51 protein-coding genes and 2 pseudogenes (2 of these 53 only partly in view) are annotated in these 56,769 nt (G+C 62.8%); 26 read left to right on the forward strand and 27 right to left on the reverse strand.

Features of this window, described 5'->3' with window-relative positions; genetic code table 11:
- From QCE63_RS33195 to QCE63_RS33225, 7 genes are all read right to left on the reverse strand, one after another.
- On the reverse strand, positions 1-173 hold the 5' end (the start) of the coding sequence (locus tag QCE63_RS33195; RefSeq protein ID WP_309839102.1) for a choline ABC transporter substrate-binding protein. It extends 775 nt beyond the left edge of the window; the window shows 173 of its 948 coding nt (coding positions 1-173); the start codon lies at positions 171-173; its stop codon lies off the left edge, out of view.
- A 99-nt stretch (positions 174-272) separates the two neighbouring features.
- Positions 273-1,265 (reverse strand): GlxA family transcriptional regulator, encoded by a 993-nt coding sequence (locus QCE63_RS33200; RefSeq protein ID WP_309839103.1) that lies wholly within the window; start codon positions 1,263-1,265, stop codon positions 273-275.
- Positions 1,266-1,276: 11 nt separating this feature from the next.
- Entirely contained in the window at positions 1,277-2,179 is a 903-nt protein-coding gene (gene choW / locus QCE63_RS33205) for a choline ABC transporter permease subunit (RefSeq protein WP_309839104.1), read from the reverse strand.
- Entirely contained in the window at positions 2,172-3,350 is a 1,179-nt protein-coding gene (locus QCE63_RS33210; protein ID WP_309839105.1) for a glycine betaine/L-proline ABC transporter ATP-binding protein, read from the reverse strand. The genes choW and QCE63_RS33210 overlap by 8 nt, the downstream gene beginning before the upstream one ends.
- A 422-nt stretch (positions 3,351-3,772) precedes the next feature.
- Positions 3,773-3,925: a hypothetical protein gene (locus QCE63_RS33215; protein WP_309839106.1), complete on the reverse strand. Its 153-nt coding sequence runs from the start codon at positions 3,923-3,925 to the stop codon at positions 3,773-3,775.
- 259 nt (positions 3,926-4,184) lie between these two features.
- Complete coding sequence (locus tag QCE63_RS33220; protein WP_309839107.1) at positions 4,185-5,195, reverse strand: hypothetical protein; 1,011 nt, start codon at positions 5,193-5,195, stop codon at positions 4,185-4,187.
- Between the two features lie 140 nt (positions 5,196-5,335).
- Positions 5,336-6,019 (reverse strand): MgtC/SapB family protein, encoded by a 684-nt coding sequence (locus QCE63_RS33225; protein WP_309839108.1) that lies wholly within the window; start codon positions 6,017-6,019, stop codon positions 5,336-5,338.
- A gap of 134 nt (positions 6,020-6,153) precedes the next feature.
- Between QCE63_RS33225 and QCE63_RS33230 the strand changes: the two genes are divergently transcribed.
- Positions 6,154-7,278, forward strand: coding sequence for an AGE family epimerase/isomerase (locus QCE63_RS33230; RefSeq protein ID WP_309839110.1), 1,125 nt, complete (start codon positions 6,154-6,156; stop codon positions 7,276-7,278).
- A 23-nt stretch (positions 7,279-7,301) separates the two neighbouring features.
- Here QCE63_RS33230 and QCE63_RS33235 read toward each other — a convergent pair whose 3' ends face one another.
- A complete protein-coding gene (locus QCE63_RS33235; RefSeq protein WP_309839113.1) occupies positions 7,302-8,843 on the reverse strand; it encodes a methyl-accepting chemotaxis protein in 1,542 nt (513 codons plus the stop codon).
- Positions 8,844-9,115: 272 nt separating this feature from the next.
- On the opposite strand from QCE63_RS33235, the gene QCE63_RS33240 reads away from it, so the two are divergent.
- On the forward strand, positions 9,116-9,556 hold the full coding sequence (locus tag QCE63_RS33240) for a PaaI family thioesterase (protein WP_309818974.1): 441 nt from the start codon (positions 9,116-9,118) through the stop codon (positions 9,554-9,556).
- 75 nt (positions 9,557-9,631) lie between these two features.
- Here the strand turns inward: QCE63_RS33240 and QCE63_RS33245 are convergent, their stop codons facing one another.
- From QCE63_RS33245 to QCE63_RS33260, 4 genes are all read right to left on the reverse strand, one after another.
- Positions 9,632-10,480, reverse strand: coding sequence for an ureidoglycolate lyase (locus tag QCE63_RS33245; protein ID WP_309839114.1), 849 nt, complete (start codon positions 10,478-10,480; stop codon positions 9,632-9,634).
- A 41-nt stretch (positions 10,481-10,521) separates the two neighbouring features.
- Entirely contained in the window at positions 10,522-11,265 is a 744-nt protein-coding gene (locus tag QCE63_RS33250; RefSeq protein WP_309839116.1) for an SDR family oxidoreductase, read from the reverse strand.
- Positions 11,266-11,338: 73 nt separating this feature from the next.
- Entirely contained in the window at positions 11,339-12,175 is an 837-nt protein-coding gene (locus QCE63_RS33255) for an amidohydrolase family protein (RefSeq protein WP_309839117.1), read from the reverse strand.
- Positions 12,172-13,218 carry an aldo/keto reductase gene (locus QCE63_RS33260; protein ID WP_309839378.1) on the reverse strand — a complete coding sequence of 349 codons (1,047 nt, stop codon included), beginning with the start codon at positions 13,216-13,218 and terminating at the stop codon, positions 12,172-12,174. Before QCE63_RS33260 ends, QCE63_RS33255 begins: the two co-directional genes overlap by 4 nt.
- Before the next feature lie 636 nt (positions 13,219-13,854).
- On the opposite strand from QCE63_RS33260, the gene QCE63_RS33265 reads away from it, so the two are divergent.
- Both QCE63_RS33265 and QCE63_RS33270 read left to right on the forward strand, forming a co-directional pair.
- A complete protein-coding gene (locus QCE63_RS33265) occupies positions 13,855-14,643 on the forward strand; it encodes an IclR family transcriptional regulator (protein WP_309839118.1) in 789 nt (262 codons plus the stop codon).
- Positions 14,644-14,732: 89 nt separating this feature from the next.
- Entirely contained in the window at positions 14,733-15,278 is a 546-nt protein-coding gene (locus QCE63_RS33270) for a hypothetical protein (protein ID WP_309839119.1), read from the forward strand.
- On the opposite strand, the gene QCE63_RS33275 is transcribed toward QCE63_RS33270, so the two are convergent.
- Positions 15,275-17,707, reverse strand: coding sequence for a GNAT family N-acetyltransferase (locus tag QCE63_RS33275; protein WP_309839120.1), 2,433 nt, complete (start codon positions 17,705-17,707; stop codon positions 15,275-15,277). The two genes, QCE63_RS33270 and QCE63_RS33275, sit on opposite strands and share 4 nt — an antisense overlap.
- Before the next feature lie 705 nt (positions 17,708-18,412).
- On the opposite strand from QCE63_RS33275, the gene parA reads away from it, so the two are divergent.
- The 3 genes and pseudogenes from parA to QCE63_RS33285 form a co-directional block, all read left to right on the forward strand.
- On the forward strand, positions 18,413-19,075 hold the full coding sequence (parA, locus tag QCE63_RS33280) for a ParA family partition ATPase (RefSeq protein WP_309839122.1): 663 nt from the start codon (positions 18,413-18,415) through the stop codon (positions 19,073-19,075).
- Positions 19,076-19,099: 24 nt separating this feature from the next.
- Positions 19,100-19,205, forward strand: a pseudogene (locus tag QCE63_RS36910) (chromosome partitioning protein ParB); the annotation flags it as partial.
- 59 nt (positions 19,206-19,264) lie between these two features.
- A pseudogene (locus tag QCE63_RS33285) lies at positions 19,265-20,164 on the forward strand (ParB/RepB/Spo0J family partition protein); the annotation flags it as partial.
- 69 nt (positions 20,165-20,233) lie between these two features.
- On the opposite strand, the gene QCE63_RS33290 reads toward QCE63_RS33285, so the two are convergent.
- Positions 20,234-21,601 (reverse strand): replication initiation protein, encoded by a 1,368-nt coding sequence (locus QCE63_RS33290; protein ID WP_309839125.1) that lies wholly within the window; start codon positions 21,599-21,601, stop codon positions 20,234-20,236.
- A 1,704-nt stretch (positions 21,602-23,305) separates the two neighbouring features.
- Here QCE63_RS33290 and QCE63_RS33295 point away from each other — a divergent pair.
- Positions 23,306-24,505 (forward strand): DNA-binding protein, encoded by a 1,200-nt coding sequence (locus tag QCE63_RS33295; RefSeq protein WP_309839379.1) that lies wholly within the window; start codon positions 23,306-23,308, stop codon positions 24,503-24,505.
- A 71-nt stretch (positions 24,506-24,576) separates the two neighbouring features.
- Here QCE63_RS33295 and QCE63_RS33300 read toward each other — a convergent pair whose 3' ends face one another.
- The gene (locus QCE63_RS33300; protein ID WP_309839126.1) at positions 24,577-25,572 is read right to left on the reverse strand and encodes a tyrosine-type recombinase/integrase; all 996 of its coding nucleotides are present in this window, start codon (positions 25,570-25,572) and stop codon (positions 24,577-24,579) included.
- Between the two features lie 293 nt (positions 25,573-25,865).
- Entirely contained in the window at positions 25,866-26,222 is a 357-nt protein-coding gene (locus QCE63_RS33305) for a DUF2471 family protein (protein WP_309839127.1), read from the reverse strand.
- A 266-nt stretch (positions 26,223-26,488) separates the two neighbouring features.
- Here QCE63_RS33305 and QCE63_RS33310 point away from each other — a divergent pair, with 266 nt between their 5' ends.
- Positions 26,489-26,677, forward strand: coding sequence for a CsbD family protein (locus QCE63_RS33310; RefSeq protein WP_309839129.1), 189 nt, complete (start codon positions 26,489-26,491; stop codon positions 26,675-26,677).
- 148 nt (positions 26,678-26,825) lie between these two features.
- On the opposite strand, the gene QCE63_RS33315 is transcribed toward QCE63_RS33310, so the two are convergent.
- Positions 26,826-27,422, reverse strand: coding sequence for an XRE family transcriptional regulator (locus tag QCE63_RS33315; RefSeq protein ID WP_309839131.1), 597 nt, complete (start codon positions 27,420-27,422; stop codon positions 26,826-26,828).
- 161 nt (positions 27,423-27,583) lie between these two features.
- On the opposite strand from QCE63_RS33315, the gene QCE63_RS33320 reads away from it, so the two are divergent.
- Together QCE63_RS33320 and tdh are read left to right on the forward strand one after the other, a co-directional pair.
- Positions 27,584-28,786, forward strand: a complete 1,203-nt coding sequence (locus QCE63_RS33320; RefSeq protein WP_309839132.1) for a glycine C-acetyltransferase — start codon at positions 27,584-27,586, stop codon at positions 28,784-28,786.
- A 142-nt stretch (positions 28,787-28,928) separates the two neighbouring features.
- The gene (gene tdh, locus QCE63_RS33325) at positions 28,929-29,966 is read left to right on the forward strand and encodes an L-threonine 3-dehydrogenase (protein ID WP_309839133.1); all 1,038 of its coding nucleotides are present in this window, start codon (positions 28,929-28,931) and stop codon (positions 29,964-29,966) included.
- Between the two features lie 13 nt (positions 29,967-29,979).
- On the opposite strand, the gene QCE63_RS33330 is transcribed toward tdh, so the two are convergent.
- The gene (locus QCE63_RS33330) at positions 29,980-30,618 is read right to left on the reverse strand and encodes a YceI family protein (RefSeq protein WP_309839134.1); all 639 of its coding nucleotides are present in this window, start codon (positions 30,616-30,618) and stop codon (positions 29,980-29,982) included.
- A 181-nt stretch (positions 30,619-30,799) separates the two neighbouring features.
- Here QCE63_RS33330 and QCE63_RS33335 point away from each other — a divergent pair, with 181 nt between their 5' ends.
- Positions 30,800-31,318 carry a hypothetical protein gene (locus QCE63_RS33335; RefSeq protein ID WP_309839136.1) on the forward strand — a complete coding sequence of 173 codons (519 nt, stop codon included), beginning with the start codon at positions 30,800-30,802 and terminating at the stop codon, positions 31,316-31,318.
- 18 nt (positions 31,319-31,336) lie between these two features.
- Here QCE63_RS33335 and QCE63_RS33340 read toward each other — a convergent pair whose 3' ends face one another.
- Positions 31,337-32,230, reverse strand: coding sequence for a LysR substrate-binding domain-containing protein (locus QCE63_RS33340; protein WP_309839381.1), 894 nt, complete (start codon positions 32,228-32,230; stop codon positions 31,337-31,339).
- A 134-nt stretch (positions 32,231-32,364) separates the two neighbouring features.
- Between QCE63_RS33340 and QCE63_RS33345 the strand changes: the two genes are divergently transcribed.
- The 4 genes from QCE63_RS33345 to QCE63_RS33360 all read left to right on the forward strand — a co-directional run bounded on the left by QCE63_RS33345 (position 32,365) and on the right by QCE63_RS33360 (position 37,690).
- On the forward strand, positions 32,365-33,546 hold the full coding sequence (locus QCE63_RS33345; RefSeq protein ID WP_309839138.1) for a M20 aminoacylase family protein: 1,182 nt from the start codon (positions 32,365-32,367) through the stop codon (positions 33,544-33,546).
- A gap of 28 nt (positions 33,547-33,574) precedes the next feature.
- Positions 33,575-34,897, forward strand: coding sequence for an MFS transporter (locus QCE63_RS33350; protein ID WP_309839140.1), 1,323 nt, complete (start codon positions 33,575-33,577; stop codon positions 34,895-34,897).
- 145 nt (positions 34,898-35,042) lie between these two features.
- Positions 35,043-36,755, forward strand: a complete 1,713-nt coding sequence (locus QCE63_RS33355) for an IlvD/Edd family dehydratase (protein WP_309839142.1) — start codon at positions 35,043-35,045, stop codon at positions 36,753-36,755.
- Positions 36,756-36,769: 14 nt separating this feature from the next.
- On the forward strand, positions 36,770-37,690 hold the full coding sequence (locus QCE63_RS33360; protein ID WP_309839143.1) for a dihydrodipicolinate synthase family protein: 921 nt from the start codon (positions 36,770-36,772) through the stop codon (positions 37,688-37,690).
- A 6-nt stretch (positions 37,691-37,696) separates the two neighbouring features.
- Here the strand turns inward: QCE63_RS33360 and QCE63_RS33365 are convergent, their stop codons facing one another.
- Positions 37,697-38,677, reverse strand: a complete 981-nt coding sequence (locus QCE63_RS33365; protein ID WP_309839145.1) for a bifunctional helix-turn-helix transcriptional regulator/GNAT family N-acetyltransferase — start codon at positions 38,675-38,677, stop codon at positions 37,697-37,699.
- A gap of 221 nt (positions 38,678-38,898) precedes the next feature.
- On the opposite strand from QCE63_RS33365, the gene QCE63_RS33370 reads away from it, so the two are divergent.
- Complete coding sequence (locus QCE63_RS33370; RefSeq protein WP_309839147.1) at positions 38,899-39,120, forward strand: hypothetical protein; 222 nt, start codon at positions 38,899-38,901, stop codon at positions 39,118-39,120.
- Positions 39,121-39,185: 65 nt separating this feature from the next.
- Positions 39,186-40,232: a Gfo/Idh/MocA family oxidoreductase gene (locus QCE63_RS33375; protein ID WP_309839148.1), complete on the forward strand. Its 1,047-nt coding sequence runs from the start codon at positions 39,186-39,188 to the stop codon at positions 40,230-40,232.
- On the opposite strand, the gene QCE63_RS33380 is transcribed toward QCE63_RS33375, so the two are convergent.
- The gene (locus QCE63_RS33380; RefSeq protein ID WP_309839150.1) at positions 40,229-41,155 is read right to left on the reverse strand and encodes a LysR family transcriptional regulator; all 927 of its coding nucleotides are present in this window, start codon (positions 41,153-41,155) and stop codon (positions 40,229-40,231) included. The genes QCE63_RS33375 and QCE63_RS33380 overlap by 4 nt on opposite strands.
- Positions 41,156-41,267: 112 nt before the next feature.
- Here QCE63_RS33380 and QCE63_RS33385 point away from each other — a divergent pair, with 112 nt between their 5' ends.
- Positions 41,268-42,041 carry an SDR family NAD(P)-dependent oxidoreductase gene (locus QCE63_RS33385; protein WP_309839152.1) on the forward strand — a complete coding sequence of 258 codons (774 nt, stop codon included), beginning with the start codon at positions 41,268-41,270 and terminating at the stop codon, positions 42,039-42,041.
- Positions 42,042-42,101: 60 nt separating this feature from the next.
- Here the strand turns inward: QCE63_RS33385 and QCE63_RS33390 are convergent, their stop codons facing one another.
- Positions 42,102-43,511 carry an MFS transporter gene (locus tag QCE63_RS33390; RefSeq protein WP_309839153.1) on the reverse strand — a complete coding sequence of 470 codons (1,410 nt, stop codon included), beginning with the start codon at positions 43,509-43,511 and terminating at the stop codon, positions 42,102-42,104.
- A gap of 263 nt (positions 43,512-43,774) precedes the next feature.
- On the opposite strand from QCE63_RS33390, the gene QCE63_RS33395 reads away from it, so the two are divergent.
- Both QCE63_RS33395 and QCE63_RS33400 read left to right on the forward strand, forming a co-directional pair.
- Positions 43,775-44,542 (forward strand): IclR family transcriptional regulator C-terminal domain-containing protein, encoded by a 768-nt coding sequence (locus tag QCE63_RS33395; protein WP_309819041.1) that lies wholly within the window; start codon positions 43,775-43,777, stop codon positions 44,540-44,542.
- Between the two features lie 243 nt (positions 44,543-44,785).
- Positions 44,786-45,331 (forward strand): periplasmic heavy metal sensor, encoded by a 546-nt coding sequence (locus tag QCE63_RS33400; RefSeq protein WP_309839155.1) that lies wholly within the window; start codon positions 44,786-44,788, stop codon positions 45,329-45,331.
- Positions 45,332-45,577: 246 nt separating this feature from the next.
- Here QCE63_RS33400 and QCE63_RS33405 read toward each other — a convergent pair whose 3' ends face one another.
- Entirely contained in the window at positions 45,578-46,912 is a 1,335-nt protein-coding gene (locus QCE63_RS33405; protein WP_309839157.1) for an MFS transporter, read from the reverse strand.
- A gap of 208 nt (positions 46,913-47,120) precedes the next feature.
- Between QCE63_RS33405 and QCE63_RS33410 the strand changes: the two genes are divergently transcribed.
- The 5 genes from QCE63_RS33410 (at position 47,121) to QCE63_RS33430 (ending at position 51,862) form a co-directional block, all read left to right on the forward strand.
- On the forward strand, positions 47,121-47,507 hold the full coding sequence (locus QCE63_RS33410; protein ID WP_309839158.1) for a TerB family tellurite resistance protein: 387 nt from the start codon (positions 47,121-47,123) through the stop codon (positions 47,505-47,507).
- Between the two features lie 27 nt (positions 47,508-47,534).
- Complete coding sequence (locus tag QCE63_RS33415) at positions 47,535-48,125, forward strand: universal stress protein (protein ID WP_309839160.1); 591 nt, start codon at positions 47,535-47,537, stop codon at positions 48,123-48,125.
- The gene (locus QCE63_RS33420; protein ID WP_309839162.1) at positions 48,083-49,699 is read left to right on the forward strand and encodes an alkaline phosphatase D family protein; all 1,617 of its coding nucleotides are present in this window, start codon (positions 48,083-48,085) and stop codon (positions 49,697-49,699) included. Before QCE63_RS33415 ends, QCE63_RS33420 begins: the two co-directional genes overlap by 43 nt.
- Positions 49,700-49,795: 96 nt before the next feature.
- Positions 49,796-50,434, forward strand: coding sequence for a LysE family translocator (locus tag QCE63_RS33425; RefSeq protein WP_309839164.1), 639 nt, complete (start codon positions 49,796-49,798; stop codon positions 50,432-50,434).
- Between the two features lie 135 nt (positions 50,435-50,569).
- Positions 50,570-51,862 (forward strand): FUSC family protein, encoded by a 1,293-nt coding sequence (locus QCE63_RS33430; RefSeq protein ID WP_309839165.1) that lies wholly within the window; start codon positions 50,570-50,572, stop codon positions 51,860-51,862.
- A gap of 33 nt (positions 51,863-51,895) precedes the next feature.
- Here QCE63_RS33430 and zwf read toward each other — a convergent pair whose 3' ends face one another.
- From zwf to QCE63_RS33450, 4 genes are all read right to left on the reverse strand, one after another.
- Entirely contained in the window at positions 51,896-53,371 is a 1,476-nt protein-coding gene (zwf, locus tag QCE63_RS33435; protein ID WP_309839167.1) for a glucose-6-phosphate dehydrogenase, read from the reverse strand.
- A gap of 168 nt (positions 53,372-53,539) precedes the next feature.
- Positions 53,540-54,448 (reverse strand): LysR family transcriptional regulator, encoded by a 909-nt coding sequence (locus tag QCE63_RS33440; RefSeq protein ID WP_309839169.1) that lies wholly within the window; start codon positions 54,446-54,448, stop codon positions 53,540-53,542.
- A 100-nt stretch (positions 54,449-54,548) separates the two neighbouring features.
- A complete protein-coding gene (locus QCE63_RS33445) occupies positions 54,549-56,636 on the reverse strand; it encodes a pyridoxamine 5'-phosphate oxidase family protein (RefSeq protein WP_309839171.1) in 2,088 nt (695 codons plus the stop codon).
- 51 nt (positions 56,637-56,687) lie between these two features.
- A protein-coding gene (locus QCE63_RS33450; protein WP_309839172.1) for a glutathione S-transferase crosses the window boundary here: on the reverse strand, positions 56,688-56,769 show its final stretch. 539 nt of this gene lie beyond the right edge of the window; the window shows 82 of its 621 coding nt (coding positions 540-621); its start codon lies off the right edge, out of view; the stop codon is at positions 56,688-56,690.

Consider the following 56,769-nt stretch of genomic DNA (forward strand, 5'->3'; position numbering starts at 1 on the left):
TTGTAGCCGAGGCCCTGCAGGATCGTCGATGCGAGTCCGGTCGTCGCCGCGATATCGGTCCAGCCGACATCGGCAAAGCGCACGTTCCTGCACGCCGCAGGCTCGGCCGCGTGCGCCACGCTCACACCCGCCAGCATCGCCGCAGCGAGCGACGCGATCCACAAACGCTTCATGCTTTTCCTCTCTCTCAGGTTCATCAAGACGCAAGTCAGCCCGCGCCGCGGTCTGTCACAAACCGGCGCGGAACAGAAGATTTTCAGACAGTTGACGCGCTACGCCGAGAGACGCCGCTCCACGCTGGGCGCATGCCCGAACTGCGCGCGATACGCCTTGCTGAAGTGACAAGGCGAATGAAACCCGCACACGCTCGTCACCCGGGCAATCGACGCATCCGTGTTGCGCAACAGTTCGCGCGCGCGACGCAGCCGCAGCGTGAGGTAGTAATGCGTCGGCGAGACGCTGAGGAACATCTTGAACATGCGCTGCAAGTGCCGCTGCGACAGATGCACGAGCCGCGCAAGCTCTTCGAGCGAAAGCGGCTCTTCGATGTTCGCCTCCATCAGCCGCACCACTTCGACGAGTTCGGCGCGCGAGAAGCCCACGCGGGCATCGACGGGAATGTGCTGATAGTCCGTCGAGCCGCGTATCCGTTCGACGATGAACTGTTCCGACACCTGCGCCGCATGCGCCTGCCCCAACCGCATGCCGACGAGATTGAGCATCAAATCAAGCGGTGCAGTGCCACCCGTGCACGTGAGTCGATCCCGGTCGATCACGAACAGTTCGTCAGCGAAACGCACGTGCGGGAAGCGCTTGTTGACCGGCGACATGTCTTCCCAGTGCAGCGTGCAGCGATAGCCATCCAGCAGCTTCGCGGCCAGCAAGGCATACGGCCCGGTGCAGATGCCGCCCAGCGGAATGCCCGCCTCATGTGCGCGTTGCAGAAGTCCGATCACCTTGTCGTCGACGTAATCGGCGACCTGCCAGCCCCCGCAGACGATCAGCACATCGGGCATGCCCGCTTCGTCGATCGTCGTGGCCGGCTTGACCGTGATGCCGTTGCTGGCGCGCGCGGGTTCGCCATCCGGCGTGATGATCGACCATCGATAATGCTGCGCACGGCCGACGTAATTGGCCATGCGCAACACCTCGACCGCGCTCGTGAACGCGATCATCGAGAAGTTCGGCAGCGTCACGAAGCCGAAGTGCGCGAGATTGGACAACGGTGAATCCACAGTCGCCGGGACGATCGCGTCGCGCTTCATGCACAAGCCTCTCAGCTTTGTTGGGTCGCCGGCGTGCGGCGTACTTTCATCACGCTCTTGAGACCGGCGAACAACGGAGCGCGCGCCATGCCGGGCGAGCGGCCGAAGCTTTCCGTGATGCGGTCCAGGATGATCGCCAGCAACACCACGGACAAGCCGCTCTCGAAGCCCAGGCCGATGTCGAGGCGCTGGATCGACGCCAGCACGTCGTTGCCAAGACCGCCGGCGCCGACCATCGACGCAATGATCACCATCGACAAGGCCATCATGATGGTCTGGTTGACGCCGGTCATGATCGACGGCAGCGCGTTCGGGACCTGCACCTTGTAGAGCAGCTGCCACGGCGTGCAACCGAAGGCCTGCCCCGCTTCCACGATCTCGCGGTTCACATGCTTGATGCCCAGCGACGTGAGACGCACGGCGGGCGGCATCGCGAAGATCACGGTGGCGAGAATCCCCGGCACGCGGCCCAGGCCAAACAGCATGGCGGCCGGAATCAGGTAGACGAACGCGGGCATGGTCTGCATCAGGTCGAGCACCGGACGCACCATCATCTCCACCGTCCGGCTCTTCGAGGTCCAGATGCCGAGCGGAATGCCAAGCAGCAGGCTGATGAAGGTCGATGAAAGCGTAAGGCCCAGCGTGATGACCATCTGATCCCAGAAGTTGGTCGCGTAGATCAGCAGCAGCGCGGCCAGCACGAACGCGGCGAAACGCCAGCCGACCCGCCACAGGCCGATGCCCACGAAGATGGCGATCATCAGCCACATCGGAATGGCCTGCAGGCCATGCTCGACCGCCGCCGCGAAGGTTTCGATGACCTTGCCGATCGAATCGAAGGTTTTCGCATCGTGATCGAGGAGATAGTGGACGCCGTGGTCCACCCAACTGCCAAGCGGAATGACTTCAGACATGGGAACCTCGATGGTGCGTAAGGACCTTCAGGACGTTGGCCTTGTTGATCGAACCGCAGTAGAAGCCGTCAGCATCGACAACGGGCAGCGGCGCCGGACTCGCGACCACACGGTTCACGACATCGTCGAGAGCCATGTCGCGCTCGATGCACTCGATGGGATTGATCTGCGGCACCGCATTGCCATTCCCGTCGCGGCCGACAAAGCCGCGAATGCGGCGCTCGCCGTCCATCACGAATGCGTAGTCCGCGCTGCCGTTGAGCGTCGCCGCAACGCTCGACGCGTCGATCTGCGGCGCATGCTTGATGAGCGGCACTGCGTCGGTCTGCATCAGATCGCCCGCCGTCAGATAGCGGCTCGTGTCGATGCCCTCGAAGAAAGCCTCGACGTAATCGTCAGCGGGGTTGGTGATGATTTCCTGCGGCGTGCCGATCTGCACCACGCGGCCGCCTTCCATGATCGCGATACGCGTGCCGATGCGCATCGCCTCTTCGAGATCGTGCGACACGAACAGGATCGTGCGGCGCTGCTCGCGTTGCAGTTCGAGAAGCACGTTCTGCATCTCCTTGCGCTTGAGCGGATCGAGCGCGGAGAAGGCCTCGTCCATGATCATCAGCGAAGGATTCACCGCCAGCGCGCGCGCCAGTCCCACGCGCTGTTGCATGCCGCCCGATAGTTGCGCAGGCAACTTCTGGGCGAACGGCGCGAGACCGACTTGTTCGAGCACGGTCATCGCCCGTGTCTCGCGCTCTTTCTTGCCGACGCCCGCGACCTCGAGGCCGAATGCGGCGTTGGAAAGAACAGTGCGCTGCGGCATCAGTGCGAAGGACTGGAACACCATGCTCATGTCCTTGCGGCGCAGTTCGGTGAGTTCCGAGCGGCGCACGGCGGCCACGTCGCGGCCGTCGATCAGCACTTTGCCGGCGGTCGGCTCGACGAGCCGGTTGATCAGGCGGATCAGCGTCGATTTGCCGGAGCCTGACAGGCCCATCAGCACGAATATTTCGCCTTCCTGGACGTCGAACGAAACGTTATGAACGCCGACGATCTGCCCGGTGCGCTTGAAGACTTCTTCCTTCGTCGCACCGCCGGCCAGCATGTCGAGCGCCTGCTTGGGACTGTTGCCGAAAATCTTGCACAGTCCCTCGACTACCACTTTGGGGGAATTCATCGAGTCTCTCCTGGCGGGGCGGACGTGCGTCCGCGCTGTGCATACATAGTTGCCAGAAAAAAGTCACCTCAGCCGACTAATTGCGACAGGCACATGTGGAAATACGACACTGAAATAGGGGCGAATACAGGCAATGCTCGTCGGCGCCTTGTTGGACAAGGCTTTGCGACCAACGGACGTGGGGATTTTGGCGTGTCGCGTCAGGACAAGTCCGGATGCCAGATAACGATGCAGGCGGGTTGCGGGGTTGACGTCAGATAAACGAAAGGAGGGGCGATGCGAGCGCGCGCGGCAGGGCGCGTAGGGAACAGCGAGAAGGTGCTAGAAAAACTACAGGGTGCGACTTGGCGGGCGGGTCGTACGGCAAAGGAGCCGTCGTGTGTTGCTTGTGTTGTGTTTCCCGCGCCGCCTTCAGCGACGCATTACAGGCGAATGCCGAAAGCCGTGCCGCGTGCCTTGCGCTGACGCTCCGCATCACGGAAACGTGCTTGGTAGGAGTAGTCCTTGTCCAGCGGAAGGTTCGGCGATTCGAACAGCGAAACAACTTTTTGCAGCAGGGCGAAAAGGTAGCTCATGTCTGGCTCCGGTTAGCGGTAAAGGGTTTTCCCTTAATTCGCATTATAGGGTTTGCCCTGATTCATATCCAGTGCGCTGCAGCATTTTCGGAGAAATTTGTTGTAGTTTTTCTACATTTTACCGATTTGCGCGGCTCATTCCGCGGTTTCAACCAGGGGATAGCCCGCGAACGCCTGCGCGACCGACCTTCGGCTACGGGACGCACGAAAGCGCGCCACGCCGCCGCAGCGCGTGTCGCTGAAACGGCAAGGTGGCTGATCAGTGTGCCGTCGATCCGGCGTGATGCCGCGCGGAACGCGCGTTCTTTTTGGAGGGATAGTCCGAGCTGACCGCGCTCACCGGCTGCACCGGCGAGGCATCGACTTCATACCGATCGCGCGCATCGGAAGTGTGGCGCAGGCTGACGGTGTCCGAATCGGTATCGAAAAGAGAGGCAAGCGTTGCCTGCTGGTTGAGCATCAGTTGCTCCATGCGGTCCTGCTGCAATTTGCCGTCGCGGCCCATGTGCACCAGCACCACCGTCTGCGCGATACCGGTTGCCACGGTCGCGAGCATCACGCACACGATGATCGATAACATTGCCTTCATCCGGCGCGCGTGCGCGGTCGCCGACATGCGCTGCTCGATCATGACGGCGTGGACCGCGTCCACTGTGTCGGCAAACGCGACGGCACGCGCGCGGTCGAGCTCGGGCTCGGCGCCGGCCTTGATCTGCGGCGGCACCTCGTCAGGCGCTTCGGAAGACTGCGCCGGCTGCGACGCCACACCGGCGCCATGCTCGTCGAGCGCGACACAACTGATGCTAGCCGCGCGCGGCACGGCGGCGGCGAGCGCACAGAATTTTGCGGGCTCCGTGCCATCGCTATTGCAGGAAGGAGACGGCGGCACTTCGTCCTGGAAGAGCCCTTGCACCGGCTCGACCGGCGCCGCGTTCGTCTTAGACGCCCGTTTCGCCTCGGACGGCGGTACGGCGTGATTCGACTGCACCGCGGCGAGAAACACCTCGGGCAGCTCGAAGCCTTCGAACGTGCCCTGTCGAATGTCGGTATTCAGTGCCTGAAGGTGCGCGCGCTCAGCGTCTTCGGCGAACAGGTCGAGCGTTTCGCCATTGCGCGCGTCCTCGCTCAGTGGCGCGAGACGCAGCGCGGAGCGCGTCGCACGGGCAAGTTTCTTTTCGGTGTCGACGCCGTCCTGTCCGGTCGGCGGTTCGGGCTCCCTTCGCAAAGCGTTGGGCGCGACGGTGTCGCCCAGGAGCGTGTCAGGCGTCATGTTTGCAGCGGAATCTGGCATAGGTTCGAAAGGCCGCTGCCGCGACCCTGGACGCAAGGTGGTCCGGCGGTCGCGGCGAATGCTTCGAGAGGCCGCATTGTCTCACGCGGCGGGGCGCCGTCCGTATCCCTCAGGCAAATTCAGCCTGCATCGTCCTCGCGGAATTCGCGCACGACGTCGAGATGCCGCAAACGATCGCAGATCGCCCGATATTCCATCGCCGATGCGCGCGACAGTTCCACGCGCACTTCGTCCAGATCGGGCGAGTCGTCGCTCTGCTGGACGACGAACTGCTTCACGCGCACGCTGCCGGGGCCCAGCGCCTCGTGCAGCCCATGAAAAGTCAGCGCGCCGCGCTCGACCAGCATCGTCAGTTGCCGGCGCTGCTTGACGCTGATGAAACGCCGCTCCAGCGGCTTGATGCCCGCGAGGATGACGAGGATGATCGCCGTCGCCGCGATCGACGCCGTGTACAGCCCGCCGCCCACCGCCAACCCGATGGCCGCAACCGACCACAGGCTCGCCGCCGTGGTCAGTCCGCGCACGATCTCGCCGCGCAGGAGAATCGAGCCTGCGCCGAGAAAGCCGATGCCCGACACCACCTGCGCCGCGACCCGCGATGGATCGAGCACGACGTGATCGCCCTTCAACGCTTCCTCGAAACCATAGGCCGACACGATCATGATCAGCGCCGAGCCGACGCACACGAGCATGTGCGTCCGCAACCCGGCCGCCCACGAAAGCCGTTCGCGCTCGAAGCCGATCACGCTGCCAAGCGCCGCCGCCATCACGAGCCGCGAGATAATTTCCAGATTTCCCAACATCTTGCAGACCTCCTCGGGTCGAAAGCCCGGCGAGCCGCGGCAGGAACCGGTCGGCGCCAGGCTGGTTTGTTATGCTTCCGTGCTGCGCGCCTCGGGCACGAGGGCGCGTCCCCTGGGTCCATCCGAGTCTATCCATGCAGGATCAGCAAACCAACGCTCAATCCAACGCTCAAACGCCGCTGCAAGCGATGCGCCTGGACTCCGCCGCCGCGCTGCGCGCGCATTATGCGGACGTCGTGTTGCCGATATGGCGCGGTCCCGGCTTCAACGCCGCGCTCGGCCTGGCGTACGAAGCCGTCGCGCCGCATGACCATGCGCCGCTGCCGCCCAGGCGTTATCGCGCGATGGCCTGCGCGCGGCAACTGTTCGCTTTCACGGACGCCGGCGACCTCGCGCATGCCGCCACGCTGTTCGAATCGCTACGGCACTATTTTCTGGACCGGCGAAACGGTGGATGGTTCTATAGCGTCGACGCGCATGGCGCGCCGCTGGAGCGCCAGAAGGATCTCTATACCCATGCTTTCGTCGTGTTCGCGTGCGCGCATTATGCCAAGCGCAGCGGCTTGTCCGACGCATTCGCGCTGCTTGACGAAACCTCACGGCTGATCGAAGCGCGCTTTTCGAGCGGAGGCGATCTGCTGAACGCGGCGCTCGCCGAGGACTTCGGCGCCACACTGGAAACGCCGTTGCAGAATCCGCTCATGCATCTCGCGGAAGCATGGCTCGCCGCGCGGGAAGCTACCGGCGACGCCGCCTATGACCGGCGCCTGCTGCAACTCGCACGATCAGTCGCGGATGCGTTCGTGCATGCGCCGAGCGGCTCGATCGCCGAATTGCCGATGGGCGCGCCGGGCAACCGGCTGGAGCCGGGCCATCAGTTCGAATGGTACTTTCTGGCGCTGGGAAGCCGGCACGAGGCGTTCGAGGCTGCCGGGCTCAACGAAGGACTCGGGCGCGCCTTCGAATTTGCACAGCGTCACGGCGTGGATCCGGACACGGGCGGCGTGTGCGCGGCCATCGACGAGAGCGGCCGCGTGATCGACGGCACGCAGCGCATCTGGGCCCAGACCGAATATCTGCGCGCGCTGGTCACGCGCGGCGATGCCCCCAGCGGGCAGATCGCGCGCTTTGGAGAGCGCTTTCTGCACGACAAGGGCTGGGTGGAAGCTCGTTCGGCGCAGGGAGACATCGTTCGCGCCGAGATGCCGTCGACGACGCCGTATCACCTCGCGACGTCGTACGCGGCCTTGACTGACTGACGCTGTCTGTTCCGCGTTCCGGCTCAGGCGAGCTGGAACACCGACACCGCCGCCTTCAGCTGCCGCGTCTGCTCATGCAGCGACGATGCAGCAGCGGCCGCCTGCTCGACGAGTGCGGCGTTCTGCTGGGTCATTTCGTCCATCTGCGTGACGGCCTGATTGACCTGTTCGATCCCGACGCTCTGTTCGAGCGACGACGCGCTAATCTCCGCCATCATCTGCGTGACGCGTGAAATCGACGCCGATACGTCGCGCATGGCCGAACCCGCGCGTTCGACGAGCATCGAGCCGTCGCTCACCTGCGCCACCGACTCGCCGATCAGCGCCTTGATTTCCTTCGCCGACTGAGCCGAGCGCTGCGCCAGGCCGCGGACTTCTCCGGCCACGACCGCGAAACCTCGCCCTTGTTCGCCCGCGCGCGCCGCCTCGACGGCCGCATTCAGCGCAAGGATATTGGTCTGGAACGCGATGCCGTCGATGACGGAAATGATCTCCGCGATCTTGTCCGAGCTGGCCGCGATGCCGCGCATCTTCTCGACGACGTCATCCACGACGTTCGAGCCGCGCGAGGTTGCCTCGAGTGCTTCGCCCGCCAGCGTGTTGGCCTCGCGCGCGTGCTCGGCGTTCTGCCGCACCGTGGCGGTCAGCTCTTCCATGCTCGACGCCGTTTCTTCCAGCGAAGCCGCCTGATTTTCCGTGCGCGCGGACAGATCGGCGTTGCCGCTCGCGATTTCGTCGGCGCCGAGGTTGATCGAGTCGGACGTGGCGCGCACCGCCTTCACCGTGCTCGCGACGCTCGCCTGCATCGTCGCAAGTCCGGCGAACAGCCGGCCGATCTCGTTGCTGCCGCCGCGCTCGATGCGTTCATCCAGACGCCCGTTCGCGATGCGTTCGAAGTGCCGCCCCGCTTCCTCCAGCGGCGCGATCACGCCGCGGCGCAGCGCCACGTGCGTCAGCGCGATGCCGGCCACGAGCGCCACCAGAATCACGATGCCGACTGCGCGAAACCATGCGTATCGCGTGTCGATCGAAGCGAGATAGGCGCGCCCGGCCTCGTCGCCGAAATTGACGAAATTCTGCTGTTCCGCGAGATAGCGGTCCTGGAAACCTTGCGTAGGTTGATCCAGAAACGCCTGGATGTTGCCCGCGTCGAGATACTGGACGAGCTCCGCCAGCGCCTTCGAATACTCCGCGTACTTGCCTTGCAGCGCGGTCGAGTGCGCGACGTTTTCATCGCCTGTCTTGGGTGCATTCAGGAACGCGGTGAAGGACTTGTCCGCCGCCGCGATCTGTTCGCGCGCGTGCTGCACGATGTCCGTCGGTTCGCTGCCGCCGCGCACCATGCGGGTGCCGGCGCGGGACAGGTTGATGCGCGCATCCATCAGATGTTGCGTCGTCTGGTTGACTGCGTTGACCTGCTTGAGCGCGATGTCGGAAAGATTGCCGACATCGTCGTGCGTGCGTGAGAGCGACCAGAAACCGAGCCCTTCGGTGACCAGCTGAAAGAGACAGAACACCACCAGTACCGCCAGCAAACCCGTTGAAACCTTGATCCTTGCGAACATCACCCGCACTCCGAATTTGCGAAATCACACCCGCCCGAGCGGGAATAGTGAGGGTTTACGGCAATGCCTTCAGAAAGCTTGAATCGTTTGCGGAACCGACTGTCTACGCCAATGCGGAGATCGCTGCGGCCTCGACAGGGCATCGTCGAAGCCACGCATCACGCGGCCCGAACGCTCCATTGCACAATATTTGCAGGAGTTCCTTGCAGTGCGCGCGATCGCTTTCTATTGTCTTTGCAGGACGGCACCGAACCCACCCAAGGAGTGTCCGAATGGCCGAAATAGTCGATATCGCGCGCGGTGCGCTGAATGCGCAACCGTTCAGCGCCTTGCTTGGTACCAAACTGATGCAGGTCGATTCAGCGAGTCTCACACTGTGTCTGACCATCAGGGACGAACTCAGGCAACAACATGGCTTCGTACACGGCGGGGTGGTGAGTTATCTCGTGGACAACGCGCTGACCTTCGCTGGCGCGCTGCGGCTGGGCCCGAAGGTCGTAACGGGTGAATACAAGATCAACTACTTGCGCCCGGCAGTCAGCGGCACGCTGATGGCTCGTGCGCGCGTCGTGCACGCCGGCATGACGCAGGCCACCTGCCAGTGCGATGTCTTCGTCACCGATGGCGGCGCCGAACGGCTCGTCGCCGTTGCACAGGGGACCATCACGCGCATCAGTGAAGGCGTCGCGAGCGAGCCGGTTTTCCACGCCTGAGCGGCATTCTTTTTTATCCCGTCGTCCAGAAAAAAACCTCGCCGCAGCGAGGTTTTTTTCGTTGAGCCGCCGGCCTTACTTCGCCGCGACCGTCTTCTGCGTCTGCTCGCCGAGCCCTTGAATGCCCAGCTTCATCGTCTGACCGGCCTTCAGGTACACGGCGTTCGGCTTCACACCCATGCCGACGCCCGGCGGCGTGCCGGTGGAGATGACATCGCCCGGCTGCAGGCTCATCACCTTCGACAGATACGCCACCAGTTGCGCGACCGTGAAGACCATCGTCTTCGTGTTGCCGTTCTGATAGCGCTTGCCGTCGACTTCGAGCCACAGGTCGAGCTTCTGCGGATCGGCGATTTCGTCCTTCGTGACGACCCACGGTCCGATCGGGCCGAAAGTATCAAAACCCTTGCCTTTGTCCCATTGCGTGCCGTGCTCGAGCTGCCATTCGCGCTCGGAGACGTCGTTGATCACGCAGTAGCCCGCCACGTAGTCGAGCGCGTTGGCTTCATCGACGTACTTCGCTTCCTTGCCGATCACCACGCCCAGCTCGACTTCCCAGTCGGTCTTGACCGAGTTGCGCGGGATTTCGACGTCGTCGTCCGGACCGCTGATCGCGCTGGTCCACTTGTTGAAGATGACCGGCTCGGTGGGCACCGGCAGGTTCGACTCGGCCGCGTGATCCGCGTAATTCAGCCCGATGCAGACGAACTTGCCAATACGGCCGACGCACGGTCCGACGCGCGGATTGCCGTCGACGACCGGCAGCGTCGCGACATCCACCGCGCGCAGTTTCGCCAGGCTCGCCTCGGTCAGCGTCGCGCCGGTGATGTCATCGACGACCTTCGACAGATCGCGAATCCGGCCCTCGGCGTCCAGCAGACCCGGTTTTTCCTGACCCTTGGGGCCGTAACGAAGCAGCTTCATCTGAGTTGTTCCTCCTGGTTCCGAAAAAGAACGATGACCGGTCAGTTCGACCAGCCACCATCGATGATGTGAATCTGACCCGTCGTGAACGACGAGTCGTCCGAGCCCAGATACAGCGCAAGCGCGGCGATTTCCTCAGCGCGGCCGACGCGTCCCATCGGCTGGCGGGCGACGAAAGCGGCGTGCACCTGGTCGACGGTGGCGCCCTGCGCCTTCGCCTGCTCAGCGATGCGGTCCTTGAGCGACGGCGACTCCACCGTGCCGGGACAGATTGCGTTACAGCGGATGCCGCGCGTGACGAAATCGGCGGCGACGGATTTGGTCAGGCCGATCACGGCCGCCTTCGATGCGCCGTACACGAAGCGGTTCGGCACGCCCTTGACGCTCGACGCCGCCGACGACATGTTGATGATCGACCCGCCGCCCTGCTCCAGCATTTTCGGCAGGAACGCGCGAATCGTACGATACATGGCCTTGGCGTTCAGGTCGAAGGCGAACTCCCAGTCTTCCTCGCTCGCTTCGAGAATCGAGCCGGCGTGCACGTAGCCCGCGCAGTTGAACAGCACGTCGACCGCGCCAATTTCCTGCGCGAGCGCGTTGACCGCCTGCGAGTCGCGGACGTCGAGCCTGCGCACTTCGAAGGGCTTGCCGTCGAGCGACTCCGTGCGGATATCGGTGGCGATGACGCGCGCGCCTTCTTTTGCGAAGCGCTCGGCCGTCGCGAGGCCGATGCCTTGTCCCGCCGCCGTAATGAGCGCCGTCTTGCCTGCCAGTCTTTGTACCATCTACTGCTCCAGTCGAAGTTGTTTTTGAGACATCTTGGCTATAAGAGCCGGTTCGGGGTTTTTTTGAATCGCTTCAAAGTCGATAGAACTTTCGGGCGTTTGCGCCAAATATCGCGTCTTGCGCGGCTTTTTCGAGATGCGCGGTCAGACGGCTTGCCGTGGCGTGCCACGCGGCATAGTCGCCATTGAGGTTGAGCACCGGCCAGTCGCTGCCCCACATCAGCCGTGCAGACCCGAACTGTTCGATGAGATGCGCTACATAGGGTTTCAGCGTCGCTTCGGTCCAGCCTGCGTTTGCTTCAGTCGCGAGACCGGAAATCTTGCAGTGAAGTTGCTGCGGCAATGCGGCCAATCTCGCGATGCCGTCGGCCCAAGGCTGCCAGCTGGATTCGATGCCATCGCGAATCGGCGGTTTCGCCGCATGATCGACGACCACTCTCAATGTCGGATAGCGCTCGACAAACTCGATCAGCGACGGAATATGCCGCGTGAAGATGAGCGCGTCGAAGGCGAGGTCGAGTTCGATCAAGCGATGGATCGCCGCCGGGTTCAGCGCGTGTGCGATCCATGAGTCGTCGGGCAGATCCTGAAGCATCGGTCGCACGGCCTTCAACTTCGGCTCGCGAGCGAATGTGTCGATCATCTGCACGGCATCGGGTGAATCGAGCGGCACCCAGCCGACCACGCCGGCAATCGAATCGTCGGTGCGGGCGAGATCGAGCAGATAGCGCGTTTCATCGACGGTCGACGCAGCCTGCACGACCACCGTTCGAGCGATACCGGTTGCTTGTCGCAAGGGCGTGAGGTCATCAGGTGCGAAGACGCGGTAGAGCGGCTTCATGTCCGGCGTGAGCCAGCCGTAATCGCCTCGCGCAGGATCCCAGTAGTGTTGATGCGCGTCGATGTTCATCGTGGCACCGGCGCATTCGCATGCAGCAGACCTTCGGCGCGCAATGCATCCCACAGTGCCGGCGGGACCGGAGTCGCAAAGGATGCCGCGTTCTGACGCACCTCATCCGGATTGCGGGCGCCCATCAGCACCGTGGCCACAGCTTTATGCGCATAAGGAAACTGGATGGCGGCGGTCGACAGCGCTACGCCGTGCTCCCGGCACACGCGTTCCAGTTTGCCGACGCGCTCGACGATGTCCTTCGGCGCATCGCCGTAATTGAACTTGAGATCGCCATGTGCTTGATGGTCGAGCCCACGCGCAAGAATGCCTGAGTTAAACGCGCCGCCCAGCAGAATGCTGACGCTGCGTTTTTCGCATTCGGGCAGGAGATCGTCGAGAGTGTTTTGTTCAAGCAACGTGTATCGTCCCGCGAGCAACGCGCAATCGATGTCGTACTCGGCCATCATCTCGCGCACAGCGTCGCCTTCATTTACGCCGAGTCCGACCGCCATGACGCCGCGCGACTGCTTCAACTCGTCGAGCGCGCGAAAGCCGCCTTCGTTGGTCAGTTGCTTCCAGTAATGTGCATTCTTTTCGCCATGGGTGACACGGCCGATGTCATGAATCAGCACGACATCGATGTCCTTCATTCCAAGGCGCATCTGGCTGTCCTCGAAGGAACGCAGGATGCCGTCGAACGTGTAGTCGTAGATCGCCTGGAACGGTAGCGGCGCGGCCCAGCCTTCGCTCCCGTCGTCGGGCGTCGTGCGTGGGACGAAGCGACGCCCGACTTTGGTGGACAGAACGAACTCTTCACGGGGATAGCCTCGCAAGGCATCGCCGAGACGATGTTCCGCCTTGGTGTGGCCGTAGTGCGGCGCGGTATCGAAGAAACGAATGCCGGCTTGCCAGGCGGCGTCGACAGTCGCGCGCGCTGCTTCTTCGGTGAGTTCGTGATACAGACCGCCAAGCGGCGCGGTACCGAGCGACAGTGCGCTCACTTCGAGCGGCGTGCGGCCAATCTTGCGTCGGCGCGAAACAGCCTGGGTGTCTCCGGTCATGTGCATGTCTCGGTGGTTACCTTCTGTGTGAAGCGCTCTCCGCCGTGCGAGACGCCACAGTAACCTGTCGCGCTCCGCCCCGCAAACCCGCGGGTCCGGACGGTACGAGCAATCCATATAACGAGGCTGCTCGCGATGTTCGAACTTCAAGGGGGTCGAGAGCGCACACGCTGACGCAAGGATGGCGGCGGGACGGAGTTGGGCAAAGTCTGCCAACTGGATCCAGGAAATTGAAGGCGTCAAAAGTAACGCGAAAATTGGTGGCGAACTCTGCCGAGAGGCGATGTGGGTTTTTCGTCGCATTCGTCGCCGCCACGTCCGTGTCAACGCCTTCCATCCCGATTGTGCGCGGCAATCCTGCCGATGCGTCAATGTCCAGTACCCCTCTCATGAGCGCTTGATTCCGCGTGCACGCATGTTCGCCACTAGATCTACGGATGCACATGCGCGCGCTCTGTCGGTCATCTTCCCGGTGCGTTTATTCATCAGTGAACGTAATATTCATATTCGCACGACGCGAAGTCAAGGAAGCCTTGCATCTGAACGGCAAGTAATTTCCCGGACGTTCCCGGAATGTGAACTCTTACTGCGGCTTACACTGGCGCGCCAGCCACACAATCCCGACCCGGACTGAAAATGCCTTCCGAACTGATGGACCTGGACGGCGATGCCGACCGCTATCGCGCACCTGCGCTCGACAAAGGCCTCGACATCCTCGAACTGTTGTCTGAACAGAAGTCAGGGCTGACGCGCGCGGAAATCACAAAGCTGCTCGGGCGCAATGCGAGCGAAATGTATCGAATGCTGGAAAGGCTGGTTGCGCGTCAATACGTCGTGCGCTCGCCGGAAGGCGATCGTTACTCGCTGAGCCTCAAGCTATACGCACTTGCGCATCGTCACCCGCCGATGAACCGGTTGATTGCGGCAGCCCTTCCGGCAATGCAGCGTTTCGCCGATGTTGCCGAGCAGTCCGTACACCTCGTGGCCTACGAGCGCGGCAATCTGCTGGTAATCGCCCAAGTGGATGGGCCCGGGACGTGGGGCATATCGGTGCGGCTTGGCGCGCGCGTCGGTCTGATCGATACCGGCTCGGGCCGCGTGATGCTTGCCTTTCAGACGGACGAGCAACGCGATCACATGCTCGTCGAACATACGAAGGTCAAGGGTGAAATGACCGTCGACCGCGCTGTCCTGGAAGCCGACTACCGGCGGATCCAGGAAGCGGGCTTTTCGAGGAAGGACAGCCAACAGACTTTCGGCGTGACAGACGTGACGTTTCCGTTACTCGGACCTTCGGGCCAGGCGATTGCCGCCCTCACCTGCCCGTATATACGGCGCATCGACGACTACGTGGCGCCGTCCATCGAAGAAGTGAGCGCCCTGCTGAAGGAGGCGTCGAACTCGCTTTCGATGACGCGTGACTGAATACCGCGCGCGACGCGTTAGAATGGCGGCCCTTCAAAAAGGCGAGGCGTCGTGACGGCGCATTGCCGTGGTCAACCCAACGCACTCCGATGGCGAAACTCCTTTCCGATACCGAATTCCTCCGCTTCTCCGAACTCCAGCAAAAACAGGCCAGCTTCACCATCACGTCCGACGAAGCGGACGAGCTGCGCGAGATTGTCGCTCGCGCGCAGAAGAAGCGCGACGATCGCGCGGCCGCAATGCAGTCAATAGAAAGCTACATCGTGCAGTTCGACATCTCGCCGGACGAACTCTTTTCGGCTGAGCAGATCGGCGAAGCAGCGCGTACCTTCGGCCTCATTCCGGCCGCGAAGAAAGAACGCGCACTGCCGCCGCAGTTGACGCACAACGGCAAGCCGTATCAGTGGACCTCGCGCGCACTGCCCGAGGAGATTCGCGCGCCGCTTTTCGATGCGTTCGTCTCGGGTCAGTCGGTCAAACCGTTCATCGCGACGCTCAAGGACACATCGCGCTGCGCGCTGACCATTGCACGGCTCGAGAAGGAAACGGGAAATTCGTATGCCGAAGCATTGCTCGACGAGCTCTCGATCTCGCGCGCGCAGGTCGATGACGCACGAGACAAGCTCGTGGCCTAGTTCGGAGGCGGTTGGGTCGGCTTGACGCCCAGCCGCATCTTGAAACCGACGACGCCCGGATCCTCGGTCTTCGTCACCTCGAAGCCGGCACGACGCGCAAGCCCGATCATGCCGGCATTCTCACGTAACGCCTCGCCGACCAGCCAGCGCGTGCCGCGCTTTCGCTCGTAGTCGATGATGCGCGACAGCAAAAGCCCGCCGAACCCCTTGCCTTTCATGTCGGAGCGGGCCGCCACGGCGAATTCGGCGGTCTCGTTGTCCGGATCGGCAATCGCGCGCGCGACAGCGAGCGTTTCGCCTGTGCCTGCATCGTCGGTGCGGGTGACGATCAAAGCCATTTCCCGGTCGTAATCGATCTGCGTCATGCGGGCGAGTTGCGAGTGATCGAAGCTGCGCACTGCACCGAAGAAGCGGAGACGCAAGTCCTCCGCGGTATTAGCCGCGACGAAGGCGCGATGGGCGTCCTCGTCCTCAGGTCGGATCGGACGCACCGTAATGCGCATGCCGCGCCAGTCGAGCGTCTCCTCGAGGCAACGCGGATAAGGCACGATCGCCAACGGCTTGCGATGCGCACCGAGCGTGAGCTGCGCTTCGTGGGCGAAAACAGAATCGCGCGTCACGCGCAGAACCAGTCGAAGCGCGACGATTTCTTCGATATGGCAGACAAGTTGCGAAAGCGCTGTCAGCGCCGCGAGTAGCAACTCCGCAGGCAATTCGCGCGAGCGCGGCGTGCGCATGACGAGATCTCGCGACAACACTGGATTGAGCGGTGGCAGCGCGAATTCATGCAGCGCATCTGCCAGGCCCAGTGCGCCTTCGGCCTTGAACTCGAATACAGGACCGAAAACACGATGGTTCAGCAGGCGAGTCTGAATCTCGACCGCGTCGCTCGTCAACGCATTCGACGGCCCGGGTTTGACCGGAATGCCGAAGCGTTCGAGTGTGCGTGCGGCTCTTTCGCCATCCAGTTCGGCTACACCGTTCGCCAGCGCATCACGGATGTCGTTCTGCGCGGCGTGGAGATCTCGCGGAAGTTCGGCCGGCTGACCATCGGGCGTTTGCATCAGCAGTTCGCGTCCCTGGCGAAAATCGACGAGCCGGGCAAAAGCGCGCGCCAGCCGCTGCGGCGTCGTATGAACCGGAATGCCGTTCGCGTGCAGCGCGTCGCGCGTCGCGGAATCCGCGCAACCGAAAAAACACGCCAGCAATCCGCGATAAGCATGATGGCGCTCGTCGATCAGCGCACGTGCGACGTCCGCTACGGGCGCACTGTGCGTCGGCGCATGCACGACAAAAGCGGTGCCGGACTCGCGATAACTGGCAAGTGCCCGGATGGCAGCACTGAAGTCGGCGGGTGTGGCATCGTCGCCAAGGAGGAGTGGATTGCCGGCATGGGCGCGAGGAAGAGCTGCCGCGATGGCATCGCGCGCGGCCGCCGGCCAGTGGGCGAGATCGTCACCTGCGCTGCTGAACGCATCCTGCGCGAGCGCGGCGACACCACGATCGCTCGTGATCAATGTGGCAACGTCACTCGACGCGACCCGGCCAATACCCAGCGTCTCGATTTCGTCGAGCAGATCGTCGAGCGAATCGACACGTACCAAACCCGCACGGCGGAACACGGCGCCGTACAGTCGATCGAACGGATCGTCTCGACCCGTACGCAGGACCAGCACAGGTTTATTGCGTGCGGCAGCGCGGGCTGCGGAAATGAATTTGCGAGCTGAAGTCACTCTCTCGATGGCAAGCAGAATCGCTCGTGTGGAGGGATCGCTCGCGAGGAAGTCGAGCATGTCACCGGAGTCAACATCGGCCTCGTCTCCCAGTGCGATGACTTTCGAGAAACCGAGACCGCGCGCTTTCGCCCAGCCAAGAACGCCGTTTGTTAGGGCGTTCGATTCGGATACCCACGCAACCCCACCCGGTTTGACGTTGCAGGCAGGAGCGCCAAGACACGCGCCGACGGCGGGTGTGACGACCCCTAGACTGGATGGCCCGATGATGCGCATCAAGAATGGACGCGCGGCGGCTAGAGCCTGTGCGGTCCAGTCTCGATTGTCGCGACTTGCTGGTAGGTGCTGATCCCGTTGAGTGGCCGTGGCGCATCTTCCTTGGCGATCCGCCTCACCGACGATCACTACCGCTTTCGTTCCTTGTCTACCCAGTTCCCCAATGAGCGCCGGCCAGGTTTCGGGACGCGTACAAAGAATTGCGATGTCAGCGCACTCAGGTAGAGCGTTGACAGTTGGATATACATGGACGTCGTTCAGGGTTTCGTACTTCGTGTTAACGGGCCATAGCGATCCGGAAAACCCAGCACACAACGCGCGGGTCCAGACCATCTCTCCAATACTTCCCGTCCGCGATGATGCACCGACCACAGCGATCGACTTCGGTCCGAACAGTGTGTCGAGGTTGCGAACGGTCATGACAACTCCAGCATCAATGCGTGCAATAGAGCGCTCAAGGATAGGCGATTTTGCTCGATGGTATGCACGGCACTGAGGAGACGGGGCTGTGCCTTTATGCGCATAAAGCAGCGCTTCGGATGCCCGAGAGGCGCCACCGTCCTCCCGTTCATAACGTCTGTGAGAGGGAAGCATCGCGGCTTTATGCGCATAAAGCTCTTATCCACCACGTAAGTCTCGGCGCTCAACTCTAGTCGGCAGCGAGAGGCCAAGTGAAGGTCTTGTCTCCCAGGAAGCTTTGCTGCCGTTAGCAGGCCGATGGCAGAGCGCCACCTTGCTTTCTGTCACGCAAAGCTTCAGTGCTCCCTGGCGGATCAAGGTAAAGGCTGAACGTGGCGGAGTTGCTTGCAGTTACTTCCCGGGTCAACTCAACCCACACGAAGTTTTATGCGCATAAAGGTGTTGCTATGGACGCGATTTGGGGTGCGCGGCGGCACCATTTTCGAAACGCTGGCGGGTATTCCCGTTCTGCGCACAGCAATTAGAAACTCAACGGCAACGCTTGTCGCACCGGCTATTCAGTCTCCCTCTAGCCTCGGCAGACCGGAAGCTTTATGCGCATAAACCTAGGCCAAACGGCCAGCACATACCAAGTTTCGCTAATTTAACTGGAAAAATTACTACGCCAATGTAGAATTCAACGAACTTCAAAACTCGGAGCAAAACGTGGCAGCGGAAATCATAGCGATCACGCAGCAGAAGGGCGGGGTCGGCAAGAGCACCATTGCGATGCACTTGGGGGCAGCTTTTCACGAGAAGAAGAAGCGAGTACTCGTTGTGGATGCTGATGGTCAAAACACCTTGGTTCATTGGTCCAGCGCTGCCTCAGACGGTGCCCACGGAATTCCGTTTCCCGTTGTTAATTTGTCGGAAGCAGGAGGACAGATCCACCGGGAGATCAGAAAGTTCGTCAACGACTACGACATCATCGTGGTTGATTGCCCGCCCTCTATCACGGAGAAGGTTTCCGGCGTCGTTCTGCTTGCGGCGAGCGTCGCTGTTATTCCAACGTCTTCATCACCGGCGGACTACTGGTCAAGCGTGGGCTTGGTCAAATTGGTCCAGCAAGCACAAGTCATGAACGAAGATTTGCGCGCCGTGTTCTTGCTCAACAAGACCGAAGAGAAGCGCATGCTGACGCGCGAGCTCAAGGTAGCCCTCGAAGAGCTTGGCTTTCCCTTGCTCAGGACGCAAATCCCCACTCGTGAGTGCTACAAGCAGGCGATGGCACTTGGCCAGACTGTGCTTCAGATGACCGACCGTGGTTCACGTCTCGCTGCGATAGAAATTCGCGCCGTCGCCGATGAGATTCTCGGCATGCTCTCCTGACTTTATGCGCATAAAGGACCCTGAATGAAACCGTCCCAGTTTGCAAAGGGCTTCAAGGCCCGTCCCGACTCCACGAGCAGCGAGAAGCGCACGGCACTTGATCGGCTCAATGCCATCGACGGAATCGTCGACATCCAGCAAGCGAGCCAAGCCGCTGCAAACGGCCGTTCAAGCGCCTTTGTCGCTGACGACACCGCCGATGCCTTCAACGGTGCCGAAACCGATGAGTACCGAGCCTGGAGACGAGCGAACCGCTACGTCACTGGCCAGATCATCGATCTACCGCTCAAGTCGATCAAGCCGAGCCCATTCAATCCCCGCCACTTTTATCTGAAGACGTCGATCGCGGAGCTTGCTGTCAACCTTGCGAAGCAAGGGCAGCAACAAGCTATCCACGTCATCCCTGACTACGCCAGCCCAGGAACCTTTTTCGTCAGTGACGGTGGCCGTCGCGTGCGCGCGCTGAAGGAGGCAAACAAGGAGACGGTCAAGGCGGTGGTTGTCGACTTGCCTATCGGCATCGAAAGTTACAAACTGGGCTACGATCTCAACGTCCAGCGCGACTCGCAGACCGTGTTCGACAATGCCGTGGTATGGCGGCGGTTCCTCGACGAGAAGCACTTCCAAAGCCAGCGCGAATTGGCCGAGCATCTCGGACTCGACGAATCGACGATTGCCGTCGCTTTGTCCATCGCCAAGCTTCCCGAGACCGTTATGCAGGAGATGGTCACACGACCGGACCGGTTCGGCTCGAACATGGCTTATCAGATCACGCGCTACCATACCGCGCGCGGTAGTGACGCGACGCTACGCCTCATCAACAAGATCACATCCGACGATCTCAGCACACGCCAGGTGGCTGATATCGTAAAAGGACGCGCGAGCGGTCAGGCTGCATCCAAGACGCCGAGTCGTCAGCGCTATGCCCAGCGACTCGAAATCAAGCTGGACGGGATCGCGGTAGGTGACTTGAAGTCTTACGGAGAAGATCGACTCGAACTCCGTTTGCGTGGCTTGTCGCGGGAAAAGCGCGATGAACTGCTACATCAGATCGAGACGATGCTCGAATCGGGACAACTCAAGAAGTAAGTGTCGCCAGTCGTCGGGGCTGGTCCCTGACGACGCTTCGGGACGGTCTCCCTGCAGCCGCGCCGGGGTTCAGCCAGCGCGCGACTGGCTCAGCGTGAACGAGAGAAGATCTCCATCGGTGGGCTCGCCCCAGGTCTTTCGCGCAAGCCAGTCGAAGAAAGACGTTTCGCCCAGTTTCGAATCCAGGCCGCGCTTCCGCCAATCCTCGCGCATATGCGCACCCAGTCCCGGCAGCACATCTTCTTCGAACGACTGACGCGCGACTTCCCGTTCATCCTCACCTTGCTCGTCGTAAAGCACGCGCGCTTCCTTGCGTCGATAAGCCGAGAACTCGCTCAGCAGACGGGCCTTGAGATCGTCGGCGCCATTGCCCGCCGCGGCCAATGCCGCACGCGGCGCAGCACCATTCGCCGCCGGCGGAACGGTATCCACAGGCGGTGCGTAGCCTTTCTTCAGTGCATCCTTGAACAAGGCAGCAGCGCTCCGAACCGCGGGCAACGTCGTACTGCGCATGCGTTGCTCCGTCATCTGCAAGGCTGCGCGAATCCGGTTCTCTTCACTGTCCGCGTAGAGCGTTTGCGCATCCTTGAGCGGGATACCGATCTTCACCATCCGATCGACCAGCGTGCTATCGAAGACATTCGGATGCTCGTCCAGCGCCAGCATGGGCTGTTTCCGCTCGGTCACGCGAAACTGGATCTCGGCGACTCGACGTCCCTCCCGGTGTTCCACCAACTCGACGAAGATATTCGTCACCGCGTTCACTTCAGCGATGGCCGGACGCAAGTAATCCCGCTTGAAGTACTTGTACTCTCGCTTCGCTTCGTCACCCGCTTCCGTGTCTGGCGTACCGGATAAAATCGGCCGCCACCACTCCCAGGTCTCGCGCATCGTTAGATGGCTGGGATTGGTCAGGTATCTGACGCAAATTTCATACAGCGCAAGGCCGGCGCTGCTGCGCAACTGACTCTGAAACTGAAGGCTCAGACGGGCGTACTGAACGGGATCCAGCAGCTTTTTCTTGATCTTTGGCGCGAAGGAAAATTCCACCCAGACTCTACGGGTCGTCGGGTCCTCGAGAATTTCAGCGTCAGCGATAAGGGTGGATATGCCCCATTTGCGTCCAGGCTTCTGACTTGAAGTACCTGTGCTCCATTCAACCTGAACCGAGACCATGCGCCGCAAGTGCTCCTTGACCAAGGCCGTGTCATTCGAATCGAATGCCGAGTTGGCCACAATGTCCGACAACAGCGCGCGATAGGTGTCGCCGGACTCGTCCGCCTGCTGCGCAACGGCTAGGAGCACGTTGAACAACTTGCGAGTGAGCAGCGTGATCTTTCCGCTTTTCGGCTGAATTGCAATGGCTTCGACGGCCTTGCGCAACTCCGCCGAGCTTGGGCTGACGACGTCGGTTTTCTTGGCGCGCTTGGTTGCCATGCGGTAAACGGATTCGAGGTTGCGGGAAGCATACCGACTGGGGTGAATGGCGTCTATAGGGTCAACCTCACCGTAGAGCGGTGAAGCCTCGCACATGGTGTCCACTCACTGCGGTGCGATCCCGCAAACACTCACCACTCACCAATCGATCGTGGTCAAACAGCGCTGTATCGGCGCGGGTAAACGGGAGACGTCATTCTCTTGAGGTTTCCACAGACCGATCAGTGACTCCCGAAAAAGCTCACGTTAAATTTTTTATGCTCGGCGCCCATCGTAGCAGCGGTAACGCGCCGGACTGGCGGTGCCTATGTAGCGGATCTACGGGCGTCGAATGGAGCCAACAGATGTTCCGAATGACTTGCTTCCCCCTTCAAAGCGCAACATTTCCCGTAAAACCTCACCTTTGCATCGTGAAGACTCAATGCTTGCTGCTTCACGATGCTCATTCGGCCTGACTTCATGTCTCACTTGCTCCCGAATTGCCTCACCTCAGGCAAAAACGGCTGGCGCAAACCCTCGAAGCGACAGTCTCGTATCCCCGAATATCCTCACCTTTAAACAACCGCAAATCAAAAATCTCATCTTTGCAGGCACTTAACTCGCTTTTCCTCATGCCCATTCGAGTGCGAAGACTCCCGTAGAACCTCACCTTACCCCGCTACATGCCCTCGTCGCCGCGCATTTGACGGCTCCTGAAATCTCTCACCTTTACCCGATCGCAGATCATTACATTCCCTATAAGCCATTGTTTTAATGATATCTTTTTAACGAACAAGGAATTTTGTCAGTCTGTGGATCCTGCCGCGAAACCGCCATGTCCTGTAACTTCTCACCTTTCTCCTAGCGACGCTCCCCACAATTGATCGCGCCAGCAGGCCGATAACACCCCGAAAACTCTCACCTTTGGCTCATCAGAGATCTCCCGACGGGCGAGCGGTGGCGAATCCGCCTTGGCGGTCTCCCGCAAGCTCTCACCTTTGCCCTCTCACAGCCGGCAAAAATCAGAGACTTAAGCCTTTGGCACCTGAAAAGTCTCACCCTCATGATGCTTGGAGTCCCGAATTGCCTCACTTTCACGTAAAAATTGCCGATAACAGACGACGTTTAGACCTCTTTGCCTCGTCCTGAAAACCTTCACCTATCAGCAGCGTCCGCAAACTGCGAGCAGCGCGTGTGTCAATGGATTGGACTCACCAAGTTCCTGTAAAGTCTCACCCCAGCCGAACGGGCGGTCCCTGAATCCGCTCACGATGCCTCCTGTTGGTTCTCACGATGCTCCCCGAAGCCCATCACCGCACGCTCCCGCATAGCTTCACCATCCATCCCGGAAGTTCTCACCGAACGTCGGGCAGAGCCTTATCCAGCAAGGGTTTGGTCAAGCGTTAACGGTTTTAACAAGGTTCAAAGGTGTTTACTTTCTAATACTCTCAACGGAACGAGTCTTCAGAGGAAGAACGCCAATAGCAATCTGGCTTCGTGAAACACCAGCGTTAGAACCGATCTGGCATAAAATCTATAAAAAACATAAAGTTAAGACTCTTAGCTCTTTATGTTTCACGATTAGACCATTCTTGGAGCCCTTGGACATGACTCAATTCGAACCGCATGAGGGCAAACCGTTACTTGTCCACCAGAAAACTGGAATTTAGTATCAAAAAGAACGTAAAACGTTATGATCGATATCTCGACCTTGGCGTTCCGGCTATGAATTCAGATTTTCGCATTACGCTCAGAGACGAGATCGAGGCTATGCGGGCACACGGCGCGCGCCGGCAGGATCTTTCTCTGCACGCCTGCAAACGTCTCTTCTTCGATTTCGGGATCAGGCCGTCGGTGACGACGGTGCGTGAAATCACGCAAATCGGCAGCGCCAGCGATATCCCCCGAGATATCGATGCCTTTTGGACAGAGGTGCGGTCCTCGCTTCGTACCCGGCTCGATGCAGGCGCGATCCCGGACGCGCTCAGGGAGCGTGCCGGCGAGCTATTCGCGGCGCTCTACGACGATGCACTCGAGCACGCCCGCCGCGCGCTTGAAGAGGATAAAGCCCGTCTTGATACCGCCATACGAGCCGCCGAGTCTCACGCACGCGACGCAGATATTCGCTGTGAAGCGACGGAGCAGGCGAGAGAACGGGCCGATGCGCGCGCAGAAGCCGAGGTCGCGCGTGTAGCCGTGCTCGAAGCAGAATTGAACGCACTTCGGAGTCAGCGGGTAGAAGCTCAGGCGGGCCTGCGCGAGACCGTCGCTCGTTGGGAAATGGATATTGAGGCGCTTTCCGTTCGTCTGCAACAGGAGCAGTCAACGACGGCACGTCTACACGACCGGGTTGATGAACTGCAGAGCGAGATGCGTCAGAGTGCGGAACACTATGCCCTGCAGATCAAGGATGCCGTGAAGGAAGCCGAACGGCGCGTAAGGCCCATGCTCGTCGAGCTCGATTCCCTGCGTGGCATGGCGGCCACGTACCAGACGGGCATGCGCGAAACGAGTCAAAAGGAATTCGACTTCATTCAGCAGCTGAGCGCAGCCAGAAGCCGCGTTGAGAGGCTCGAGTCCCAAGTGCGCGTCCAATCCGATGAGATCGACGCACTTGTACGCGAGCGCGATATCCGGGATACCCAGGCGAGCGTCAGCAACGAAATTGGCGAATTGCTTGCAGCGCTGGCGGCGGATGGGCGCCTGAGCACCGCGGAAATCGCCACGCTCGGCACTCAGGTCGATATGCACGTCGTCACGCCGATCATCTGTCCAGGCTGCGATTCAGGCGAACCCGAAATGCAGCGCCACGAGGATGAATTCGAACTGTCCTGCCCGCACTGCGAGAGGACGTCGGGCGCCGTAGCATCGAAACTCGCTGCAGTGGAAGAGTTTTTTCGCTCCGTCCGCGTCAGCCATTCCTGAAAGACAGCAAAGCAATTTGCTCGAAAATCAAAGGTGAGGTTTTTCGGGACCGTTGCCGAGCCATGATGGGCTCATGCGTTGGCGCCCGCTTCATGCGCATGGGCCAGATCTCGCTCCCGAATTTGCTCACCCATCCAGTCCTGCCATGCGCGATAGAGGCGGTGTGCTGAAACTGTCTGCTGAAGCCCGAGCCACTGTCCAACTCGGTCTGGATCCGTTCCGGTCTCGAACAGTTCGGCCGCGTAAGTGTTCCGCAGTGTTTGCGGACTAGCCCTGGCGATGCGCGATGCCGCAATGCCGGATGCGTCCACAACGGCGTCGATTGCGCGCAGCATGGTCGCCTTGTGCATTGAGCGACCGGACAATGCCGCGGGAAACAGCAGGTCACCGGCATGACCCGCTGCCTTGCGTTCTGCCATCCACTGGTCGAGGAGATCGAGCGCGAACGGCGCCAGCCGCGCCTGTCGGATCAGCAACGGATTGGCCGCGTCCACGGTGAGATAAGGCGCGCCCGGCGCGTAACACTCGACGGGCAACTGCGCCGCTTCGCCCGTCTTCACGCCGGCACCGAGAAAGGCCGCTACCAGCGCCCGGTCCCGCCGCTCCCGCCAGCGCTGGCTAGCCAGCGCTGAGCCCAGCGGCGAGTGCAGATGCGCGATGAGCAAGGCACGCTCGTCGTGCGTGAGAAAGCCGGTGGGCTCGTTGTCGCGGGCCTTGCGCCAGGCCGCGTCCCCATCCTGAGCGATAAACCGCGCAGGGTTCGTCGCCGCCGATTCGACTTCTCGCACATGATCGAGCACGCGCTCGATGAGTCGCAGATAGCGCATCCGCTGCGGCCGGCGAATGTTCAGTTGCGCCACGAACTGTTCAATGACAGGCCGCTGCACGGTATTGAGCGTCGCGCGACGCGACTTCAGCCACTCGAGAAAGTTGCCCCATTGCGCACGATAGACATCCGCTGACGATGCTCGAAACTCCTGTTGAGCAAGCCATGCGTCGAAGGCGGAGTGAGGGTCGGCTTGCCAATCAGCGCGCTGTTGGTCGAAGAGATCGGAAGTGTTCGGCATGGTTTCGGTAGCGCGTGCCTCACTGTATTGCACTGTGCACAGGGTCGTGCCTCGTGCCCCGTACGTCAAGCACGGGTGTGATGAATCTCGGAACGCTCGTCCGTGGCGATCGCAGGACTATGGCGCCCGCGCGGGCCAAACGCAGCGATTGCGGCCGTGTAGCCCACGCGATGAGAAGTCTCCGATTTCTTGCCACACATCGTGGAAGCGCCGGGGGGCTCGGCGTCAGCTCGATCATCGTGGGGGCACGCGGTGCGTGCCGTGCGCCGGGAAACTTTGCCTAAGTGCTCGCCTCAGTGCGCGGCAATCGCCAGTTGCGGTCGGCCATGTCGAGCAGCGCGCTCGTAGGCATCGACCGCAAAAGCGAACACGGCGGGTAAGGCATCGGACGAAGCGACATCGACTACGTCGTCGGTTTCGGGGAAATGGAAGTTGTCAGGTCGTGCGAAAAGTTCGCGAAGCGTGGCTTCGTGCCGCCCGGCGAAGCCCAGATCCGCAACCGCCTCTGCCTCGATGGCATGCAGGAGGCGCCAGGTCAGCGGCACGCCCTTTTCGATATAGCGTCCGGCGATCTGGCGCGTGATGCGTTCCAGATCATGTACTGCGCGGGCAAACTGCCTTCTGCTGAGACTTTCGCCGTTCGACTCCATGATTCACCCCTTTGCGAGCTGGTCTTATTGTACTGTATAAATATACAGTACTGGTGCCATGAAACTAGCGTCGCGCTACCGGTCGCGGCTGTATGTGCGATTCCGCCTACGCGTCTTTCAGACATCCGCCGCTATGCGTGTTTGCCAACGAAGCGCACTGTGGAGTCATGCTTGGGAATGGTCCTGGGCGAGGTGCGCAGCGAGCGGTGGAGTACTTGTGACATGCATTGCGCACCCATCACGCTGCAAGACACGGGAGAACCGAGATGAACAAGGATCAAGTGGACGGCGTTGGCAAGCAGGTGAAGGGCAAGATCAACGAAGGCGTTGGCAAGATGACCGGCGACAAGGTCCAGGAAGCGAAGGGCGATATGCAGCAAGCAGCCGGCAAGGTGCAAAAGGGTGTGGGTGACGCACGCGAAGACCTGAAGGACAGCGTCAAAAAGAATCCCTAAGCGGATCTGATCGAAGCGACATCGGCGTGCAATTGGCGCCGTCTGAAGAGGGACGCTCATCGCAGAGTGTCCCTTTTTTATGCCGGTCAGGTCTGATACCTCAGACGTTTATGCGCATAAAGCCCATCGGTCGTGGGGGCAACAGCAATCAACCATGAATGACGATCAGCAGCGCCTTGGCTTCCGCGCGTCCGACGTTGCAGATCGCATGCGCTTCATCTGCCGCATAACGTGCGGTATCGCCTGCTTTTAGTCGACGTTTTGCTCCCGATGCCTTGATCTCAATGGCCCCGTTCAGCACGGTGAGATGTTCACGCGTGCCAGGCTCATGTGCTTCCGAGGTGAGTGAGGCACCAGCTTGCAGCGTCAATTCATACCATTCAAATCTTCCAGCAAGCTCGATAGGCCCCCAAACGCGTAGTTGATATCCGCCGTTGTCTCCCGTCAAAGTCGGAATGTCGTGCGGGCCGGCGACGCGAATAACTTCCACCGGCCGTTGTTGCGCAAACAGTTGATCGAGGCTGATTCCGAGCGCATTGGTCAGTCGCCATGCAACCGCAATGGTTGGATTGGCCTTGTCTCGTTCGATTTCCGACAACATCGATTTCGACACACCCGCCGCGCGAGACAGGTCGTCGAGTGTCAGCTGTCGCTCACTGCGCAAGCGTTGAATCATTTCACCGACGCGCGGCGGAGTTGCACCGGCGAATTCGCCTGCCTTTCCTTCCGGTCCTGAACTTGCCATGACTCCCGCAATCCCTTAGAGTGTTCGGTATATCGGAAATTAGTTCGAAATATCGAACGCGTCCGACGTGTTGAATCGACTATAACAGGGCTATTGGGTGTGGGCGCACGATTGTCGGACTGCGCGCAACCTCCGCCGACCGCCACGAACGAGGATTTGCCATGAACGACCGATACCTCAGTCATCTCCGCGGGACGCTCGATGAGATTCGAGCGGCCGGTTTTCACAAAACCGAGCGCGTCATCGCCAGCCCGCAGTCGTCAGACATTCGCCTCGCGAACGGAAACGGCGTGCTGAACTTCTGCGCAAACAACTATCTCGGACTCGCGGACGACCGCCGCTTGATCGATGCAGCCAAGGACGGCCTCGACAAGGATGGCTTTGGCATGGCATCGGTTCGCTTCATCTGCGGTACGCAGACGGTGCACAAGGAACTCGAGCACGCCATTGCGCAATTCCTGAAGACCGATGACGCAATCCTCTACTCCAGCTGTTTCGACGCCAACGGCGGTCTTTTTGAGACGCTGCTGACCGAAGAAGATGCAATCATCAGCGACGAATTGAATCACGCGAGCATCATCGACGGCGTGCGCCTCTCAAAAGCCAAGCGTCTGCGCTACAAGAACAACGATCTCGCAGACCTCGAGGCGCGTCTGCAGGAAGCCGACGCGGCCGGCGTCCGCTTCAAGCTTATCGCGACCGATGGCGTATTTTCGATGGACGGCATCATTGCCGATCTCACCGGCATCTGCGATCTCGCCGACCGTTATCAGGCGCTCGTCATGGTTGATGATTCGCATGCGGTCGGATTCATCGGTGAGCACGGACGCGGTACGCCCGAACACTGCGGCGTGCTTGATCGCGTGGACATCATCACGGGCACACTGGGCAAAGCGTTGGGTGGCGCATCGGGCGGGTATGTCGCGGCTAGCAAGGAAGTCATCGACTTGTTGCGCCAACGTAGCCGGCCGTATTTGTTCTCGAACACTCTAGCGCCGAGTATTGCGGCGGCATCGCTGAAAGTGCTCGAACTGCTCGCCAGCGACGAAGGTGCTTCATTGCGCAAGCGGGTCAAGGAGAACGGCAGGCGTTTCCGCGAGGCAATGACGTCGCTCGGCTTCGCTCTCGTGCCCGGCGAGCATCCAATCATTCCCGTCATGTTGGGTGATGCTCAACTTGCGTCGAAGATGGCCGATGCGCTGCTCGACGAGGGCGTATATGTGATCGGCTTCTCTTACCCGGTCGTGCCCAAGGGGCGTGCCCGTATTCGCACTCAGATGAGTGCAGCCCATACGTCGGAACAGATCGATCGCGCAGTCGATGCATTCTCACGCGTCGGGCGCACGCTCGGCGTCGTCGGCTGAGCCTCAAGGCAGGCTTTATGCGCATAAAGCCTGAAACAGCCGCCTAAGGACCCAGGGGACGCGTGCCGGGTCACAAGCCCGCACCAATCCATGCACGCGACGCCCGGTTAAATCGTCAAGACCACCGTCAGGACCAAAAGCAATGAAAGCTCTCGCCAAACTGGAACGCGCTCCAGGTCTCACGCTTACACGAGTGAAGCGGCCCGAAGTCGGCCATAACGATGTCCTCATCCGCATTCGCAAAACTGCGATCTGCGGAACCGATATCCATATCTGGAAGTGGGACGAATGGGCGCAGCGGACCATTCCGGTGCCGATGCATGTCGGACATGAATACGTTGGTGAGATCGTGGAGATGGGACAGGAGGTGCGCGGTTTTGCCATCGGCGATCGCGTGTCCGGTGAAGGTCACATCACGTGCGGCTTCTGCAGGAACTGTCGCGCGGGACGGCGGCATCTGTGCCGCAATACGGTTGGCGTCGGCGTGAACCGCGAAGGCGCGTTCGCCGAGTATCTTGTCATTCCCGCCTTCAACGCGTTCAAGATTCCTCCGGATATCTCGGATGATCTTGCCGCGATCTTCGATCCATTCGGCAACGCAACACATACCGCCCTTTCGTTCAACCTCGTTGGCGAGGACGTGTTGATCACCGGCGCCGGGCCCATCGGCGTAATGGCGGCGGCGATTGCACGGCATGTCGGCGCACGTAACGTCGTGATCACCGACGTCAACGACTACCGGCTCGAGCTCGCGCGCAAGATGGGTGCAACGCGTGCCGTCAATGTGGCGAATGAAAATCTGCGCGACGTGATGAATGAACTCGGCATGACTGAAGGCTTCGATGTCGGACTGGAGATGTCCGGCGTACCGAGCGCGTTCACCGCCATGCTGGAAGCAATGAATCACGGCGGCAAGGTCGCGTTGCTGGGTATCCCGCCGGCGCAAACCGCCATCGACTGGAATCAGGTGATCTTCAAGGGACTCGAGATCAAGGGAATCTATGGACGCGAGATGTTCGAGACCTGGTACAAGATGGTTGCGATGCTGCAGAGCGGTCTGGACCTTTCCCCCATCCTCACGCACACCTTCCCCGTCGACGACTATCAACGCGCGTTCGACACGATGCTCTCCGGCAACAGCGGCAAGGTCGTACTGGACTGGACCGCCGAAGCGGTCTGAAACCTCACTGCCCTCACTGCGCCGAGTCCGCGCGCGGCTTCGAAAACTCGGCCTGAATGGCGACGTGCACATCGTCGCCGACTGCCGGATACCACGTCGTCAGTCCGAACTGCGAACGGTTGAAGTGTCCGTCGGCCGAGAAGCCCAGTGTTTCCAGCTTCGTGAGCGGATCCACCGCGTGACCGTTGAAGGTGACGTTCAGGCTGACCGGCCGCGTCGTACCGCGGATGGTCAGATCGCCCGTCAGCGTGCCTTTGTCGTCACCGGTGCGCTGGAAGCCCGTACTGACAAATACGATATCCGGATAGCGCTCGACGTCGAACATATCCGCTCCCTTCAGCATGCGGTCCAGCAGCGGCACATTCGTATTGACACTCGATGCATCGATGGTCGCTCGCACGGAACTGCCGGACAATCCGTCCGCATTCCAGTCGAGTTGCGCCGTTGCCTTGTCGAATCGAATGACGAAGCGTGAATAATGAAGATGATCAACGTCGAAACTCACATTCCAGTGATGCGCATCGAGTTGATAGTGTCCTGGCGGAACGCTCGATTCGCTCGATGACACATGATGCGTGACCACCTGCAACGGCGTGCAGGCCACCATCGACGCGACAAGACAGATTGAAACCAGCGTCTTGAAAATTTTCATCGCTCACTCCCTCGAATACGGAAAATACGAACTGGAAGATCGCGCCGGAAGCCTCGGAAACCCATGCCAGCCGTCACGTCGATTTCGCGCGTCCACACGATAATGACGCGATCCGGTAGAGTTCGCCTCGCCCTCTCTCTTGAAAAAGGCGCCGTCGCTGCCGCGCGATGGCGGAGAATCTATGCGTCTGTCGTTACCCTGGCTGCGATCGTTTCATTCCGTGTTGTTGACCATTGCCGCACTGCTGGCGTCCGGCTGGACATGCGCAGCGCATGCAAGCCTCTGCGGTGACGGCCTCTGGGCGGATGCGATGATCGCGTCGCATCACGTTGATCCCGACAAGGATTTCGAGCAGTTCAACCCGGGTATCGGCGTTGAATGCTGGGTCGCGCCGCAATGGGCGGTGACGGGCGGCTACTTCCGCAATTCGTTGTCGAAGCCGTCTTTCTATGGCGGCGGTGTCTGGGGGCCGGATTTCCTGCACTGGCAGTATGTGCGCCTCGCGGTCATGGCCGGACTGATCTCCGGCTACGACTACGGCAGCTACGGCATCGGCCATAACCACACGGTCGGTCCCGTGGCCGCGCCGCTGATCATGTTCGAATACAAGCGGGTTGGCGCCAACATCATCCTGATTCCGCCCATTCCATCGAGCGATCTTCCGTTCACGCTCGGCTTCATGCTGCGCGTGAAATTCTGAACGACCGAACCCGTTCGCTCACACCACCCGTGCGGCATCCCTCAAACATTCGACCAACATCGTCGCGGCCGGCGTCAGCGGACTGTCGCGCCGCGTAATCACCCGCACCGATACTGCCGGCAACGGATCCGCCACCGGAAACACCGCGAGCCCTTCACGCGCCCATGGATGATCGAGCAAGCCTGCGGGCATCGACGCCACCGCATCCGATCCACGCAACAGCCCATGCGCGATGATGAAGCTCGGACATTCGATCACGCGTCGCGGCACGGCGAGCCCGCGCTTCGCATAGGCATCGAGCAGCGCCTGCGTCGAGCTTTCGGGCGACGGATTCAGGAGCCATTCGGCCTCTGAGAGTTCCGCGAGCGACGTGGCATGACGCAGCGGATGATCCGCGCGTCCGACGATCGCCGAGCGGCTCTCGTACAGCTCGATGTGATCGAACTCCGGTGCGAGATGCTCCGGCACGACCACCGCCACCACGAAGTCGAGCGAACCGTCGCGCAGACGCGGCATCGCCACGCCGGGAAAGCCCTCGATAAAACTCACACGCGCATCCGGCATCTGCCGCCTGAACGCCCGGTACGCTTGCGGCAGGATCGAGAGCGCGGCAGTCGGCGTGACGGCGGCGCTGACGCTGCCCGCGCCGGCACCTTTCATCTGCGCGATGTCGTCTTCGGCACGACGCATCTCGCTCACGATCAGATGAGCGCGCACCCGCAACTGTTGACCGAACGCGGTCAGCTGCACGCCGCGCGCGGTGCGCAGCACGAGCGCCACGCCCAACTCCTGTTCCAGTTCCTTGATGGCCTTCGTCAGCGCCGCCTGAGACAAATGCAGAGTGCGCGCCGCCGCCCGAATGCTGCCTTGCTCGGCGGTGGTCAGGAACGCGCGCAGCTGGTGGTACTTCATGCTCATGAGCGACACCCTAGGGTTAGCACCGACAACTACCGGTAATCACGCATTCAATTTACCGTCTTTTAGTTGGCTTTTCGTCTTTATATGCTTGACGCATGTCGAATCGCATCGAGCAAGGAGGAGCCTTCATGTTGTCAGTCGAACCCATCATTCCCGGCATCGCGGCCATCGCGCAGGAATTTGTCGACGTACGCCGGCGCATCCACGCGCATCCGGAACTGGCCTTCGAAGAAACCCGGACCAGCGAACTCGTGGCCGGGCTGCTCGCGCAATGGGGCTACAAGGTCCATCGCGGTCTGGGCCGGACGGGCGTCGTCGGCGTGTTGAAGCAGGGCGAGGGCGGCAAGCGCATTGGCTTGCGCGCGGACATGGATGCCTTGCCGATCGAGGAAGCCACCGGGCTGCCGTACACGAGCCAGCACGCCCGCACGATGCACGCATGCGGACACGACGGCCACACCGCCATGCTGCTGTGCGCCGCCCGCTATCTTGCCGAGAGCCGCCAGTTCTCGGGCACGCTGATCGTGATCTTCCAGCCCGCCGAGGAAGGCGAGGCGGGCGCGCGCGCCATGCTCGAAGACGGACTCTTCGAACAATTCCCGTGCGATGCCGTGTTCGGTCTGCACAACATGCCCGGTCTGCCCGCAGGCGACATGTTCTTTACACCGGGTCCGGGCATGGCGTCGTCGGATCGCGTGAACATTGTGGTGCGTGGCGTCGGCGGCCATGGCGCGATGCCGCATGCAGCGCGCGATCCGATGCCGGCCGTCGCCTCGATCATGCTGGGCCTCAACAGCATCGTGGCGCGCGAAGTGGATGCGCAGAAGCCCGCGGTGGTCTCGGTGGGCAGCGTGCAGGCGGGCGAAGCCAACAATGTGATTCCCGAAACCGCGCTCCTGAAGCTCTCGGTACGCGCGCTCGATGCAGGCGTGCGCGCGCTGCTCCAGGAACGCATCACTGCGCTCGTCCATGCGCAGGCGCAGGCCTATGGCTGCACGGCCGAGATCGACTACGAACTCGGCTATCCCGTGCTGGTGAATCACGAAGGACCCACGGCCTTCGCCACCGAGGTCGCGGTACAAATGCTCGGCGCCCAACGCGTCGAGCCGGCCGCGAAGCCGTTGATGGGCAGCGAGGACTTCGCCTTCATGCTCGAAGCGTGCCCGGGCGCGTATGCATGGATCGGCAATGGCGTCGGGTCGAAGGGCGGCTGCATGGTCCATAACCCGGGCTATGACTTCAACGACGACATCCTCGCGACCGGCGCGAGCTACTGGGTGCGCCTGGCCGAAGCCTGGCTCGCCGACTGACCTTCGGTCCGACCCCCCGGAACTCATGATGAATACGTCCACACTGGCCAGCGCCACTTCCTCATCCATTGCTCCGGCCTCCGCCAGCCGGGCGGCGCGCGCGCGCCTCGTTGCGGCGGCGGCTGTCGGCAACGCGCTCGAGTTCTACGATTTCACGGTCTATGCGTTCTTCGCGCTCGTCATCGGCAAGCTGTTCTTTCCGGTTCACGATCCAGTCGGCCAGTTGCTGCTGGCGGTGGCGAGCTTCGGCGTGGGCTTCTTCACGCGTCCCGTCGGCGGCTTGCTGATCGGCATGTATGCGGATCGCGCCGGACGCAAGAAAGCAATGCTGCTGACGCTCGGCCTGATGGCGCTCGGTACCGCGATGATCGCGGTCGCGCCGACCTTCGCGCAGGCCGGCCTCGCCGCGCCGCTCATCCTCGTGCTGGCGCGGCTGATCCAGGGATTTTCGGCGGGTGGCGAAGTGGGCGCATCCACGACGCTGCTGCTCGAACAGGCGCCCGCCAACCGGCGCGGCTTCTATGCGTCGTGGCAGTTCGCCAGCCAGGGTTTGTCGGCGCTCGCGGGTGCATTGACCGGCGTGGCGCTCACGGCCTTGCTGACCCCGGCGCAGCTCGAAAGCTGGGGCTGGCGCGTGCCGTTCATCATCGGCACGGCGATCGTGCCGGTCGGCTGGTGGCTGCGCCGCACGATGGAAGAAGCGCCCCGCGACACCCCGGACGCCGCGCCGAAAGCGGCGAAGCTTCCGCTCGTGACGGTGTTGCGCGAACATCGCCGCGCGGTGCTCAATGGCCTGGGCCTGACCATCGGCGGCACGGCGGCGCACTTCATCATCGTGTTCTATCTGTCCATCTACGGCGTGAAGACGCTCGGCCTGCCGGGCTGGACGTCGATGCTGTCGGGCTGCGTGTCGGGCGCGATTCTGTTCGTCGTCGCGCCGATCGGCGGCTATCTGTCGGACCGCATCGGCCGCAACCGGCTTGCTCAAGTTACCCGCATCGTGTTGATGATTGCGATCTGGCCGGCCTTTCTGCTGCTCAACAAAGTGCCGACCACCGGCACCTTGCTCGCCGTGGTCACGGTGCTGTCCATCGTGCATTCGCTCAATGTCGGCCCGACCGGCGCGATGCTCGGCGAACTCTTCCCGCGTTCCGTGCGCGCAACGGGCGCGGCCATTGTCTACAGCCTCGGCGTCGCGATCTTTGGCGGCTTTGCGCAGTTCTTCGTGACATCGCTGATCGTCATCACGAAGAACGTGATGGCGCCTGCATGGTATGTGATGGGCTGCGGCGTGCTCTCCGTGATCGCCGTGGCCTGCATGCGCGAGCGCTCGCAGGAGACGCTCGACTGAACCTGGATCGTCGTGCCGCAATCCGGACCGGACAGGCGAACGAGGTGTATAACTCGACCTGTCCGGCGCACGCAAGCCCTTGATGCTGGACCCCACATCCTGAACCAGGTCAATGAAGCAGACCGACAAGAACAGGGGACATCCAATGCGCAAGCTTCGTTCGCAAAGCTGGTTCGGCGGCAACGACAAGGACGCATTCATCCATCGTTCATGGATGAAGAACCAGGGCATTCCGCACGACGAATTCGATGGCCGTCCGGTGATCGGCATCTGCAACACATGGTCCGAACTGACGCCCTGCAACGCGCACTTCCGTGAGCTGGCCGACTACGTGAAGCGCGGTGTGCGGGAGGCGGGCGGCTTGCCGCTGGAGTTTCCGGTGATGTCGCTCGGCGAATCCAATCTGCGGCCCACGGCCATGCTGTTTCGCAATCTCGCGTCGATGGACGTCGAGGAATCGATTCGCGGCAATCCCATCGATGGCGTCATTCTGCTGGTCGGCTGCGACAAGACCACGCCCGCGCTGCTGATGGGCGCCGCTTCATGCAATCTGCCGGCGCTCGCCGTGTCGGGCGGACCGATGCTCAACGGACGCTTTCGCGGCGGCACGATCGGCTCCGGCACCGGCGTGTGGCAGATGTCGGAGGAAGTGCGCGCGGGCCGGATGACGCAGGAAGAGTTCGTCGACGCCGAGTCGTGCATGAACCGCTCGCGCGGCCACTGCATGACGATGGGCACGGCATCGACGATGGCCTCGATGGTCGAATCGCTCGGCATGGGCTTGCCGCACAACGCGGCGATTCCCGCCGTCGACGCTCGCCGGCAAGTGCTGGCTCACATGGCGGGGCGGCGCATCGTGGACATGGTGAGGGACGATCTCACGATGGACCGCATCCTCACGCGCGAAGCTTTCGAGAACGCCATTCGCACCAATGCGGCCATCGGCGGTTCGACGAATGCGGTCGTGCATCTGATCGCACTGGCGAAGCGCATCGGTGTTGAACTGACGCTCGAAGACTGGGAGCTTGGCAGTGAGGTGCCGTGTCTCGTGAACCTCCAGCCATCGGGCGAGTTCCTGATGGAAGACTTCTACTACGCGGGCGGATTGCCCGCGGTGCTGCGTCAAATGGGCGAGCAGGGGCTGCTGCATCGCGAAGCCCTCACAGTGAACGGCCGCACGATCTGGGACAACGTCAGCGACGCGCCGAACTACGACGAAAAGGTCATCACGACGTTCGCCCAGCCGTTCAAGCCGCATGCGGGCATAGCGGTGCTGAAGGGCAATCTTGCGCCGAACGGCGCGGTGATCAAGCCTTCGGCGGCAACGCAGTCGCTGTTGAAACATCGCGGCCGCGCCGTGGTGTTCGAGAACGTCGAGGAATTGCACGCGAAGGTGGACGACGACGCGCTCGACATCGACGAGCATTGCATCATGGTGTTGAAGGGCGCGGGGCCGAAGGGCTATCCGGGCTTCGCGGAAGTGGGCAACATGCCGCTGCCGCGCAAGGTGCTGCAGAAGGGCATCACGGACATGGTCCGCATCTCGGATGGCCGCATGAGCGGCACGGCCTACGGCGCGGTGGTGCTGCACGTGTCGCCCGAGGCGGCGGCAGGCGGGCCGCTCGCGCTGGTGCAAACCGGCGACATGATCGAACTCGACGTGCCGGCGCGGCGACTGCATCTCGATGTATCGGACGAGGAACTGGCGAGACGCCGCGCCGCATGGCAAGCGCCTGAACTGCCGCGACGCGGCTATTACCGTCTCTATGTCGAACACGTGTTGCAGGCGGACCAGGGCGCGGACCTGGACTTTCTCGTTGGTTCGAGTGGCGCGCCGGTGCCGCGCGACTCGCATTGAGCGGAGGGTGACCGATGTCCGCACAACCGTTGCCTCCGCCCGGCATGTGGCCGGTGCTCTACGCCTATTTCGATGCGTCGAACCAGCTCGACACGCTTGCCACGCGCATGCAGATCGACGCGACGCTTGCAGCCGGCGCGCCGGCCATCGTGACGCTTGGACTGGCGACTGAAGTGAATCGTCTGTCGGACGAAGAAAAGCGCGTGATGATCGATGTGTGCGCCGCGCACATCGCCGGCCGCGTGCCGCTCGCGGTGACGATTTCCGGCGACAGCGTCGCTGCGCAAGCCGCGCTCGCCGATCATGCGCTCGAACGTGGCGCGTCCTGGCTGATTCTCCAGCCGCCTTCGAAGCGCGGCGAACCCGAGTCGTTCTACTACGACTTCTTCGCGGCCGTGCTCGAACGCACGGGCGCTCAGGCGGGCATCCAGAACGCGCCGGAATATCTCGGCGTGGGTCTGTCGCCGCAAGCGCTCGCGCAACTGGCCGGCGAGCGGCCGGGCTTCCGTCTGCTCAAGGGCGAAGGTCCCGCCGTGACGATACGCGCGACCATCGAGCATCTGCACGCACTCGGCCAGACGCTGTCCGTGTTCAATGGCCGGGGCGGCCAGGAACTCATCGACAATCTCCGCGCGGGGTGCGATGGCCTGATCGTAGCGCCGGATGCGTTCGATCATCAGGTCGCGATTCACACCGCGTTTGTCGAAGGCCGAGAGCAGGAAGCCGAAGCACGCTATGCGGAAGTGCTTCCCGAGATCGTCTTCGTGATGCAGTCCCTGGAAACGCTCACCTGTTACGGCAAGCGCATCGCCGCATGGCGCATGGGCTTCGACGTGGCCTTCGATCGCGGCGCGAAGCCCACGCCGTTCGGCATCGAATGCGCGCGGCGCTTCGCGCAACGTCTGGGGCCGACGTCGCGCGCCGTCAGGCGTTGAACTCACTCAGGCCGGTGACGTCGGGCGCCGCTTGAAGCGCTGCTCGGTCACCGTGGCGCCCCATTGCGTGCCTTCGGCCTCTTCCGCCAGCGTGAAGCCGAACGACTCGTACAGATGACGCGCGGCGTCGAGGCTCTTGAAGGTCCAGAGACAGGTTTCGTCGTAATGCGCATCGACGAAGGTCATCGCCCGCGACATGAGCTCCCGGCCCATGCCGCTGCCGCGCAAGCTGCCGTCGACGATGAACCAGCGCAGATGCGCGACGCGCTTCTCCAGATCGCCGTCGATGGCGAGCGAGCCGAGCGTGCGTTCACCTTCCATCACGAGCCACAAGGCGCGGCCTGGCGCCGGCAGGCTTTCGGCGAACGCGGCGAGTTCCGTGGCGACCTTGCGCTCGAAGTACACCCCGAAGCCCGCATGATGCGCATAGAAGCGCGCGTGCAGGCTGGCGATATCGCCGATGCAGCCGGGCCGATAACCGTCAACGAAACGCGCGCTGCTCGCAGGCGGCGTGGCTGTGCGCGTGCGCTCGTGACCTTGCGCGAGAGCGTCTGCATACAGCGCGAGGGAACGCACCAGCGTTTGCTGATCTTCAGGCACGAGGCGGCGCAAGGCATCGGAGACCTGGTTGGTTGCGAACTTGTCGATCTTGCGGCGCAGTTTCTGTCCTGCCGCGGTGAGGTAGAGCTCGGACGAGCGGGCGTCGTCGCTCGATGTCTGACGCGTCACGAGTTCGGCCGCTTCGAGCCGCGCGATCTGGCGGCTCGCATTCGACTTGTCGAGACGGAGAATGCTGGCGAGATCCCGCGCCTGGATGCCGGGCTTCGCACCGATCTCGATGATCGCGTGTACCGCCGAAGGCGCGAGGCCGCTGTCGGCGAGCGTATGACGCATGAAGCCCAGTTCGCGCACGAGCTTGCGTGAGAATTCGCGCAGTTCGAGTATGGTCTGGGCGCGCGGCTGAAGGGGTGTATCGATGATATCCATGCTTGCTCCGTCGATCACGCGACTGGTTCTGCGTAGCGGGATATTAGTTGCGAAGTGCAACTTTCGCAAGTCATCGACGTTTTGGCATGGTTCCCGAAAACGCTCACCTTGAGGGCAATCTATTGTCTGTGGATTACATGCGCGGAAGAGAGCGCAAGAATCGGCGTGCGTCCGTGCTGCGCAAGCGCGATGCTGCTTAGCCTCGCTTCAGGAGCACGTCGATGATGAAGCCCATTACACTTTTCCTTTGCCTGTGCATTGCTTCGAACGGCGTGGCGCATGCGACGCAAGCATCGGCGCCTGTCGCGGCTTCGGCAACCGAACCCAAAACGCTCAAGGAGCGGCTCGGCGACAAGGCCAGCGACGAGCAACGCGTGGACAATTGCCATGTACCGCCGGAGCGTCGGGGCACAAAGCTTCGCCCCGACGCCTGCGCGCCCTGAGGCGCCCTCGATTGTGATAACGTTGCCGGGCGTGTACTAAACCGTACAAATAAGGAGAGCCCGCTGTGTCATCTCAATCGACTTCCTCCGTGTTGCGTGTTGGCGTTCTCGGCGGCGCGAACATCGCGCGTCAGTTCACGCGCGACGTCCGGCCGAGCCAGACCGTGCGCGTCGTCGCCGTCGCGAGCCGCAGCGATGCGACTGCGAAGGCGTTCGCCGAAGCCAACCATATCGATGCGTGGTTCGGCAGCTATGACGCCATGCTCGCCAGCCCTGACATCGACGCCATCTATCTTCCCTTGCCGAACAGCCTGCATGCCGAATGGGCAATCAAGGCCGCGAATCACGGCAAGCACATCCTGTGCGAAAAGCCGCTCGCGCTCGATCGCGATGAAGCCGCACGCATGTTCGACGCCGCCGACCGCAACGGCGTGATGCTGCTCGAGGCCTTTCCGTTCTACTTCCAGCCGCAGACGGCCGCGATGATGTCGCTGATCGGCGAGGGCGCGGTTGGCGAGGTGCGCGCCATTCAGGCGTGCTTCGGCTTCACGGTGGGCAATCCGGGCGCGAACATCCGCATGAAGCCCGAGCTCGGCGGCGGCGCGTTGCTCGATGCAGGCAGCTATCCGCTGAGCCTGATTCGCCTCGTGATGGGCAGCGCGCCGAGCCGTGTCGATGCCGTGGCGACGTGGGCCGACAGCAACGTCGATATCAGTCTGATGGCGACGCTCGTCTATGAAGACGGCCGGCGCGCGCAGGTGTCGTGTTCGATGGATGCCGCGAATCACCGCTATGCAAGCATCATTGGCACGCAGGGCACGATCGATACCGAGTACCTGAATCACACCAGCGACCAGGCGTCGGGCGATGCGTCCGGCTATCTGCCGAGCCAGTTGCGCGTGCGGCGCGGCATTCCGAATTCGGTGCCGTTCGAAGCGGTGCATGCGGCAACGGGCAGCGGCTTCCTGTTCGCCGCCGAAAGCTTCGCGCGCATGGTTGCGACGCACGACACCGCTGCCATCGACTATTACGCGCAAGTCAGTCTGGACAATGCGGCGACGCTCGCGGCGATCATCGCCAGCGCGCGCAGCGGCGAGACAGTCACGCTTTAGGCGTCGCTGTCGGCCGCACCGGTCAGACCCACGACGAGATCGAGAAACGCGCGGGTCTTGGCCGGCGGATGCTGCCGCGACGGATGATACGCATAAAGCGGGAAGCGCTCGTCGGGCCAGTCGGGAAACAGGTCGATCAGCTTGCCGCTCTCGATCAGATGTTCATGCCCGAGCGCGAGAATCTGCGCGATGCCATAGCCCGACAACAGCGTGTTCAGCATCGTACCGGGATCGTTCAAGGTCAGGCGTCCACGCGTCTCGACCGTCAGGCGCTTCTTCTTGCGATGAAACTCCCACACGAAAGGCCGTCCCGTTTCAGGATCGCGGAACTCGATGCAGGTGTGCGCGTCATCGGCGAGTGACTGCGGCGTCGCGGGTGTACCGCGACGCTTTAGATAGGAAGGCGCGGCCACCGTGCGAACCGGCGTATCGAGCAGCTTGCGCCCGATCAGACTGGAATCACGCGGTGCGCCGAAGCGGATGGCGAGGTCGAAGCCGTCCGCGATCATGTCGCCGAGCCGGTCGCTCGTGATGAGTTCCAGTTCGAGATCCGGGTGCGCCTTCAGGAAGGCATCGAGCTTCGGTCCGAGCAGAAGCCGCGAGAAGATCGGATCCACGTTCACGCGCAGGCGTCCGCGCACCGAAGTCGCGCCGCCCGAGGCCATGGCTGCGGCTTCCTCGAGACCGGCAAGATGCGGCATGACGTGTTCGAAGAAGCGCCGGCCATCGTCGGTGAGCGCGACGCTGCGCGTGGTGCGGTCGAACAGCCGGATCTTGAGGCGCGCTTCCAGCCGCGCAATGGCGCGGCTCACGCCGGGCTGCGACATGCCGAGGCGATCGCCCGCCGCCGCAAAGGTGCCCGCATCGACGATCGCCGCGAACACGCTGATGCCGTTCAGCATGCGTTCATTGAAGCCGGCCATTCATGCCTCCGTGTCATTGACTCACTGACATTCATGTTATCGCGAGGCCGCGTGATTGCGCGCAGAATGGGTCGGGTTCAATCGGTGAAGGCCGAAGCAAGGGAGAAAGCACATGGCGCGCATATTCATCACAGGATCGACGGACGGACTCGGCGCCATGGCGGCGCGACTTCTGCTCAACGAAGGACATCGCGTCGTGTTGCACGCACGCAATGCGGCGCGCGCCGCTGACGCACATGCCGCCATGCCGGAAGCCGAAGCGATCGTGACCGGCGATCTTGCGGGCATCGCCGCCATGCGCGACGTCGCCGCGCAGGTCAACGCGCTTGGCCGCTTCGATGCGGTGATTCATAACGCGGGCATCGGCTACCGCGAACCGCGTCGCGTCGAAACCGAGGACGGACTGCCGCAGGTCTTCGCCATCAACGTGCTCGCGCCTTATGTGCTGACGGCGTTGATCGACAAGCCCGCGCGTCTCGTGTATCTCAGTTCCGGCATGCATCACGGGTCACGCGCGAACCTCGACGACCTCGCCTGGACGCAACGGCCCTGGCGCGGCACGCAGGCTTATGCGGAAAGCAAGTTCATGGACGTCCTGCTGGCGTGCGCGGTCGCGCGTTACTGGCCGAGCGTGTTGTCGAATGCGCTCGAACCGGGCTGGGTGCCGACGAAGATGGGCGGCGCATCGGCTCCGGACGATCTGGATCTCGCGCATCGCACGCAGGCCTGGCTCGCAGTCAGCGACGATGAAGCCGCGCGCGTGACAGGCCGCTACTTCTTCCACATGCGGGAGCGCGACTGCGATCCGGCGGCGCGCAACGAGGCGTTGCAGGATGCGCTGATCGAACAGTGCGAGCGTCTGTCCGGCGTGAGAATCGAGCGCTGAGTGCAAAAAAAACGGGCCCTGCAACGCAAGGGCCCGTCGATCACTCCAGCACAATCCGTATCAAGCGTGGCGCGCCTTGGCGACCTTCTCCACGTTCATCGAGTCGGCGCGCAGACGCTCGTACTCCTGTTCGCTCATCGGCACGGCGTCCTTCTTGCCCAGATCGTTCAGGCGGATGCGATACGTCTCACGTGCCGAGTACGCTGCAATCGCGGCGATGATCGTCACGCCGAACGCAATCGCGCCGACCGTCAGCGGGATGTTGTTCGATCCCGGCGGCGCCACTGCGGCGAACAGCGCCGGCAGCAGGGCCGTGATGGTCGTGCCGATGTTCTGCGCAATCGCCATGGCCGAAACACGCGAGCGGGTCGGGAACAGTTCCGGATAGAAGCTCGGGAAGATCGCGTTATAGCCTTGATACACGACACCCCACATCAGCAGCGACATCAGGAACGCGAGCGGCACGTTGTGAATGCTGATTGCATACAGATAGCCGAACGACAGCAGGCCCGAGACGAGGGAACCGCCAATCATCATCGGGCGTCGGCCGATCTTGTCCGACAGGTTGCCGACGAACGGAATCACCAGCACCGCAACGATGTTGCCGACCACCGGAATCCACAGGTACACGCTCTTGTGGAAGCCGATGCCATACGAAGATTGCACCGCATAGGCCGCACCGAAGATCGTGGCGACGACCGGGATCACGTTCATCAGCGCCATGCAGACCACGCGGACCATGTCGGGCGAGCTGTTGGCGAACGCTTCCTTGATCGGCGATTTCGGCAGGTCGCCGTGCGCGCCTTCGGACGTGAAGGCCGGCGTTTCATGCACTTCCTTCCGGATGATGTAGCCGGCCACCAGCACGAATGCGGACAGCAGGAACGGCACACGCCAGCCCCACGAATTGAACATGTCTTCCGGCATGAACGTGGCAAGCGGCAGGAACACGGCGGCCGCGAGAATCTGGCCGGCCTGCACGCCCTGCAGCGTGAAGCTCGCGTAGTAACCGCGGCGTCCGAACGGCGCGTGTTCGAGAATCATCGAGCTGGCGCCCGAGATCTCACCCGCCACCGCGAAGCCCTGGACCAGGCGGAGGACCACGAGCAACGCGGGGGCGAACATGCCGATCTGGTGATACGTCGGCAGGAGGCCGACGGCCATCGTCGAGAAGCCCATCATGAACATGCAGATCAAGAGGACGTTCTTGCGGCCGTGCGTGTCACCCAGATGGCCGAGCACGAATGCGCCGATCGGACGCGCCACGTAGCCCACGCCGTACGTCGCCAGCGACGCGATGATCGCCACTTTCGGATTGCCCGACGGGAAGAACAACTGCGGGAAAATCAGCGCGGCCGCTTGCGCGTAGATGAAAAAGTCGTAGTACTCGAGCGCCGAGCCGATCCAGCCGCTCGCCGTCGCTTTTTTCGCCTGGCGGCCGCTGTGCGCGTCTTCCATCGGGCTAGCCATAGAAATGTCTCCGAAATAGGTTATGGAGTTGAGCTTGGGAAACTGGCCGAGCGGCGGAGAGTCGAGTCTTGAAACACGCGTCGCTCTGAAAGTGATTGGAGAATAAGAGCGCAACCCCTTTCAATCAACATTCTGTGATAGATTTTGCGCGATTATCGTACGCGCGTGTGCGTTAATCGAACGCTTTTGGGGTTAGCACTAGCCAATGCGTACCCTCAGCGTCCGAAACAGCGGTTGTTCCATAACTAAACAAGCATGTCCGCATGACTAAACCTGCACTCGACAAGCGCGATTGGATTGCGGGCCTGGAGAAGGGCTTGGCTATCCTCGAAGCCTTCGACGATCAGCACGCCCGCATGACGCCGACCCAAGCGGCCGTGCGCACGGGCCTCACGCGCACGGCCGCGCGCCGCTATCTGCTGACGCTCGCGCATCTCGGCTATGTGCAGACGGACGGCAAGCTCTTCAGTCTCACGCCGCGCGTGTTGCGCATGGGCTGGTCCTACTTCGAGTCGGCGCGTCTGCCGCGCATCGTGCAGCCGTACCTGCAACAGCTGAGCGCGCTGATCCACGAATCGGTCTACGTGAGCGTGCTCGACGAATGGGACCTCGTCATCATCGCGCGCAACGGTTCCACGCGCGTGATGACCACCGGCTTCGTGCTCGGCGCGCGCGTGCCGGCCGCGTTGATGTCGGGCGGCATCGCGATGCTTGCGTATCGGGAGGAAGCGGCCGTGCGTCAATGGCTCGACGACACTGAGTTCAAACCCTTCACGCCGCTCACGATCACCGACAAGGAACAGCTCTACGAGAAGATTCGCCATTCGCGCGTCGAGGGTTATGTCGAGATCGAGCAGCAATTGCAGATGGGTGTGCGCGGCGTCGCGGTGCCGATGAAGAACCGTCATGGCGAAGTGGTTGCCGCGCTGTCGGCCAACATGCCGATCGGGAAGGAAACGCGCGAAGCGGCGCTCGCTCGCGTGCTGCAGCCGTTGCAGGAAACGGCGTTGTCGATGTTGAACGTGATCTGATACTCGGCCGCTCGGCAGACGCCCAAAGGTGAGGGTATTCGGGATCGGGCGCACTCGCTCGAACAAAGCCCCTTGTTTAAAGGGTTTTCGCCGCCCGCAAACCGGCCAAAGGTGAGCGTTTTCGGGGGCAATGCAAAGCCCTCATTCCTGGCTCATTCACCCTCTCTACACTCGTTCTCATGGTTGCAACAGCGAAAGCGCGCAACTCCATCCGAACATCGAACGAGGAAAAGGGGAACCGACATGAGCCAGACCGTCCAAGTACACCATGCCGCGCATACGCACCTTGGCGCGCGTACCGCATTGCTGCTCAAGCTGTCCGTCGTGAGCGTGGTCACTGCGCTTGCACTCGGCGTCGGCTCCGCGCCGGTCTATGCGCAAGCGCTGCCGACGGAAAGCGACACCGCCATCCACGTGCAGCCGGTCAACCTGCGTACGCTGCATGACCAGCTGAGTCTCACGCCCGATCAGGAAGTGCAATGGCAAGCCGCGCTCGATGCCATGCGTGAAAGTCATGCCGCCGAGCGCATGAACGCAGACCAGATGCAGTTGCGCATGCAGGCCTTGCTGAAGCAGCCGATCCTGGATCTTTCCGCGCTGCACGCGCTCGACCAGAAGACGGCGCAGCAGGACGCGCCCTTGTCCGGGCAGTCGGCGAAGGCCTGGCTGACGTTCTACGGCTCGCTGAACAATCAGCAGAAGCAGACCTTCAGCGATGCAATGCGTCCGCAGTTCGAGAACATCGCGCATCATCCGGCGCGTCCTTACGATCCGAGAACCGGGCTCTGATGCAGTGGTGCGCTGCACGCGCAGCGAAAAAAAACGGGCCGGTGCGCAAGGCAGCCGGCCCGGTCGCATCGCGTCAGTGGCAGGCAGCCGCGATGTGACGCGATCTCTCATGCATGCGGCGTGCCAATCGTCGCAGAGGGAGCGTGAGCCTTGCGTGGCAAGGCTCACGTCTCAAGCCGAGAGGATGGGCTGTTCCATGCGACCCAACTCATTCAATCAGCCTGTGCGGCCTCAGCCAACAGTACCTCAATGCGCCGCCGCCATCGACGGATCGGCCTGGCCTTCGCCGGTGCGGATCGCGATCACCGCGAGCAGCGCGGCCGCAAGCGGCACAGCGAGCACGAGATAGAAGCCGCTCGGTCCGCCCAGGTTGAGAAACATGCCGCCGACCGCCGAGCCCACGATCGCCCCCACTCGCCCCATGCCGATGGCCCAGCCGGTGGCGGTGGCACGCAGGGTCGTCGGATAGGCGCTGACCACCAGATAGTTCAGCGCGATCTGCTGTCCGCCGATGCCAAGCCCCGCCGCGCCCGCGAGCGCGAACACCCATCCCCACGACGTACCCGCATAAGCCAGGCCGAGTGCAATGGCAATGCCCAACGCCAGTAGCGCGATCAACAGGCGCCGCGTGCTGATTTTCGGCAGCGCGATGGAGAGTGGAATCGCGCAGAGGATGAACACCGCGTTCACCACGACCGTGCCGAGCGGCGCTTGTGCGGCGGGCAGGCCGGCGGCCTTCAGCACGGTGGGCAGCCACGAAAGGAACATGAACCACGCGATCCAGTTGAAGCAGTACACGGCCCAGATCGCCACGGTGTTGCGCGCGTTGCCTTCGCGGAACAGCGCGCCGACGCTCGCCCGCGCGGCGGCTTCATGCACGGCGAAGCGCGCATCAGGAGCAAGCGGTTGCGACACGATGCGCGCCAGCACCGCACGAACAGCGCGATGATCGTCGCGCGAACGCGTCACAAGAAAGTGAAGCGATTCGGGCAGCACGAACCAGAGCAATACGAGCAACACGAGCGGCGCCGCGCCGCCCGCGACGAACACGCCCTGCCAGCCGATCACGGGCAGCATGCGCGCGGCGAGCAGGCCGCCGAGCATCGCGCCCGCAGGAAGTCCAAGCAGCACGCCGGTCATGATGGCGCCGCGATGCCGCGCCGGTCCGTATTCGGCCGCGAGCGCGAGCAGGACCGGCGTGCAGCCGCCCATGCCAAGCCCGGCGATGAAGCGCAGCGAGAGGATCTGCGCGGTGTCGCTCGCGAAGGCCGTCGCAAGCGAAGCGAGGCTGAATAGCGCGACGCCGCCAAGCAGCGCGGGACGCCTTCCGACGCGGTCGCCGAGCAGCCCGAGCGTCATCGCGCCGAGAGTCATGCCGAGCGTGCCCGCGATGAGAATCGGCGCGAGATCGCCGGGCGCGAGCCCGAATGCCGCGATGATCGCCGGGCCCGTGTAGGCGATGGCCTGGGTATCGAAGCCGTCGAACAAGGTGGTCAGGAAGCACAGCAGGAAGATCGTCCACTGGAAGGGACGGACGCGTTCGCGGTCGATCAGCGACGCGATATCGAGAGGCGGTCTCATGAAGTCTCCGTTGTGATTGGCATGCCGGAGAGTAAGAGCGCAGAGCGCCACCCGTCCAATACCGATGGGGACTGAGGCCATACCGTAGGAGTATCGCGCTCATCTTCCGCTCATTCTGCGGTTCTACGATGCGAAGCAAAGGCGGTGCGTTCTCTTCAATCATCACGTGCGGCCTTTCCTTCAGGACCTTTGATCGAGGAGTTGAGCCATGCGTCACTATCCATCGGACAGCCCGCGTGCGGCGGCGCGCATCGTCGTGATGTCGCTGATCGCGGACGGGCATATCAGCGGTAGAGAAATCGAAGCGCTCGAACGGCGCGGCTTTTATAGACGGCTCGGATTGCATGCGGGCGAACTGCATGAAGTCGTGCGAGAGGTGTGCGAGGACCTGACACGGTCCTCATATCTGACATGGGACGAAGCGTGCCGGGTCGATGCGCGCGTCGTCGAACAGCTTGCGAAGGAAGTGCGCGACGAGCGCATCAGACGCGAGGTGCTCATGCTGTGCGAGACAGCGGTGGTTGCGGATGGACACATCACCTGCACCGAGGCGATCGTGCTCGATGCCGTGAAACGCGCGTGGCTCATCCATTGAGGCCGGGCATTGCAAGGAGGCGACATCATGCAGCAACATATCCTGGTAGCCGTGGGCCCGAGTCTCAGCCATGCCGCGCTTGCGCTCGGCATCGCGCGCGCCCGCGAAAGCAATGCACGCCTGACGGCGCTTCATGTAGTGGACCGCTTGCCGTTCTGGGCGCTCTCGTCGGTGCAACACGACTTCGGCACGTCGATGGCATGCATCGAGCAACAGGTGCGCGAAGTCGAGAAACGCACGTTGCAGGCCATTCTTGCATCGAGTGTGAACGGCGCGTGCGTCACGATCGACTTGCCGAACGGCGCGACGATCGCACGCACGATCGCGCAGGCGGCGCGCGAGTTCGACGCGGACCTGGTCGTCATCGGCCGTGCGCGATCCTTTGCATGGCGTTTCTGGCAAGAGCGCATGGCCGACGCGGTGAGCCGTCACAGCAATCGCCGCGTGCTGATCGCGACCAATCGCGAGCCTGACGACGCGGCTGCTGCAACAAAAGCGACACCATTGCGCTTTACCATCACCGGTTCGACGCAGCGCACCCCTGCGCCGTCGTACCGTTCGAGAGGAAGCTCGCCATGCCGGATCGCATCGTCAAACCGTCCCGACGCACCTTGCTGAAGGGCCTTGTCTCCGGCACCGGACTTGCGCTCAGCGGCGCGGGTCTGGCCGATGCACTGGCACAAGGCGTGGCGCCCGCCGTCATCACCTCGGACAAGTTGCGTCCGCAACTACCCGGCGGCGTGATGAGCGGCGACGTCACCGCAACGAGCGGCATGGTCTGGAGCCGCTCGGACCGGCCGGCGCGCATGATCGTCGAGTACTCGACGAGCGAGAACTTCAGCACTTTCCAGCGGCGCATCGGGCCGGCGGCGCTGGAGGGCAGCGACTTCACCGCGCGCGTCGACCTGACCGGCCTGCCGCCGGGCGCGGATATGTTTTATCGCGTGCGCTTCCAGGATCTCGGCGATGGCAAGGCCATCAGCGAAGCGGCGACGGGCCGCCTGCGCACCGCGTCGCTCGATGCGGCCAAGCCGGTCTGCTTCGTTTTCTCGGGCGATGAAGCCGGGCAGGGCTGGGGCATCAACGAACGCTTCGGCGGCTATCGCATCTACGAAGCGATGCGCCGGGAAGCGCCGGACTTCTTCATCCATCAGGGCGATCAGATCTACGCGGACAGCGTGATCGAAGCCGAAGTCAAGCTGCCGGACGGCACGCTGTGGACCAACCTCGTGACCGAAGGCAAGTCGCACGTGGCGCAGACGCTCGACGACTATCGCGCGGCCTTCGCCTACAACCAACGCGACCGAAACAAGCGCCGCTTCGCCGCCGAGGTGCCGTTCCTCGTGCAATGGGACGATCACGAAGTGCGCAACAACTGGTATCCGGGACAGCAGATCGGCGCGGCGGAAAAGCGCTATCAGACGCGGTCCATCGATCTGCTCGAAGCCCGCGCGAAGCAGGCGATGTTCGAATACAACCCGTATCGCATCAATCAGCTGGATCCGGAGCAGGTGTATCGCGGCTTCCAGTTCGGTCCGCTGCTGGACGTCTTCATGCTCGATGAGCGCTCGTATCGCGGCGCCAATTCGCCGAACCGGCAGTCGCGTCTCGACGCGGACGCCGCGTTTCTCGGCTCGCAGCAGACGGCGTGGCTGAAGGCATCGCTGAAGGCTTCGCGCGCGACATGGAAAGTGATCGCGAGCGACATGCCGATCTCGCTCGTCGTGCCGGATGCGAACCCGGACGTGCCGAAGGGCACCTATGAAGCGTGGGCCAACGCCGACAATGGCGCACCGCTCGGACGCGAACTGGAGCTGGCGGAGATCCTGCGCTTCATCAAGCAGGAGAACATCGAGAACGTCGTCTGGATCACGGCCGATGTCCACTATGCACAGGCGACGCACTACGATCCGTCGCGCGCGAAGTTCACCGACTTCAAGCCGTTCTGGGAATTCGTCGGCGGGCCGATCAACGCGGGCACCTTCGGCCCGAACGAACTCGACACGACCTTCGGTCCCGAACTCCGCTATGTGAGCGTGCCGAAGGACAATCCGCAGAACCGCTCGCCCGCGGCGCTGCAACAGTTCTACGGCCGCGCGAAGATCGACCCGGTGAGCCGCGCGATGACCGTCTCGCTGCACGACCTGAACGGCAAGTCGCTCTATGAGGTGAAGCTGGACGTCGAGGGTTAGAAATTGGCCTGCCGGTTCCGGCGTCATCCATGCATGGACGCCGGCTCCGCGCCTTCGCGACAATGCACACAACATTGAAACGGAGACGCCCGCGCCATGCCCCTTCACGCCTTGTTCAGCGCGAACCTGCTGATTGCCTGGTCGGCGTATTTCGTCGGCACAGCGAGCCCCGGGCCGAGCAATCTCGCGATCATGTCGATCGCAAGCCAGTCCGGCCGCCGCCCCGCGTTCGCGTTCGCGGCGGGTGTGATGTCCGGCTCGTGCTTCTGGGCGATGCTCGCGGCGCTCGGACTATCCGCGGCGCTCACCGCGTACTCGGGCTTTCTCACGGGCGTGAAAATCTGCGGTGGACTGTACTTGCTGTGGCTGGCGTTCAAGTCGGGACGCGCGGCGCTGCATCCGCCAGTGCGTTCCTCCGCCGCGCCCGCGCGCGATCTCGGCGGCCGTGCGCTCTATATGCGAGGCGCGCTGCTGCATCTCACCAATCCGAAGGCGATTCTCGTGTGGATGTCGGTGGCGGCGCTCGGCTCATCGGCCGGCGAGGGGCCCGGTCACATGCTCGTTGTGGTGGCGGGCTGCCTGTGTATCGGCGCGAGCGTGTTCGGCGGCTATGCCGCGCTGTTCTCGATGCCGTCCGCGCGACGCATCTACCAGCGCATGCAGCGCGGCCTCGACGGCTGCCTCGCGCTCGTGTTCGGCGCGGCCGGCATCCGTCTTCTGACCTCGCGTTCCTGACCCGCTGCGCAGCGGTTGCCATCCGTTTTCGATGGCGCATATGCAACGCCCGATGCAATTCTCTCGTCAATTGTTTTGCGCTCGGCTCCACTGGCGACTACGCTCAAGCTAAACGCCAGACGGATCCCAAGCACGATGCCGACCGACGATGCACCCCGCAGTACCGCTTCCATCGAATCCCGCAGCATGGCCCTGGGCGCCGACGTCGCGCGCACGGTGCGCGACGCCTTCGTGTCGCTGGGCCGTGAACTCGCCGCCTTCCGCCCGACGCCCGCGCGCGCGCTCTTCGCGACACAAGCCATGCTGTCGGTGGCGCTGGCCGTCGCACTGGCCTACGCGTTTCACTTGACCAACATCTGGTGGGCCGCCATCAGCGGCTTCGCGGTCATGCAGTCGAAGTTCTCCGCCTGCGCGCAGCGCGGCGTGCATCGCGTGGTCGGGACCGTGGCCGGGGCCATCATCGGCGCGCTCGCCGGGCCGGTGATCGGCGACGTGCCGTGGATCTTCGTGCCGCTGCTCGGCGTGATCGCGGGCGTGTCGGTGTATCGCGCGCTCGCCTCCGATGCGGGCTATGCGTGGGTGCTGGGCGCCGTGACGTCGATGATGGTGACCTTCGAGGCGCATCGGCTCGTGTCCGCGTCGGCGACGGCGTCGTTCGCGTTGTTGCGCGTCGCCGAAGTGGTGGTGGGGACGTGCGCGTGCGTGGCGGTGTCGGCGCTGTTTCACGCGGGTCTGCAACACTTCCGACGCAGGCGCGGCGCGGCGCCGGTGCCGCGCGCGCAGGCTGCATCCACGGTGGATCGCGTCGATGGCGCGGGCACGCAGGCCATCACCGTGATGCCTTCGGACGCGGCGCAGGCGGTGCAGGCCGTGTCGGCTTCACACGTCGCACGCGCCGCGCAGGCTGCCCGCGAGATGCGCCGGAGGCTTGCGTGGCAGAGCGCATGGGCGGTCATGATCCTCGCCGCGCTGGCTTACGCGTGGAACCTGCCCGGCTTCGCGCAGGCCATGGTGACCGCCGTCGCCGTGCTGATCCTGCCGGCCTCGTCGCTCGGCAAGCCGACGCGCAAGCCCGTTGCGGAGCGCATGATCCAGCGCTTCATCGGCTGCCTGCTGGCGGGCGCGGTGAGTCTCGCGCTGTTGCCCTTGCTCGGCGATTCACCGGGGCTCTGCATGATCGCGCTGTGTGCGGGCGTGTGGATCGGCTGCCACGTGCAGACCGGGGCGCTCGGTGCGAGCTACGTCGGCCGGCAGTTCAGCATCGCCTTCATCATGGTGTTCGTGCAGGATCACCACTGGTCGTCCGACCCGACGCCCGCCGCGCTGCGGCTCGCGGGCATTCTCGGCGGAATCGTGGTGCTGTCCGCCGTGATGGCGGCCAGTGCCGTCTGGTGGGAAAAACGAACCGTGCGCACGGCGATGCGGTGACCGGAAGCGGTCCGCATCGCCACGCTTATTGCATCAGGCCTCTTCTGACCAAGCCAGATTCTCCCGTGCCATCAGCGCGCTGGATGCCGCCGGCCCGAAAGTGCCCGCCGTATAGCCGCGCGGACGGTCGCCGAGTTCCTTCCAGCCGTTGAGGATCGGTTCGACCCACGTCCAGGCCGCTTCCAGTTCGTCACGCCGCATGAAGTGCGTGAGCCTGCCGCGAATCACGTCGATCAGCAACCGCTCGTAAGCCTCCGCGCGCCGCTGCGTCATGGCCTGCTGCAAGTCCAGATTGAGCGTCACCGGCTGCATGTGCATGCCGCTGCCCGGTTCCTTCGCCATCATCTGCAACTGGATGGATTCCTCCGGCTGCAACGTGATGGTGAGACGGTTGCCGTAGTGACGCGGACCGTCGGGGATGATGGAGAACGGCAGATCGGCGAAATCGATGACGATCTCCGAGCGGCGATTCTGCATCCGCTTGCCCGTGCGCAGGAAGAACGGCACGTTGGCCCAGCGCCAGTTGTTGATATGCGCGCGCACGGCGACGAAGGTTTCGGCGCGGCTGTCGGGGGGCACGTTGGCTTCCTCGAGATAGCCCTTCACCGCCTCGCGGCCCACCGCGCCAGCCGTGTATTGCCCGCGCACGGTGTCGCGCGCGATGTCGGCGACGGACATCGGCCGCAACGACTTCAGCACCTTGAGCTTTTCATCGCGCACGGCGTCCGGATCGAGCGAAACGGGCGGCTCCATCGCGACGATGCACAGCAGTTGCAGCAAGTGGTTCTGCACCATGTCGCGCAATGCGCCGGTATGGTCGTAGAAGCCCGCGCGGCTGCCCACGCCCACCGTCTCCGACACCGTGATCTGCACGCTCTTGATGTACGGCGCCTGCCACAGCGGGCCGAAGATCGCGTTGCCGAAGCGCAGCACCATCAGGTTCTGCACCGTCTCCTTGCCGAGATAGTGGTCGATCCGGTAGATCTGCTCTTCCTTGAAGTGCTTGCCGACTGCATCGTTGATGGCTTGCGCCGACGCCAGGTCGTGGCCGAGCGGCTTCTCCAGCACGACACGTGCGCGCTCGTCGAGGATGCCGGCATTGTCGAGGTTGTCGCAGATGGTGACGAACAGCTCGGGCGAGGTCGACAGATAGAACACGCGTTGCGAGCCCGGGCGCGCGGCCTGGCCGAGACGCTGAAAGTCGGACGGATTTTCCACGTCGACGCGCACGTAGTCGAACAGCGCGAGAAATTTGTCCCACGACTGCACATCGAACACCTTGTCTTCGATGAACGGCCGCGCCTGCTCTTCCATGAAATTCTTCAGATAGTCCTCGCGCGTCCAGTCCTTGCGGCCGATGGCGAGAATGCGCGTGTCGGCGGGCAGGTTGCAGTGCGAGTGCGCCATGTACAGCGCGGGCAGCAGCTTGCGTGCCGCCAGGTCTCCGCCGCCGCCGAAGATGATCATGTCGAGCGGGCGTTCGTTCGAGGGAGAAGTCGGTTGGGTCATGGTGCGTGAGCCGTGAAGGAGTCGGAGAAAGCCAAAGGCGCGGCGATCGGTCGGGATCGGACGAGACAGCTATGTTGCATGTTTTGCCGGTTTTTTGCACGGCAGCGTGCCTGACGGCCGTTCGATTCGACGCCGTTGCGCGCCTGTCTGGCCGGTCGCGCCGGGTGTTTAGCCGGTGTAGCTCAACGAGGGATCAGCGCGCAGCGTGGCGACCGCGAGATCGAGGAACGCCCGCACCTTCTGCGCGACATGGCGGCCTTCGCGGTGCACGAGATGAACGGGAATGGCGGGCGGCTCGAACTCCGGCAGCACGATGGCGAGCCGGCCTTCCTGCACATGCTGCGCGACCTGATAAGACAGCAACCGCGCGATGCCGAAGTCCGCGATCGCGGCGCCGATGGCGGCGTCGTTCGTCGTGGTGGTCAGGCGCGGATGCGCGCGTACCGTCACCTGCCGCTCGCCGTCGTAGAGGCGCCATTCGGGCGGCGTCGATGCCCCGGTGGACGAGATGATGACGTGCGCGGCGAGATCGTCGGGATGACGGGGCGTGCCATGTTCCGCGAGATACGCGGGCGATGCGCACAGCACGCGCCGCACGCAGCCGACCCGGATCGCCTGCAACGAAGAGTCCGGCAGTTCCGCGATGCGCACCGCGACGTCGATGCCTTCGTCCACCAGGTTCACGACGCGGTCGACGAACCAGCAGTTGGCATCGGCTTCGGGATAGCGGCGCAGATAGTCGATCACGATCGGCGTGACGTGCAGGCGGCCGAACATGACCGGCGCGGTGATCGTCAATACGCCGCGCGGCGACGTGTGCGTGCCGGTGGCGGACAGTTCGGCGGTGTCGATTTCACCGAGAATGCGGCGGCAGTCTTCGAAGAAGCCGCTGCCGGCGTCGGTGAGGCGCACGACGCGCGTGGTGCGCGTGAGCAGGCGCACGCCGAGATGTTCCTCGAGTTCGGTCACGACCCGGCTCACGACCGACGGCGACACCTCGAGCTTGCGTGCCGCCGACGCGAAGCCGCCGGTTTCGACCACCGTGACGAAGGTCGACATTGCCTGGAATCGGTCCATGGGAGAAGCGCTGCATGCCGGCTGAAAGGATGCCGTGCATTCTCGGGGATATGCGCGCGGGGCACAATCCACCGTCGCTGTCTCAGGCGTTTTTCCGGCTTCAGAGGTCGAGTTCGAGCGCATCGCTCGCGTCCGCTGCGGGCACGGCGCAGCAGATCAGGGCTTCGTCGTCGCCGACGTGGAACGCCGGTTCATTCTCGTACGTCACTGCGCCTTTCGCGATACGCGTCCTGCATGTGCCGCAGGTGCCGCCGCGGCAGTTGAATTCAGGCGCGAGGCCGCTCGCTTCCGCGAGATCCAGCAGCGAACCGCTGTCCGGCTGCCATTGCGCCGCCGTGCCGGACTTGACGAACTGCACCGTCACCGGTTCGGCGGCGGCGGGACGCAGCGGCTTCACGTCCGCACCGCGATCCGCCGTGCGCCGCAGCGCCGACGGACCGAAGGCTTCCGCGTGGATGCGCGTGTCGGCGACGTTGAGCGCGCGCAGGCCGTCGTAGAGCGTTTGCATGAACGCGCCGGGGCCGCACAGGTAGAAATCGTAGTCGTTGAAGGGCAGGCGGCTCGTCAGCAGATCGAGGTCGATCCGCCCCGACGCGTCGTAGTCGCGCCCGAGCACGGCGTCCCGCCTGTCGCTCAGCACGCGGATCAGGTTCACCGCGCCGCCCGAGCTTTGCACGAGCGCATCGATCTCTTGCGCGAACGCACGGCTGGCGAGCGCATGCGCCGACACGATCATCCAGGTCGGACGCACGCGGCGTTTGCGCAGCCCTTCGTAGACGATATGCCGCAGCATCGCGAGCATCGGCGTGATGCCGACGCCCGCCGCCATCAGCACGGCCGGCCGCTTCTCCAGCGCATCGATGGTGAAATCGCCGGCCGGCGCGCGCGCCTCGATCGTGCTGCCGGTTCGCAACGTGTCGTGCAGCCAGGTCGAGACGCGTCCGTCGCGCTTCACGCTGATGCGATACACGCCGTCCGACGGCGCCACCGAGAGCGTGTAGGTGCGGATCGACGGTTTCGTGTCGCGCGGCAGCGTGACGCGGATCGGCAGGTGCTGGCCCGCCCGGTGCGGCACGAGTCCCGCGCCGTCCGCCGGTTCGAGATGGAACGAGCGGATGGAATCGCTTTCGTCGACGATCCGGCTCACGCGAAACGCGCGCCACGCATTCGCGAGCGCGGCGGCCTTCAGGCGTTTGGATACCTGCGTCCAGTCGCCGGTCATCAGCGCATTGGGCGACGCGCCGTCGTCGCGCGCCGTCCAATGCAACGGCAGCGCGTCCTCGCGATACACGATGCGGTGCGGCTTGAAGCGCCACAGCCGCTCCGCGCCTTGGAAAGCGGCGATTTCCGGCGAATCGAGCAGCACTTGCGCCTCGCCCGTGAGTTGCAGCAGCGTGCCGTGTTCGAAATCCGCGAACACGAGGCCGGCGCGGCCGTTCTCGAGAATGTTGCCGAGCGTGTTGAAGAACAGGTTGCCGGCGAAATCGGGAATGGTGAGAAAGCCGTCGTCCGAGAGGCGCACGAAGCCTGGCTTGCCACCCCGATGCGACACGTCCACCTGCCGGTGCCCGTCATCGCGATCGAAATACGACGCGACGTACAACGAATCGGCGCCCGTGATCATGGCTTTGGCGCGCGGCGTCAGCGTGTCGAGTTCGACAGGCGCGACCGTGCCGGGCATGCCTGGTTCGCGCACGAACTCGAAGTCGCGCAGTTGGATGTACTGCGGGCAGTTGCCGTAGCTCTGCTCCACGGCGACGTCGAAGCGCGACTGCGCGCCGTCGCGATAGATCACGCCGTTCATGCGGTTGCGGCGGCGCGTGTGCAACTCGATGCCAAGCATGCCGATGGACGCGCCGTCCGCCATGCCGGCTTCGGCGGGATCGTGCGGGTCGCGTGCGTGGCCGATGCGCAGCGTGTGCGCGTCGGGGGTCTGCATGAAGCCAGGATGCCCGGCGATCAGCGTGGCCCACGGATCGCCGTGGCTATCGACCGCGCCGACGACCATGAACGGCAGTTGCGCAAAGAACTGGCGATGCTGGTCCGGCATATAGTCGCGCACGACGCGCCGGCCCATGCTGTCCATCCGCTCGTACACGCCTGCGGCCTTCTGCAGCGCGATCTCGCCGCGATGCCACGGTGCGGGAGCGAGTTTGGGAACAGGATTGAGAACCGCTGGGCTGGACATGATCGTATGCCTCCACACGCCGGTAGGGCGGCGCTGCCGCCCTGAATGACTTTACGCCGCGAGTCCCGCGGCTGTCTTTTTGAAGGGAACGAAGCCGGGCAGCGCCTCGACGCGGCGCAACCAGGCGTTCACG

This window comes from Caballeronia sp. LZ065, from assembly GCF_031450975.1.
GTDB lineage: Bacteria > Pseudomonadota > Gammaproteobacteria > Burkholderiales > Burkholderiaceae > Caballeronia.

Bases quoted from the DNA above. Each gene is read 5' to 3' on its own strand.
- QCE63_RS33275 (WP_309839120.1), bottom strand. From the start codon at position 17,707: ATGACCGTTCGCAACCTCGACACACTGTTCGGACCGAAGTCGATCGCT.
- QCE63_RS33330 (WP_309839134.1), bottom strand. From the start codon at position 30,618: ATGAAAATTTTCAAGACGCTGGTTTCAATCTGTCTTGTCGCGTCGATG.
- QCE63_RS33215 (WP_309839106.1), bottom strand. From the start codon at position 3,925: ATGAGCTACCTTTTCGCCCTGCTGCAAAAAGTTGTTTCGCTGTTCGAA.
- zwf (WP_309839167.1), bottom strand. From the start codon at position 53,371: ATGACCCAACCGACTTCTCCCTCGAACGAACGCCCGCTCGACATGATC.
- QCE63_RS33355 (WP_309839142.1), top strand. From the start codon at position 35,043: ATGCGCAAGCTTCGTTCGCAAAGCTGGTTCGGCGGCAACGACAAGGAC.
- QCE63_RS33425 (WP_309839164.1), top strand. From the start codon at position 49,796: ATGCCCCTTCACGCCTTGTTCAGCGCGAACCTGCTGATTGCCTGGTCG.
- QCE63_RS33310 (WP_309839129.1), top strand. From the start codon at position 26,489: ATGAACAAGGATCAAGTGGACGGCGTTGGCAAGCAGGTGAAGGGCAAG.
- QCE63_RS33240 (WP_309818974.1), top strand. From the start codon at position 9,116: ATGGCCGAAATAGTCGATATCGCGCGCGGTGCGCTGAATGCGCAACCG.
- QCE63_RS33245 (WP_309839114.1), bottom strand. From the start codon at position 10,480: ATGAAGCTGCTTCGTTACGGCCCCAAGGGTCAGGAAAAACCGGGTCTG.
- QCE63_RS33385 (WP_309839152.1), top strand. From the start codon at position 41,268: ATGGCGCGCATATTCATCACAGGATCGACGGACGGACTCGGCGCCATG.
- QCE63_RS33295 (WP_309839379.1), top strand. From the start codon at position 23,306: ATGAATTCAGATTTTCGCATTACGCTCAGAGACGAGATCGAGGCTATG.
- QCE63_RS33260 (WP_309839378.1), bottom strand. From the start codon at position 13,218: ATGACCGGAGACACCCAGGCTGTTTCGCGCCGACGCAAGATTGGCCGC.
- QCE63_RS33390 (WP_309839153.1), bottom strand. From the start codon at position 43,511: ATGGCTAGCCCGATGGAAGACGCGCACAGCGGCCGCCAGGCGAAAAAA.
- QCE63_RS33220 (WP_309839107.1), bottom strand. From the start codon at position 5,195: ATGACGCCTGACACGCTCCTGGGCGACACCGTCGCGCCCAACGCTTTG.
- QCE63_RS33235 (WP_309839113.1), bottom strand. From the start codon at position 8,843: ATGTTCGCAAGGATCAAGGTTTCAACGGGTTTGCTGGCGGTACTGGTG.
- QCE63_RS33345 (WP_309839138.1), top strand. From the start codon at position 32,365: ATGTTGTCAGTCGAACCCATCATTCCCGGCATCGCGGCCATCGCGCAG.
- QCE63_RS33400 (WP_309839155.1), top strand. From the start codon at position 44,786: ATGAGCCAGACCGTCCAAGTACACCATGCCGCGCATACGCACCTTGGC.
- QCE63_RS33445 (WP_309839171.1), bottom strand. From the start codon at position 56,636: ATGTCCAGCCCAGCGGTTCTCAATCCTGTTCCCAAACTCGCTCCCGCA.
- QCE63_RS33380 (WP_309839150.1), bottom strand. From the start codon at position 41,155: ATGGCCGGCTTCAATGAACGCATGCTGAACGGCATCAGCGTGTTCGCG.
- QCE63_RS33340 (WP_309839381.1), bottom strand. From the start codon at position 32,230: ATGAAGTACCACCAGCTGCGCGCGTTCCTGACCACCGCCGAGCAAGGC.
- QCE63_RS33360 (WP_309839143.1), top strand. From the start codon at position 36,770: ATGTCCGCACAACCGTTGCCTCCGCCCGGCATGTGGCCGGTGCTCTAC.
- QCE63_RS33290 (WP_309839125.1), bottom strand. From the start codon at position 21,601: ATGGCAACCAAGCGCGCCAAGAAAACCGACGTCGTCAGCCCAAGCTCG.
- QCE63_RS33225 (WP_309839108.1), bottom strand. From the start codon at position 6,019: ATGTTGGGAAATCTGGAAATTATCTCGCGGCTCGTGATGGCGGCGGCG.
- QCE63_RS33440 (WP_309839169.1), bottom strand. From the start codon at position 54,448: ATGGACCGATTCCAGGCAATGTCGACCTTCGTCACGGTGGTCGAAACC.
- QCE63_RS33365 (WP_309839145.1), bottom strand. From the start codon at position 38,677: ATGGATATCATCGATACACCCCTTCAGCCGCGCGCCCAGACCATACTC.
- QCE63_RS33405 (WP_309839157.1), bottom strand. From the start codon at position 46,912: ATGAGACCGCCTCTCGATATCGCGTCGCTGATCGACCGCGAACGCGTC.
- QCE63_RS33410 (WP_309839158.1), top strand. From the start codon at position 47,121: ATGCGTCACTATCCATCGGACAGCCCGCGTGCGGCGGCGCGCATCGTC.
- QCE63_RS33320 (WP_309839132.1), top strand. From the start codon at position 27,584: ATGAACGACCGATACCTCAGTCATCTCCGCGGGACGCTCGATGAGATT.
- QCE63_RS33420 (WP_309839162.1), top strand. From the start codon at position 48,083: ATGCCGGATCGCATCGTCAAACCGTCCCGACGCACCTTGCTGAAGGGC.
- QCE63_RS33250 (WP_309839116.1), bottom strand. From the start codon at position 11,265: ATGGTACAAAGACTGGCAGGCAAGACGGCGCTCATTACGGCGGCGGGA.
- tdh (WP_309839133.1), top strand. From the start codon at position 28,929: ATGAAAGCTCTCGCCAAACTGGAACGCGCTCCAGGTCTCACGCTTACA.
- QCE63_RS33370 (WP_309839147.1), top strand. From the start codon at position 38,899: ATGATGAAGCCCATTACACTTTTCCTTTGCCTGTGCATTGCTTCGAAC.
- QCE63_RS33350 (WP_309839140.1), top strand. From the start codon at position 33,575: ATGAATACGTCCACACTGGCCAGCGCCACTTCCTCATCCATTGCTCCG.
- QCE63_RS33265 (WP_309839118.1), top strand. From the start codon at position 13,855: ATGCCTTCCGAACTGATGGACCTGGACGGCGATGCCGACCGCTATCGC.
- QCE63_RS33415 (WP_309839160.1), top strand. From the start codon at position 47,535: ATGCAGCAACATATCCTGGTAGCCGTGGGCCCGAGTCTCAGCCATGCC.
- QCE63_RS33200 (WP_309839103.1), bottom strand. From the start codon at position 1,265: ATGAAGCGCGACGCGATCGTCCCGGCGACTGTGGATTCACCGTTGTCC.
- choW (WP_309839104.1), bottom strand. From the start codon at position 2,179: ATGTCTGAAGTCATTCCGCTTGGCAGTTGGGTGGACCACGGCGTCCAC.
- QCE63_RS33430 (WP_309839165.1), top strand. From the start codon at position 50,570: ATGCCGACCGACGATGCACCCCGCAGTACCGCTTCCATCGAATCCCGC.
- QCE63_RS33210 (WP_309839105.1), bottom strand. From the start codon at position 3,350: ATGAATTCCCCCAAAGTGGTAGTCGAGGGACTGTGCAAGATTTTCGGC.
- QCE63_RS33395 (WP_309819041.1), top strand. From the start codon at position 43,775: ATGACTAAACCTGCACTCGACAAGCGCGATTGGATTGCGGGCCTGGAG.
- QCE63_RS33255 (WP_309839117.1), bottom strand. From the start codon at position 12,175: ATGAACATCGACGCGCATCAACACTACTGGGATCCTGCGCGAGGCGAT.
- QCE63_RS33335 (WP_309839136.1), top strand. From the start codon at position 30,800: ATGCGTCTGTCGTTACCCTGGCTGCGATCGTTTCATTCCGTGTTGTTG.
- QCE63_RS33270 (WP_309839119.1), top strand. From the start codon at position 14,733: ATGGCGAAACTCCTTTCCGATACCGAATTCCTCCGCTTCTCCGAACTC.
- QCE63_RS33230 (WP_309839110.1), top strand. From the start codon at position 6,154: ATGCAGGATCAGCAAACCAACGCTCAATCCAACGCTCAAACGCCGCTG.
- QCE63_RS33300 (WP_309839126.1), bottom strand. From the start codon at position 25,572: ATGCCGAACACTTCCGATCTCTTCGACCAACAGCGCGCTGATTGGCAA.
- QCE63_RS33305 (WP_309839127.1), bottom strand. From the start codon at position 26,222: ATGGAGTCGAACGGCGAAAGTCTCAGCAGAAGGCAGTTTGCCCGCGCA.
- QCE63_RS33315 (WP_309839131.1), bottom strand. From the start codon at position 27,422: ATGGCAAGTTCAGGACCGGAAGGAAAGGCAGGCGAATTCGCCGGTGCA.